Annotated in this window: 58 protein-coding genes, 5 tRNA genes and 4 pseudogenes (1 of these 67 running past the window's edge); 43 read left to right on the forward strand and 24 right to left on the reverse strand. The window is 60.4% G+C overall.

All coding sequences use genetic code 11. From position 1 onward, the window contains the following. Positions 1 to 248 precede the first annotated feature (248 nt). From C6382_RS13735 to C6382_RS13745, 3 genes are read left to right on the forward strand one after another with little or no spacing between them, the layout of a single operon-like run. Positions 249 to 908 carry a paraquat-inducible protein A gene (locus tag C6382_RS13735; RefSeq protein ID WP_107024980.1) on the forward strand — a complete coding sequence of 220 codons (660 nt, stop codon included), beginning with the start codon at positions 249 to 251 and terminating at the stop codon, positions 906 to 908. Then, on the forward strand, positions 895 to 1518 hold the full coding sequence (locus tag C6382_RS13740) for a paraquat-inducible protein A (protein ID WP_107024981.1): 624 nt from the start codon (positions 895 to 897) through the stop codon (positions 1516 to 1518). Before C6382_RS13735 ends, C6382_RS13740 begins: the two co-directional genes overlap by 14 nt. Continuing rightward, a complete protein-coding gene (locus tag C6382_RS13745; RefSeq protein ID WP_107024982.1) occupies positions 1511 to 3811 on the forward strand; it encodes a PqiB family protein in 2301 nt (766 codons plus the stop codon). The genes C6382_RS13740 and C6382_RS13745 overlap by 8 nt, the downstream gene beginning before the upstream one ends. 150 nt (positions 3812 to 3961) lie before the next feature. On the opposite strand, the gene rpsT is transcribed toward C6382_RS13745, so the two are convergent. After that, complete coding sequence (gene rpsT, locus C6382_RS13750; protein WP_010220592.1) at positions 3962 to 4240, reverse strand: 30S ribosomal protein S20; 279 nt, start codon at positions 4238 to 4240, stop codon at positions 3962 to 3964. 251 nt (positions 4241 to 4491) lie between these two features. Between rpsT and murJ the strand changes: the two genes are divergently transcribed. From murJ to ispH, 6 genes are all read left to right on the forward strand, one after another. Then, positions 4492 to 6030 (forward strand): murein biosynthesis integral membrane protein MurJ, encoded by a 1539-nt coding sequence (murJ, locus tag C6382_RS13760; RefSeq protein WP_107024983.1) that lies wholly within the window; start codon positions 4492 to 4494, stop codon positions 6028 to 6030. Between the two features lie 118 nt (positions 6031 to 6148). Further along, on the forward strand, positions 6149 to 7099 hold the full coding sequence (gene ribF, locus C6382_RS13765; protein ID WP_178082780.1) for a bifunctional riboflavin kinase/FAD synthetase: 951 nt from the start codon (positions 6149 to 6151) through the stop codon (positions 7097 to 7099). Beyond that, positions 7096 to 9927, forward strand: a complete 2832-nt coding sequence (ileS, locus tag C6382_RS13770) for an isoleucine--tRNA ligase (protein WP_107024985.1) — start codon at positions 7096 to 7098, stop codon at positions 9925 to 9927. The genes ribF and ileS overlap by 4 nt, the downstream gene beginning before the upstream one ends. After that, complete coding sequence (lspA, locus tag C6382_RS13775; protein ID WP_107024986.1) at positions 9920 to 10435, forward strand: signal peptidase II; 516 nt, start codon at positions 9920 to 9922, stop codon at positions 10433 to 10435. Before ileS ends, lspA begins: the two co-directional genes overlap by 8 nt. After that, entirely contained in the window at positions 10428 to 10865 is a 438-nt protein-coding gene (fkpB, locus tag C6382_RS13780) for an FKBP-type peptidyl-prolyl cis-trans isomerase (RefSeq protein WP_107024987.1), read from the forward strand. Before lspA ends, fkpB begins: the two co-directional genes overlap by 8 nt. Positions 10866 to 10879: 14 nt before the next feature. Further along, positions 10880 to 11827 (forward strand): 4-hydroxy-3-methylbut-2-enyl diphosphate reductase, encoded by a 948-nt coding sequence (gene ispH, locus C6382_RS13785; protein ID WP_107024988.1) that lies wholly within the window; start codon positions 10880 to 10882, stop codon positions 11825 to 11827. On the opposite strand, the gene C6382_RS13790 is transcribed toward ispH, so the two are convergent. Continuing rightward, complete coding sequence (locus C6382_RS13790; RefSeq protein ID WP_256589094.1) at positions 11816 to 12295, reverse strand: GspH/FimT family protein; 480 nt, start codon at positions 12293 to 12295, stop codon at positions 11816 to 11818. The two genes, ispH and C6382_RS13790, sit on opposite strands and share 12 nt — an antisense overlap. 140 nt (positions 12296 to 12435) lie before the next feature. Between C6382_RS13790 and pilV the strand changes: the two genes are divergently transcribed. Genes pilV through thiO form a run of 5 tightly spaced genes read left to right on the forward strand, consistent with a single transcriptional unit; the run spans position 12436 to position 15382 of the window. Continuing rightward, positions 12436 to 12654: a type IV pilus modification protein PilV gene (pilV, locus tag C6382_RS13795; RefSeq protein ID WP_256589095.1), complete on the forward strand. Its 219-nt coding sequence runs from the start codon at positions 12436 to 12438 to the stop codon at positions 12652 to 12654. Continuing rightward, on the forward strand, positions 12651 to 13322 hold the full coding sequence (locus C6382_RS13800; protein WP_107024989.1) for a PilW family protein: 672 nt from the start codon (positions 12651 to 12653) through the stop codon (positions 13320 to 13322). The genes pilV and C6382_RS13800 overlap by 4 nt, the downstream gene beginning before the upstream one ends. Then, the gene (locus C6382_RS13805; protein ID WP_107024990.1) at positions 13319 to 13822 is read left to right on the forward strand and encodes a pilus assembly protein; all 504 of its coding nucleotides are present in this window, start codon (positions 13319 to 13321) and stop codon (positions 13820 to 13822) included. Before C6382_RS13800 ends, C6382_RS13805 begins: the two co-directional genes overlap by 4 nt. Positions 13823 to 13839: 17 nt before the next feature. Further along, complete coding sequence (locus C6382_RS13810; protein WP_107025123.1) at positions 13840 to 14241, forward strand: type IV pilin protein; 402 nt, start codon at positions 13840 to 13842, stop codon at positions 14239 to 14241. A gap of 37 nt (positions 14242 to 14278) precedes the next feature. Then, positions 14279 to 15382, forward strand: a complete 1104-nt coding sequence (thiO, locus tag C6382_RS13815) for a glycine oxidase ThiO (RefSeq protein WP_107024991.1) — start codon at positions 14279 to 14281, stop codon at positions 15380 to 15382. A 70-nt stretch (positions 15383 to 15452) separates the two neighbouring features. Here the strand turns inward: thiO and C6382_RS13820 are convergent, their stop codons facing one another. Both C6382_RS13820 and C6382_RS13825 read right to left on the reverse strand, forming a co-directional pair. After that, complete coding sequence (locus C6382_RS13820) at positions 15453 to 15683, reverse strand: PP0621 family protein (RefSeq protein WP_107024992.1); 231 nt, start codon at positions 15681 to 15683, stop codon at positions 15453 to 15455. Positions 15684 to 15776: 93 nt separating this feature from the next. After that, positions 15777 to 16793, reverse strand: a complete 1017-nt coding sequence (locus tag C6382_RS13825) for an outer membrane protein assembly factor BamD (protein WP_107024993.1) — start codon at positions 16791 to 16793, stop codon at positions 15777 to 15779. A gap of 150 nt (positions 16794 to 16943) precedes the next feature. On the opposite strand from C6382_RS13825, the gene rluD reads away from it, so the two are divergent. The 8 genes from rluD to C6382_RS13865 all read left to right on the forward strand — a co-directional run bounded on the left by rluD (position 16944) and on the right by C6382_RS13865 (position 22673). After that, on the forward strand, positions 16944 to 17906 hold the full coding sequence (rluD, locus tag C6382_RS13830; protein ID WP_107024994.1) for a 23S rRNA pseudouridine(1911/1915/1917) synthase RluD: 963 nt from the start codon (positions 16944 to 16946) through the stop codon (positions 17904 to 17906). Next, positions 17903 to 18643, forward strand: a complete 741-nt coding sequence (gene pgeF, locus C6382_RS13835; RefSeq protein WP_107024995.1) for a peptidoglycan editing factor PgeF — start codon at positions 17903 to 17905, stop codon at positions 18641 to 18643. The genes rluD and pgeF overlap by 4 nt, the downstream gene beginning before the upstream one ends. Positions 18644 to 18768: 125 nt before the next feature. Next, the gene (clpB, locus tag C6382_RS13840; protein ID WP_107024996.1) at positions 18769 to 21333 is read left to right on the forward strand and encodes an ATP-dependent chaperone ClpB; all 2565 of its coding nucleotides are present in this window, start codon (positions 18769 to 18771) and stop codon (positions 21331 to 21333) included. A 295-nt stretch (positions 21334 to 21628) separates the two neighbouring features. Next, positions 21629 to 21704, forward strand: a tRNA-Asn gene (locus tag C6382_RS13845). 10 nt (positions 21705 to 21714) lie between these two features. Next, a tRNA-Pro gene (locus tag C6382_RS13850) sits at positions 21715 to 21791 on the forward strand. Positions 21792 to 21796: 5 nt separating this feature from the next. Then, positions 21797 to 21872 (forward strand) — tRNA-Lys (locus tag C6382_RS13855). A 98-nt stretch (positions 21873 to 21970) separates the two neighbouring features. Next, a tRNA-Pro gene (locus C6382_RS13860) sits at positions 21971 to 22047 on the forward strand. A gap of 104 nt (positions 22048 to 22151) precedes the next feature. Continuing rightward, positions 22152 to 22673 carry a dihydrofolate reductase family protein gene (locus C6382_RS13865; RefSeq protein WP_107024997.1) on the forward strand — a complete coding sequence of 174 codons (522 nt, stop codon included), beginning with the start codon at positions 22152 to 22154 and terminating at the stop codon, positions 22671 to 22673. Between the two features lie 98 nt (positions 22674 to 22771). Here the strand turns inward: C6382_RS13865 and C6382_RS13870 are convergent, their stop codons facing one another. The 3 genes from C6382_RS13870 to C6382_RS13880 all read right to left on the reverse strand — a co-directional run bounded on the left by C6382_RS13870 (position 22772) and on the right by C6382_RS13880 (position 25123). Beyond that, positions 22772 to 24067, reverse strand: a complete 1296-nt coding sequence (locus C6382_RS13870) for an NAD(P)/FAD-dependent oxidoreductase (RefSeq protein WP_107024998.1) — start codon at positions 24065 to 24067, stop codon at positions 22772 to 22774. 84 nt (positions 24068 to 24151) lie between these two features. Further along, entirely contained in the window at positions 24152 to 24325 is a 174-nt protein-coding gene (locus C6382_RS13875; RefSeq protein ID WP_107024999.1) for a DUF3094 family protein, read from the reverse strand. Between the two features lie 168 nt (positions 24326 to 24493). Continuing rightward, a complete protein-coding gene (locus C6382_RS13880; RefSeq protein ID WP_038606917.1) occupies positions 24494 to 25123 on the reverse strand; it encodes a DUF1780 domain-containing protein in 630 nt (209 codons plus the stop codon). Positions 25124 to 25236: 113 nt separating this feature from the next. Between C6382_RS13880 and C6382_RS13885 the strand changes: the two genes are divergently transcribed. Next, a complete protein-coding gene (locus C6382_RS13885) occupies positions 25237 to 25926 on the forward strand; it encodes an energy-coupling factor ABC transporter permease (RefSeq protein WP_107025000.1) in 690 nt (229 codons plus the stop codon). Positions 25927 to 25929: 3 nt separating this feature from the next. Here C6382_RS13885 and yacG read toward each other — a convergent pair whose 3' ends face one another. The 4 genes from yacG to C6382_RS13905 are packed head-to-tail and all read right to left on the reverse strand — an operon-like array spanning position 25930 to position 28836. Next, positions 25930 to 26136, reverse strand: coding sequence for a DNA gyrase inhibitor YacG (yacG, locus tag C6382_RS13890; protein WP_107025001.1), 207 nt, complete (start codon positions 26134 to 26136; stop codon positions 25930 to 25932). After that, entirely contained in the window at positions 26133 to 26756 is a 624-nt protein-coding gene (gene coaE, locus C6382_RS13895; protein WP_107025002.1) for a dephospho-CoA kinase, read from the reverse strand. Before coaE ends, yacG begins: the two co-directional genes overlap by 4 nt. After that, positions 26756 to 27625, reverse strand: coding sequence for an A24 family peptidase (locus C6382_RS13900; RefSeq protein WP_107025003.1), 870 nt, complete (start codon positions 27623 to 27625; stop codon positions 26756 to 26758). Before C6382_RS13900 ends, coaE begins: the two co-directional genes overlap by 1 nt. Before the next feature lie 2 nt (positions 27626 to 27627). Then, the gene (locus tag C6382_RS13905; RefSeq protein WP_107025004.1) at positions 27628 to 28836 is read right to left on the reverse strand and encodes a type II secretion system F family protein; all 1209 of its coding nucleotides are present in this window, start codon (positions 28834 to 28836) and stop codon (positions 27628 to 27630) included. 220 nt (positions 28837 to 29056) lie between these two features. Here C6382_RS13905 and C6382_RS13910 point away from each other — a divergent pair, with 220 nt between their 5' ends. The 6 genes from C6382_RS13910 (at position 29057) to C6382_RS13930 (ending at position 32040) form a co-directional block, all read left to right on the forward strand. Next, a complete protein-coding gene (locus C6382_RS13910; RefSeq protein ID WP_107025005.1) occupies positions 29057 to 29485 on the forward strand; it encodes a pilin in 429 nt (142 codons plus the stop codon). A 63-nt stretch (positions 29486 to 29548) separates the two neighbouring features. Next, positions 29549 to 29624 (forward strand) — tRNA-Thr (locus C6382_RS13915). Between the two features lie 122 nt (positions 29625 to 29746). After that, entirely contained in the window at positions 29747 to 30469 is a 723-nt protein-coding gene (locus C6382_RS13920; RefSeq protein ID WP_158262107.1) for a zeta toxin family protein, read from the forward strand. A 9-nt stretch (positions 30470 to 30478) separates the two neighbouring features. Next, entirely contained in the window at positions 30479 to 30643 is a 165-nt protein-coding gene (locus C6382_RS24155; RefSeq protein WP_178082781.1) for a hypothetical protein, read from the forward strand. Between the two features lie 151 nt (positions 30644 to 30794). Further along, positions 30795 to 30998 carry a transposase family protein gene (locus tag C6382_RS24690; RefSeq protein WP_371919624.1) on the forward strand — a complete coding sequence of 68 codons (204 nt, stop codon included), beginning with the start codon at positions 30795 to 30797 and terminating at the stop codon, positions 30996 to 30998. 181 nt (positions 30999 to 31179) lie between these two features. After that, positions 31180 to 32040 carry a CAP domain-containing protein gene (locus C6382_RS13930; protein ID WP_107025007.1) on the forward strand — a complete coding sequence of 287 codons (861 nt, stop codon included), beginning with the start codon at positions 31180 to 31182 and terminating at the stop codon, positions 32038 to 32040. A gap of 73 nt (positions 32041 to 32113) precedes the next feature. On the opposite strand, the gene C6382_RS13935 is transcribed toward C6382_RS13930, so the two are convergent. Beyond that, positions 32114 to 33151 carry a LysR substrate-binding domain-containing protein gene (locus C6382_RS13935; protein WP_256589097.1) on the reverse strand — a complete coding sequence of 346 codons (1038 nt, stop codon included), beginning with the start codon at positions 33149 to 33151 and terminating at the stop codon, positions 32114 to 32116. A 100-nt stretch (positions 33152 to 33251) separates the two neighbouring features. Here C6382_RS13935 and C6382_RS13940 point away from each other — a divergent pair. Continuing rightward, positions 33252 to 33467 (forward strand): annotated as a pseudogene (locus tag C6382_RS13940) (MFS transporter); the annotation flags it as partial. Positions 33468 to 33642: 175 nt separating this feature from the next. Then, the gene (locus C6382_RS13945) at positions 33643 to 34251 is read left to right on the forward strand and encodes a LysE family translocator (RefSeq protein WP_107025008.1); all 609 of its coding nucleotides are present in this window, start codon (positions 33643 to 33645) and stop codon (positions 34249 to 34251) included. A 193-nt stretch (positions 34252 to 34444) separates the two neighbouring features. Here C6382_RS13945 and C6382_RS13950 read toward each other — a convergent pair whose 3' ends face one another. After that, positions 34445 to 34762, reverse strand: coding sequence for a DUF3077 domain-containing protein (locus tag C6382_RS13950; RefSeq protein WP_158262108.1), 318 nt, complete (start codon positions 34760 to 34762; stop codon positions 34445 to 34447). 79 nt (positions 34763 to 34841) lie between these two features. On the opposite strand from C6382_RS13950, the gene C6382_RS24695 reads away from it, so the two are divergent. Together C6382_RS24695 and C6382_RS13960 are read left to right on the forward strand one after the other, a co-directional pair. Then, complete coding sequence (locus tag C6382_RS24695) at positions 34842 to 35120, forward strand: hypothetical protein (protein WP_158262109.1); 279 nt, start codon at positions 34842 to 34844, stop codon at positions 35118 to 35120. A gap of 410 nt (positions 35121 to 35530) precedes the next feature. Beyond that, positions 35531 to 35797: a hypothetical protein gene (locus C6382_RS13960; protein ID WP_107025011.1), complete on the forward strand. Its 267-nt coding sequence runs from the start codon at positions 35531 to 35533 to the stop codon at positions 35795 to 35797. 247 nt (positions 35798 to 36044) lie between these two features. Here the strand turns inward: C6382_RS13960 and C6382_RS13965 are convergent, their stop codons facing one another. Together C6382_RS13965 and C6382_RS13970 are read right to left on the reverse strand one after the other, a co-directional pair. Then, positions 36045 to 36362: a DUF3077 domain-containing protein gene (locus C6382_RS13965; RefSeq protein ID WP_158262110.1), complete on the reverse strand. Its 318-nt coding sequence runs from the start codon at positions 36360 to 36362 to the stop codon at positions 36045 to 36047. Positions 36363 to 36440: 78 nt separating this feature from the next. Continuing rightward, a complete protein-coding gene (locus tag C6382_RS13970) occupies positions 36441 to 36668 on the reverse strand; it encodes a hypothetical protein (RefSeq protein ID WP_107025013.1) in 228 nt (75 codons plus the stop codon). A gap of 481 nt (positions 36669 to 37149) precedes the next feature. Between C6382_RS13970 and C6382_RS24700 the strand changes: the two are divergent. Together C6382_RS24700 and C6382_RS24705 are read left to right on the forward strand one after the other, a co-directional pair. Continuing rightward, positions 37150 to 38109, forward strand: a pseudogene (locus tag C6382_RS24700) (cache domain-containing protein); the annotation flags it as partial. Between the two features lie 261 nt (positions 38110 to 38370). Further along, a pseudogene (locus tag C6382_RS24705) lies at positions 38371 to 38967 on the forward strand (methyl-accepting chemotaxis protein); the annotation flags it as partial. A 60-nt stretch (positions 38968 to 39027) separates the two neighbouring features. On the opposite strand, the gene C6382_RS13980 reads toward C6382_RS24705, so the two are convergent. From C6382_RS13980 to C6382_RS13990, 3 genes are all read right to left on the reverse strand, one after another. Beyond that, positions 39028 to 39225 (reverse strand): hypothetical protein, encoded by a 198-nt coding sequence (locus C6382_RS13980; protein ID WP_107025124.1) that lies wholly within the window; start codon positions 39223 to 39225, stop codon positions 39028 to 39030. A 101-nt stretch (positions 39226 to 39326) separates the two neighbouring features. Beyond that, positions 39327 to 39650, reverse strand: coding sequence for a DUF3077 domain-containing protein (locus C6382_RS13985; protein WP_107025015.1), 324 nt, complete (start codon positions 39648 to 39650; stop codon positions 39327 to 39329). Positions 39651 to 39727: 77 nt separating this feature from the next. Next, entirely contained in the window at positions 39728 to 39955 is a 228-nt protein-coding gene (locus C6382_RS13990; protein WP_038606975.1) for a hypothetical protein, read from the reverse strand. Between the two features lie 467 nt (positions 39956 to 40422). Here C6382_RS13990 and C6382_RS13995 point away from each other — a divergent pair, with 467 nt between their 5' ends. From C6382_RS13995 to C6382_RS14005, 3 genes are all read left to right on the forward strand, one after another. After that, positions 40423 to 41025, forward strand: coding sequence for a hypothetical protein (locus C6382_RS13995; protein ID WP_107025016.1), 603 nt, complete (start codon positions 40423 to 40425; stop codon positions 41023 to 41025). A gap of 283 nt (positions 41026 to 41308) precedes the next feature. Continuing rightward, positions 41309 to 42625, forward strand: a complete 1317-nt coding sequence (locus C6382_RS14000; protein WP_107025125.1) for a type II toxin-antitoxin system HipA family toxin — start codon at positions 41309 to 41311, stop codon at positions 42623 to 42625. Then, positions 42622 to 42978, forward strand: coding sequence for a helix-turn-helix domain-containing protein (locus tag C6382_RS14005; protein WP_107025017.1), 357 nt, complete (start codon positions 42622 to 42624; stop codon positions 42976 to 42978). The genes C6382_RS14000 and C6382_RS14005 overlap by 4 nt, the downstream gene beginning before the upstream one ends. Positions 42979 to 42995: 17 nt before the next feature. Here the strand turns inward: C6382_RS14005 and C6382_RS14010 are convergent, their stop codons facing one another. Continuing rightward, positions 42996 to 43784, reverse strand: coding sequence for a TatD family hydrolase (locus C6382_RS14010; protein ID WP_107025018.1), 789 nt, complete (start codon positions 43782 to 43784; stop codon positions 42996 to 42998). Positions 43785 to 43786: 2 nt separating this feature from the next. Next, positions 43787 to 44782, reverse strand: a complete 996-nt coding sequence (cra, locus tag C6382_RS14015; protein ID WP_107025019.1) for a catabolite repressor/activator — start codon at positions 44780 to 44782, stop codon at positions 43787 to 43789. Positions 44783 to 45065: 283 nt separating this feature from the next. Between cra and ptsP the strand changes: the two genes are divergently transcribed. The 3 genes from ptsP to C6382_RS14030 are packed head-to-tail and all read left to right on the forward strand — an operon-like array spanning position 45066 to position 50605. After that, positions 45066 to 47924: a phosphoenolpyruvate--protein phosphotransferase gene (gene ptsP / locus C6382_RS14020; RefSeq protein WP_107025020.1), complete on the forward strand. Its 2859-nt coding sequence runs from the start codon at positions 45066 to 45068 to the stop codon at positions 47922 to 47924. Beyond that, positions 47925 to 48872: a 1-phosphofructokinase gene (gene pfkB, locus C6382_RS14025; RefSeq protein WP_107025021.1), complete on the forward strand. Its 948-nt coding sequence runs from the start codon at positions 47925 to 47927 to the stop codon at positions 48870 to 48872. Continuing rightward, complete coding sequence (locus tag C6382_RS14030) at positions 48869 to 50605, forward strand: PTS fructose-like transporter subunit IIB (RefSeq protein ID WP_107025022.1); 1737 nt, start codon at positions 48869 to 48871, stop codon at positions 50603 to 50605. Before pfkB ends, C6382_RS14030 begins: the two co-directional genes overlap by 4 nt. On the opposite strand, the gene C6382_RS14035 is transcribed toward C6382_RS14030, so the two are convergent. The 4 genes from C6382_RS14035 to C6382_RS14050 all read right to left on the reverse strand — a co-directional run bounded on the left by C6382_RS14035 (position 50606) and on the right by C6382_RS14050 (position 54330). Continuing rightward, a complete protein-coding gene (locus C6382_RS14035; protein WP_107025126.1) occupies positions 50606 to 50836 on the reverse strand; it encodes a DUF3820 family protein in 231 nt (76 codons plus the stop codon). 82 nt (positions 50837 to 50918) lie between these two features. Beyond that, positions 50919 to 52412 (reverse strand): diguanylate cyclase, encoded by a 1494-nt coding sequence (locus tag C6382_RS14040; RefSeq protein WP_107025127.1) that lies wholly within the window; start codon positions 52410 to 52412, stop codon positions 50919 to 50921. 156 nt (positions 52413 to 52568) lie between these two features. Beyond that, positions 52569 to 53900: an OprD family porin gene (locus tag C6382_RS14045; protein ID WP_107025023.1), complete on the reverse strand. Its 1332-nt coding sequence runs from the start codon at positions 53898 to 53900 to the stop codon at positions 52569 to 52571. A gap of 205 nt (positions 53901 to 54105) precedes the next feature. After that, the gene (locus tag C6382_RS14050; protein WP_107025024.1) at positions 54106 to 54330 is read right to left on the reverse strand and encodes a hypothetical protein; all 225 of its coding nucleotides are present in this window, start codon (positions 54328 to 54330) and stop codon (positions 54106 to 54108) included. A gap of 295 nt (positions 54331 to 54625) precedes the next feature. Between C6382_RS14050 and C6382_RS24710 the strand changes: the two are divergent. Together C6382_RS24710 and C6382_RS14055 are read left to right on the forward strand one after the other, a co-directional pair. Beyond that, positions 54626 to 54874 (forward strand): annotated as a pseudogene (locus C6382_RS24710) (PAS domain-containing protein); the annotation flags it as partial. A gap of 240 nt (positions 54875 to 55114) precedes the next feature. After that, positions 55115 to 55151, forward strand: the start of a protein-coding gene (locus tag C6382_RS14055) for a methyl-accepting chemotaxis protein (protein WP_371919625.1). The gene runs 1025 nt beyond the window's last position; 37 of the gene's 1062 nt are visible here — the first part of the coding sequence; its start codon is at positions 55115 to 55117; its stop codon lies beyond the right edge, outside the window.

Below are 55151 nucleotides of genomic sequence, written 5' to 3' on the forward strand. Positions count from 1 at the left end.
AACTCAGCAGTGAAACGATGCATCGCCGATGGTAGTGTGGGGTTTCCCCATGTGAGAGTAGGTCATCGTCAAGATTAAATTCCGAAACCCCTATCTGCATATGCAGGTAGGGGTTTTGTCTTTTCCGTGCGGTGGAGGCAGGCTGCTTCGCGATGCGATGTGGCGGAGAGGCCTACAGCTGACTTGACCCGCGATCCAGGCGCTGTGTATCGGTTAGAATGGCGCCCTCGTTGACTCAGAAGTTCACTATGTCCGACCCTGTCGATTCCCATCCGCTTGCCGACTTACCCCTGGATCAACTGGTGGCATGTCACGAATGTGACCTGCTGATGCGCAAGCCTGTGCTCAAGCTGGATGAAAAAGCGCATTGCCCACGCTGCGGCTATGAGCTTTATGCGCACCGCCACAATGTCGTCCAGCGCAGCCTGGCGCTGGTGCTCGCAGCTTTGCTGCTCTACATACCGGCCAACTTTCTTCCCATCATGCAACTCCATCTGTTGGGCCAGAGCTCCAACGACACGGTCTGGAGTGGCGTGGTCGGGCTGTACAACACCGGGATGGCTGAAGTGGCAGTGGTGGTGTTCCTCTGCAGCATGGCCATCCCCTTGCTCAAGCTGCTGTGCCAGCTGGCAGTGTTGCTGAGTATTCGCCTGAACATCGGGCGCAGTTACGGTCTGTTGCTTTACCGGATTTACCACCATCTGCGCGACTGGGGCATGCTCGAGGTGTATTTCATGGGCGTGCTGGTGGCGATGGTCAAGTTGGTCGAGTTGGCGGAGTTGAGTCTCGGTCTCGGGCTGGCCTGTTTTATCGGTTTGCTACTGGTACAAGTGTGGTTGGAAGTGGTGATGTCACCGCACCAGATCTGGAGTGCTTTATCGGGGGAAGACCTGCATGCGTGCGATTGATGCTGGAATTCTGATTTGTGGCGAGTGCCACGAACTGAATCGCCAGGAGCCTGAGTGTGACTCGCAAACCTGCAGTCGTTGCGGCGCGATTGTGCATGCACGGCGGCCGAACAGTCTGATACGAACCTGGGCTTTGCTACTCACCTCGGCAATTCTATACATCCCGGCCAACGTGCTGCCGATCATGACGGTCAGTACGCTGGGGCAGGGTGCGCCAGACACGATCATGTCCGGTGTCATCACCCTGATCAAGTTCGGCATGTTGCCGATTGCTGCCGTGGTGTTCATTGCCAGTATTCTGGTGCCCACCTTCAAGTTGGTGGGTATCGGGCTGCTGCTCTACTCGGTGCAACGCAGGCAGCCATTGTCCGCGCGGCAACGGATTCTGATGTACCGCTTTATTGAATTTATCGGACGCTGGTCGATGCTCGACATCTTCGTGATCGCCATTTTGGTGGCGGTGGTGAACTTCGGCAGGATCGCCAGTATCGAAGCCAACCTGGGCGCCGTCGCCTTCGCCAGTGTGGTGATTCTGACGATGCTCGCTGCAGTAACTTTCGATCCCCGACTGATTTGGGATAACACGGAGTCGGATGACGACCATGAGTGATTTGCCTACGGCTAAAACCCGCCCAGCTTCGAACTGGTCGGCTATATGGATATTACCTCTGATCGCTCTGGTCATTGGCGGCTGGCTTGGCTGGCAGGCATACCGCGAATCAGGGGTGAACATTCAGGTTCGCTTCGAGAGTGGTGAAGGCATTGTTGCCAATAAAACCGAGGTGGTCTTCAAGGGCATGTCGGTGGGTAAGGTGAAAGAGCTGGTACTGGATGCCAAAGGCAGCAATACCGGCGTTATCGCCACCATCGAAATGAACAAGGAGGCTGAGCCGCACCTCAATAGCGGCACACGCTTCTGGCTGGTCAAGCCAAGTGTCACGCTGGCTGGCATCACCGGCCTGGAGACCTTGGTATCGGGTAATTACATTGCCGTGAGCCCGGGTACGGGGGAGCCAACCAAGCGTTTCAAGGCATTGGACGAAGCGCCGCCGTTGTCTGATAGCGAACCTGGCCTGCACCTGACCCTCAAAGCAGATCGACTGGGTTCGCTCAATCGCGACAGCCCGGTGTTCTACAAACAGATTCAGGTCGGCAAGGTGAAAAGCTACCGCCTGGCCGAAGACCAGGGCACGGTGGAGATCAAAGTCTTCATTGAGCCGGCCTACACCAACCTGGTGCGCAAGCACACGCGCTTCTGGAACGCCAGTGGCATCAGTATCGATGCCGGCCTGTCCGGGGTGAAAGTGCGCAGTGAGTCGCTGGCCAGTATCGTCGCCGGCGGTATTGCCTTTGCTACACCGGAACACCGCAAGGACAGCCCGGCAACCGACCCGAGCTTACCGTTCCGCTTGTTTGAAGACTTCGATGCCGCCCAGGCGGGTATCAAGGTCAAGGTCAAGTTGAGCGACTTCGAAGGGCTGCAGGCCGGGCGTACGCCAGTGATGTATAAAGGCATCCAGGTCGGTTCGCTGAAGACCCTGAAGGTCGATGCTGATCTCACCAGTGCCGTCGCCGAATTGACCCTGGACCCATTGGCTGAAGATTACCTGGTGGACGGCACCCAGTTCTGGGTGGTCAAACCGTCCATCTCGCTGGCCGGGATCACCGGCCTGGAGGCGCTGGTCAAGGGTAACTACATTGCCATCCGGCCGGGTGATAAAGGTGCCTCTCCACAGCGCGAGTTCGAGGCCCGGGACAAAGCGCCTCCGCTCGACCTGAAAGCACCAGGGCTGCACCTGGTACTGTTCAGTGACAACCTCGGTTCGCTGGAGGTTGGCAGCCCGGTGCTCTACCGTCAGGTCAAGGTCGGTACCGTGCAGAGCTACCAGTTCTCCAGGAAGAGCAAGCGCCTGCTGATTGGTGTGCACATCGAGAAGGAGTACGCCAACCTGGTCAACGGCTCGACGCGATTCTGGAATGCCAGCGGCATTACCCTTACCGGTGGCTTGTCGGGCGTCCAGATCAAGAGCGAATCGCTGCAGAGCCTTATGGCGGGCGGCATCGCTTTCGATACGCCGACCCCGAATGTGCCGCTCAAGCGCCGGATTCCGAGTTTCCGCCTGAATGTGGATCAGGAGGCGGCCAATCGCAGTGGCACTACCGTGACCATTCGGGTCGAGCGTGCTGATGGCCTCAAGGTCGGTACGCCGGTTCGCTTCAAGGGCCTGGATGTTGGCAAGGTCGAGCAGGTCGATCTGACTGATGATCTGCAAGCGGTGCTGCTCAAGGCGCGTATTACTGAAGTGCCTGAGCGTATTGCTCGTGAAGGTACGCAATTCTGGGTGGTCAAACCGGCTCTGGGTATCGTCAAGACGGCGAACCTGGAAACCTTGGTGACAGGGCAGTACCTGGAAGTGCAGCCTGCCTCGAAGAACCTGGGACCGCAGCGCAGGTTCAACGCGCTGCCCCAGGCGCCGGATTTCTCTGCGCGTGAAGCGGGTTTGGCGTTGGTGCTCAGTGCGCCGCGGCGTGGCTCGATCAAGCCGGGCGTGCCGGTCACTTATCGCGAGATTCCGGTGGGTAAAGTAACCGGTTTCGAGTTAGGGCAGACGGCGGACCGCGTGCTGATTCATATCCTTATCGAGCCGCGCTATGCCGCCCTGGTGCGTGGTGGTAGCCGATTCTGGAACAGCAGTGGCTTTGGCTTTGACTTCGGCTTGTTCAAAGGCGCTACGGTGCGCACCGAGTCGCTGGAAACCCTGATCGAGGGCGGAATTGCCTTTGCAACGCCGGATGGCGAGAAGATGGGTAACCCGGCTCGAGCGCAGCAGACCTTTGCCCTGTTCGACAAGGCTGAAGACGAATGGCTGCAGTGGGCACCGAAGATTCAGATCGGTAAGTAACAGGATCCATCGCGGGGCAAGCCCGCTCCCACAGGTACACTACAAGTTCCTGTGGGAGCGGGCTTGCCCCGCGATGCTTCTAATGACAAACGCCAAATCGCAGGCAATAAAAAACCGACCCTGGGGTCGGTTTTTTAACAAGCGTGTCGCTTAGGCAGCTGCAGCTTCTTTCAGCGCCTTGATGTGGCCATTCAGACGGCCTTTATGGCGAGCAGCCTTGTTCTTGTGGATGATGCCTTTATCGGCCATACGGTCGATAACAGGAACAGCCAGAGTGTAAGCAGCTTGCGCTTTTTCGGCGTCTTTTGCGTCGATGGCTTTAACTACATTCTTGATGTAGGTACGAACCATGGAACGCAGGCTGGCGTTGTGGCTGCGACGCTTCTCAGCCTGTTTTGCACGTTTTTTGGCGGAAGGTGAGTTGGCCACCGTCGAGCTCCTCGAAAGACTTGGTAAATAGCAAACAAAATAGGCCGCGAATCATGCCGATGAGTTAATCGGTTGTCAAGGGCACTTGCATGGATCCGCTGAGTGGTTGTTCCTTACAAGGGAGTGATTCCCTTCTGCGGTACGACCTGTAAACTCGGGAGCTTTTGCTCTGCTTGCGTTGCGGCGCGGAGTATCGCACAACTGGGCGCGTTCCGGCACAGCCCTTTATCTTTAGGCGTAAAAAACTTTCAATGAACCTTCTGAAATCCCTGGCCGCCGTCAGCTCCATCACCATGATTTCCCGGGTGTTGGGCTTTGTGCGTGACACCATTCTGGCGCGGGTGTTCGGTGCCGGCGTGGCTACCGACGCCTTCTTCATTGCCTTCAAATTGCCCAACCTGCTGCGGCGGATCTTTGCCGAGGGCGCATTTTCCCAGGCATTCGTGCCGATCCTGGCTGAGTACAAGACCCAGCAGGGCGAAGAGGCGACCCGTACCTTCATTGCCTACGTCAGCGGTTTGTTGACCCTGGTGCTGGCCCTGGTTACCGCGCTCGGCATCCTCGCGGCCCCCTGGGTGGTGTGGGTTACGGCGCCGGGCTTCGTCGCCGATGGCGAACGGTTTGAACTGACCACCGAGCTTTTGCGGGTGACATTCCCTTATATTCTTCTGATCTCTCTTTCGTCGCTGGCCGGTGCCATTCTCAATACCTGGAACCGCTTTTCGGTGCCGGCCTTCGTGCCGACCCTGCTGAATGTGGCGATGATCGGCTTTACCCTGTTTCTGACCCCGTACTTCGATCCGCCCATCATGGCGCTGGCCTGGGGTGTCCTGGCCGGTGGTCTGGCGCAACTGCTGTATCAGCTGCCGCACCTGAAAAAGATCGGCATGCTGGTGCTGCCACGGCTGAATCTGCGTGATTCGGGGGTGTGGCGGGTACTCAAGCAGATGCTGCCAGCGATCCTCGGCGTCTCGGTAAGCCAGATTTCGCTGATCATCAACACCATCTTTGCCTCGTTTCTGGTAGCCGGCTCGGTGTCCTGGATGTATTACGCCGACCGCCTGATGGAGCTGCCCTCCGGGGTGCTCGGCGTAGCGCTGGGTACCATCTTGTTGCCGACCCTGGCCAAGACCTACGCCAACCGTGACCGCCATGAGTATTCGCGGATCCTCGACTGGGGCCTGCGCCTGTGTTTCCTGCTGGTGCTGCCGTGTACCCTGGCCATGGCGATCCTCGCCGAGCCATTGACCGTGGCGCTGTTCCAGTACGGCAAATTCAGCGCACACGACGCCGCCATGACTGAGCGTGCCCTGATCGCCTATACGGTCGGCCTGTTGGCGATCATTCTGGTCAAAGTGCTGGCCCCTGGCTTCTATGCCCAGCAGAACATCCGTACACCGGTTAAAATCGCGATATTTACTCTGGTCTGTACCCAGCTGTTCAACCTGATGTTCATCACTCACTTGCAGCACGCAGGGTTGGCCCTGGCGATCAGCCTCGGCGCCTGCCTGAATGCCGGCCTGTTGTACTGGAAATTACGTCAGCAGCAGCTATTCCAGCCGCAGCCGGGCTGGGGCAAGTTCCTCGCCAGGCTGGTCGTGGCTGTGCTGCTGATGTCGGCGGTGCTACTCGTGGGCATGCATTACATGCCAGCTTGGGAAGAAGGGCAGATGCTCGAACGTTTCCTGCGTCTGGGCGTATTGATTCTGGCGGGTGTGGTGACTTATTTCGGCAGTCTGTTCGTGTTTGGTTTCCGCCCGCGTGACTTTGCCCGCAAGGCACTGCATTGAGCGGCGAACACGGCCAGACGTCGGTTTTCTCTTTTCCACGCCTCGGGGTGACGCTGCTGCCTGTCGTCCGCGCCCGGGTGTGGTTATAATCGACCACTTTATGAGCAAGAAGCGCGTTATGCAGCTGGTTCGAGGCCTTCACAACCTGCGCCCCCAGCACCGGGGCTGTGTCGCCACTATTGGCAACTTCGACGGTGTTCACCGTGGCCACCAGGCAATCCTGGCGCGTCTGCGTGAGCGAGCGGTAGAGCTGGGGGTACCCAGCTGCGTGGTGATTTTCGAGCCACAGCCGCGCGAGTATTTCGCTCCGGACACTGCGCCTGCCCGCTTGGCCCGCCTGCGTGACAAGGTCGCGCTGCTGGCTGCTGAAGGCGTGGACCGGGTGTTGTGCCTGGCGTTCAATCAGCGTCTGAGCAAACTCAGCGCCGCTGAGTTCGTCGATACCATCCTGGTCGACGGCCTGGATGTTAAGCACCTGGAAGTCGGCGATGATTTTCGCTTTGGTTGCGACCGGGTTGGCGACTTTGAATTTCTCCAGCAAGCCGGTCTGAGTCAGGGCTTCACCGTTGAAGCGGCGCAGACTGTTGAGCTGGATGGCTTGCGGGTCAGCAGCACGCAAGTACGCCACGCCCTGGCCAAGGCCGATTTTGCTCTCGCCGAACGGCTGCTCGGGTGCCCGTACCGCATCTGCGGTCGCGTCTTGCATGGGCAGAAGCTGGCACGCCAATTGGGCACACCGACTGCCAACATACAACTCAAGCGTCGTCGCGTACCGCTGAGCGGGGTTTACCTGGTCAGCGTCGAACTCGATGGCAAGGCTTGGCCCGGCGTCGCCAACATCGGCGTACGGCCAACCGTTTCAGGTGATGGCAGTGCCCACCTGGAAGTGCATCTCCTTGATTACGCCGGCGATCTCTATGGCCGGCGCCTGACGGTGGAATTCCACCACAAGCTGCGTGAAGAGCAGCGTTTCGCCTCCCTGGAGGCGCTGAAGTCGGCGATCGATGCGGATATCGCCGCCGCACGTGCCCATTGGCACGCTCAACCGCTAACGAAGAGCCTGAAATGACCGACTATAAAGCCACGCTAAACCTTCCGGACACCGCCTTCCCGATGAAGGCCGGCCTGCCACAGCGCGAACCGCAGATTCTTCAGCGTTGGGACAGCATTGGCCTGTACCAGAAGCTGCGCGAAATTGGCAAGGATCGTCCGAAGTTCGTGCTGCACGACGGCCCGCCCTACGCCAACGGCAAGATTCACATCGGTCATGCACTGAACAAGATTCTCAAGGACATGATTGTCCGCTCCAAGACCCTCTCCGGTTTCGACGCCCCGTACGTCCCGGGTTGGGACTGCCACGGCCTGCCGATCGAGCACAAGGTCGAAGTGACCCATGGCAAGCACCTGAGCGCCGACCAGACCCGCGAGCTGTGCCGTGCCTACGCCGCCGAGCAGATCGAAGGGCAGAAGACCGAGTTCATCCGCTTGGGTGTGCTGGGTGACTGGAGCAATCCTTACAAGACCATGAACTTTGCCAACGAGGCCGGTGAAATCCGCGCCCTGGCCGAGATGGTCAAGCATGGCTTCGTGTTCAAGGGTCTGAAACCTGTGAACTGGTGCTTCGATTGCGGTTCGGCACTGGCCGAAGCGGAAGTCGAGTACGCCGACAAGAAATCCCAGACTATCGACGTTGCCTTCCCGATCGTCGATGACGCCAAACTGGCCGCCGCGTTCGGCCTGGCCTCGCTGGCCAAACCGGCTTCGATCGTGATCTGGACCACCACCCCGTGGACCATTCCGGCCAACCAGGCGCTGAACGTCCACCCGGAGTTCAAGTACGCTCTGGTTGATGTCGGCGACAAGCTGCTGGTGCTGGCTGAAGAACTGGTCGAGTCGTGCCTCAAACGTTACGCGCTGGAAGGTTCGGTCATCGCCAGCGCGCCAGGGTCAGCGTTGGAACTGATCAACTTCCGTCACCCGTTCTACGACCGCCTGTCGCCGGTTTATCTGGCCGACTACGTCGAGCTCGGCGCCGGCACCGGTGTGGTTCACTCCTCGCCAGCCTACGGTGAAGACGACTTCGTCACCTGCAAGCGCTACGGCATGGTCAACGACGACATCCTCACCCCGGTGCAAAGCAACGGTGTCTACGTGCCGTCGCTGGAGTTCTTTGGCGGTCAGTTCATCTGGAAGGCCAACCCGGCCATCGTCGAAAAACTCGCGGAAGTCGGTGCGCTGCTGCACACCGAAACCATCAGCCACAGCTACATGCACTGCTGGCGCCACAAGACCCCTCTGATCTATCGCGCCACCGCGCAGTGGTTCGTCGGCATGGACAAACAGCCTGACAACGGCGACACCCTGCGCAAGCGTGCGGTCAAAGCCATCGAAGAAACCAAGTTCGTCCCGGCCTGGGGTCAGGCGCGCCTGCATTCGATGATCGCCAACCGCCCGGACTGGTGCATCTCGCGTCAGCGCAACTGGGGCGTGCCGATTCCGTTCTTCCTCAACAAGCAAACCGGTGAGCTGCACCCGCGTACCGTCGAGCTGATGGAAGAAGTAGCCAAGCGCGTCGAGAAAGAGGGCATCGAAGCCTGGTTCAAGCTGGACGCCGCCGAGCTGCTCGGCGCAGAGGCCGGCCAGTACGACAAGATCGCTGACACCCTCGACGTCTGGTTCGACTCCGGCACCACTCACTGGCATGTACTGCGTGGTTCGCACAGCATCGGCCACGAGACCGGCCCGCGTGCCGACCTGTACCTGGAAGGTTCCGACCAGCACCGCGGCTGGTTCCACTCCTCGCTGCTGACCGGCTGCGCCATCGACAACCACGCGCCGTACCGCGAGCTGCTGACACACGGTTTCACCGTTGATGAAAACGGCCGCAAGATGTCCAAGTCGCTGGGTAATACCATCGAGCCGCAGAAGGTCAACGACACCTTGGGTGCCGACATCCTGCGTCTGTGGGTCTCGGCCACTGACTATTCTGGCGAGATGGCGGTTTCCGAGCAGATTCTGCAGCGCAGCGCCGACGCCTACCGGCGTATTCGCAACACCGCGCGCTTCCTGCTCTCCAACCTGTCAGGCTTCGACCCCGCCCGCGACCTGCTGCCGGCCGAAGACATGCTGGCGCTGGACCGTTGGGCGGTCGACCGTACCCTGCTGCTGCAGCGCGAGCTGGAAGAACACTACGGCGAATACCGCTTCTGGAACGTCTATTCGAAGATCCACAACTTCTGCGTGCAGGAGCTGGGTGGCTTCTACCTGGACATCATCAAGGACCGTCAGTACACCACTGGCGCCAACAGTATTGCCCGTCGTTCCTGCCAGACCGCGCTGTACCACATCAGCGAGGCGCTGGTGCGCTGGATCGCGCCGATCCTGGCCTTCACCGCCGACGAGCTGTGGCAGTACCTGCCAGGCGAGCGCAACGAGTCGGTCATGCTCAACACCTGGTACCAGGGGCTGACCGAACTGCCGGAAGGTTTCGAGCTGGGTCGCGCTTACTGGGACCGCGTGATGGCGGCCAAGACTGCGGTCAACAAGGAACTGGAGAACCAGCGTTCGGCCAAGGCCATCGGTGGCAACCTGCAAGCCGAAGTCACCCTGTTCGCCGACGACGCCCTGAGCGCCGACCTGAACAAGCTGGGCGACGAGCTGCGTTTCGTGCTGATCACCTCGGCCGCCAGCGTTGCACCGTTCGTCCAGGCGCCAGCCGATGCGGTCGAGACTGAAGTGCCAGGCCTTAAACTGAAAGTGGTCAAATCCGGTCATGCCAAGTGCGGCCGTTGCTGGCATTTCCGCGCCGACGTCGGGGCGAACCCGGAGCATCCGGAAATCTGTGCCCGTTGCGCCGACAACATCAGCGGCAACGGTGAGGTGCGCCACTATGCCTAACCCCGCTGCAGGGCGCTTCGGGCGCCTTGGCTGGCTCTGGCTGAGCCTGCTGGTCCTGGTCCTCGACCAGGCCAGCAAGTTCTATTTCGAGGGGGCGTTAAACCTGTACCAGCAGATCGTGGTCATTCCTGACTACTTCAGCTGGACCCTGGCCTACAACACCGGGGCCGCCTTCAGTTTCCTGGCGGACAGCTCCGGCTGGCAGCGCTGGCTGTTCGCCCTGATCGCCCTGGTGGTCAGTGGCGTGCTGGTGGTCTGGCTCAAGCGCCTGGGGCGTAACGAGACCTGGCTGGCGGTGGCGCTGGCCCTGGTGCTCGGCGGCGCGCTGGGTAACCTGTACGACCGTATCGTGCTGGGCCATGTGGTCGACTTCATCCTCGTTCACTGGCAGAACCGCTGGTATTTCCCGGCCTTCAACCTGGCCGACAGTGCCATTACCGTGGGTGCGGTGATGCTGGCGCTGGATATGTTCAAGAGCAAGAAGTCCGGAGAACCCGTCCATGACTGAGACCCGCATCGGCCAGAACACCGAAGTGAAACTGCACTTCGCGCTGCACCTGGAAAACGGCGATACCGTCGACAGTACCTTTGACAAGGCGCCGGCAGTGTTCAAGGTCGGCGACGGCAACCTGCTGCCGGGCTTTGAAGCGGCCATTTTCGGCTTCAAGGCCGGTGACAAGCGCACCGTTACCGTCGAGCCGGAAAACGCCTTCGGTCAGCCCAATCCGCAGAACGTGCAGATCATTGCTCGCTCGCAGTTCAACGACATGGAGCTTTCCGAAGGTCTGCTGGTGATCTTCAACGATGCTGCCAATGCCGAGCTGCCGGGTGTGGTCAAGGCTTTCGATGACGCCCAGGTGACCATCGATTTCAACCATCCACTGGCCGGCAAAACCCTGAGCTTCGAGGTGCAAATCCTCGAAGTCACAGCGCTTTGAGCCCGGAGCCGAGCATGCAAATCAAACTCGCCAACCCCCGCGGCTTCTGTGCGGGCGTGGATCGGGCGATCGAGATCGTCAACCGCGCCCTGGAAGTCTTCGGCCCGCCGATCTATGTGCGCCACGAAGTGGTGCACAACAAGTTCGTGGTCGAAGACCTGCGCGCACGTGGCGCCATCTTTGTTGAAGAACTGGACCAGGTGCCTGATGACGTCATCGTCATCTTCAGCGCCCACGGTGTTTCCCAGGCTGTGCGCCAGGAGGCCGCCGGGCGCGGTCTGAAGGTGTTCGATGCAACCTGCCCGCTGGTCACCAAGGTGCATATCGAGGTGGCGCGCTACAGCCGTGACGGGCGTGAATGCATCCTGATCGGTCATGAAGGTCATCCGGAAGTCGAGGGCACCATGGGTCAGTACGACGCCAGCAACGGCGGCGCGATCTACCTGGTCGAAGATGAGGAAGATGTTGCCCGATTGCAGGTCAACGATCCTGACAAACTGGCTTTCGTAACCCAGACGACGCTGTCGATGGATGACACCAGCCGGGTGATCGATGCCCTGCGTGCGCGTTTCCCGAACATTGGTGGGCCGCGCAAGGACGACATCTGCTACGCCACCCAGAACCGCCAGGATGCGGTCAAGCAACTGGCCAATGAGTGCGATGTGGTCCTGGTAGTGGGCAGCCCGAACAGCTCCAACTCCAACCGCCTGCGTGAACTGGCCGAGCGCATGGCAACGCCGGCTTACCTGATCGACGGTGCCGAAGACCTGCAGAAAAGCTGGTTCGACGGTGTCGAGCGCATCGGTATCACTGCCGGTGCTTCGGCGCCGGAGGTACTGGTTCGCGGTGTGATCGAGCAACTCCGGGCGTGGGGCGCCACCGGCGCCGAAGAGCTGGACGGTCGCGAAGAGAACATCACCTTCTCGATGCCCAAGGAATTGCGCGTTCGTTCATTGATCTGACCCGGCAGCCGCGCACAGCGGCTGCTTGATCAACGCATCACGCAGGCTGACTCTTCCGCTATGCGAAAGCACAACCTGATAGTGGCTCAGCGCTTCGGGACGTTGGCAAATATGCAACGTCCCGGCCTGAAAAGCGCCGCCCTCGCGCAGGGGCACACCCAGGCCATTGAAGCGCACCTGCCGGGCCACCGGTTGGTTCCCAACAATGATCGTTTGCCCATTGCTGCGCCATTCATGCAGCAGTTGCGGACTGTCATGCTCGACAATCATCCGCCAGCCATTACTCCAGTCCGACTCCAGTGCTTGCAGGAGCACGTTGCTATTGCGTAGCAGCGCCTCGCTGCGCGCTGTACGTAACGCCTGGGCCAGGTCCTTGGCGGCAACCTGCCGCTGTAGCCCGCTGCTCATGGTGTTGTAGGCCGGGACGCTCATCTGTGTAAGCAGCCCCAGTAGGGCTGATGCGAACAAGATTTGTATCAGTGTTACGCCCTGTTGCTTCACCGTGCATTCCTCCCTGGAAGTGCTTCGCTATAGGTTCGAAGCTCGTATCGCTGGTGTCCAGTCAGTCGGGTTGGCAAAGCGCTGTGGAAAAGTCTCGGAGGTTGGCCATGGATGGCTTGAAGCAACAAGGCATGACGTTGATTGAAGTGCTGGTGGCGATGGCCGTGTTGGGGCTGGGCTTGTTTGCCGCCGCCGGTTTGCAGGTGCAGGCATTGCAGGCCACTGAAAGCGCATTGCGTACCACCCAGGCGGCTTATCTGGCCCAGGGCGTGTTTGAGCAAGTTCGTGCTGGTGAGGTTTTGCGCAATCAGGACCCAGGGCGATGAGCAGACAAACGGGTTTCAGCCTGCTGGAAGCGATGCTGGCCCTGAGCCTGGGCTTGCTGTTGTTGCTCGGTGCAAATCGCCTGTTTATTGCCGCGAGCCAGTCCTGGCAGGCACAAGAGGTGGCGGCGCGGATGCAGGAGGATGCGCGTCAGGCCCTGCAGCGCCTGACCCAGAGCATTCGCATGGCTGGAATGTTCGGCTGCCTGCGTCACGATGCAATTGTTTTCCACGACCCCTTGGCTGCCGATGCATTCGCGCAGCCTATACAAATCACTCATGGCGCGGATGGGCGCCTGCAGCGCCTGAGCCTGATCAGTGCAGAAGTCGTGCAAGCCAGTGGTCGGCCTGACTGGACCCTGGTCACCGACTGTCTTGCGCAGGCAAGTGTGTATGCGGGTATTCGCGCCCCTGAGGTGGGGCAGTTTGCCGTCCCCATCCGTCGTCAGGATTACCGGCTGGTAGCCAATGAACTGCGCCTGCGCAGCGGGGCGAGTGATGGCGTACTGGTGGACGGGGTTGGTGAGCTGCAGCTTGAACTGATCAGGGACAGTTCCTCAGGTATTTCCACTGTGCGCCTGGACCTGTCGCTGATCGACCCGCAGCAACGCGTCAGAGCGCAGACTTATCGAACGAGCATTGCCTTGGGCAATCCACTGGGTGGGTCATGAGGCAACGTGGCCTGGTTTTGCTGCTTAGCCTGACGCTGATGTTGTTGCTGGGCTTGCTTGGTTTATCGGCGCTGGGCAGTGCGATCCAGCAGGAGCGCATGGCGCGTAACCTGCGGAGCACGTTGCAAGCGTTCGAACAGGCACAACAACTGCTGCAGCAAGCAGAGCTCAGGGCGCTGGAGCAGGCAGGACCACGCTGTGAGTTCTGCCTGCCGCCCCCGGAAGCCGGCTTGATCACCTCTGGCGGCGTGTATGCGGGGGCCGGGGCAAGCTCCGGTCTGGTTTGGCAAGCAGGTGACGGCGGTTTCTACCTTATCCAGCCTCTGGGGGAGAGCACCCAGGCCAGACAGATGCCGCCAGGGCTTGCGGTAGCGCTGTATCGAATCACGGCCGTGGCGCGCAATGGCACGGCCCGCAGTGTGCTGGAAAGTGTGATCGCGCAGCCTGTCGGGCCCGCGTCACAACCCTGGCGGCGGATCCTCTGGCGACAGGTCTACTAAGGAGCAGGAGAATGAAACTGCAGAAAGGATTGAGCCTGATCGAACTGTTGATTGTCATCGCTGTGCTCGGCATTCTGGTGAGCATTGCCTACCCCGGTTACAGCGACCAGGTCAGAAAAGCGGCTCGCACGGAAATTGTCGGCTTACTGTTCACCAGCGCACAGCAGCTGGAGCGCCATTACTCGCGTGCGGGTCAGTACAGCGATGACGAAACGCTGGTGACGCCACTGGCGAGCGGGACTGCTCACTATCGCTTGCAAGCGGTCCGCGACAAGGAGTCCTTCAGCCTGTTGGCACGACGCCTTCCCGAGGGGTTGATGATGGCTGATCCGTGCGGTGACTATGCGCTTGACCAGGCTGGTGTGCGCAGCAACCCCGAAAGCGTCGGGAATGCTGGCAGTGGCTGCTGGGGTGGCTGAAGCCTTTCGCGATTTACTTCAGAAGTTGGATCGATAGATGACCAAGCAAGTAGTGATAGTCGGCGGTGGAGTGATCGGCCTGCTGACGGCATTCAATCTGGCGGCCGAGGTCGAGCAGGTGGTGCTGTGTGATCGCGGTGAGCTGGGGCGGGAATCGTCCTGGGCCGGTGGCGGCATTGTTTCGCCGCTTTACCCCTGGCGCTACAGCCCTGCAGTGACAGCGTTGGCGCACTGGTCACAGGATTTCTATCCACAGCTGGGTGAGCGTCTGTTTGCCAGCACCGGGGTGGATCCCGAGGTGCATACCACCGGTCTGTACTGGCTGGACCTGGAAGACGAAGCCGAGGCCCTGGCCTGGGCCGAGCGGGAAGGGCGGCCACTGAGTGCGGTGGATATCTGCGCCGCCTATGACGCAGTGCCGGTGCTCGGTGCCGGTTTCCAGCGCGCTATCTACATGGCGGGTGTGGCCAATGTGCGCAATCCGCGACTGGTCAAATCGCTCAAGGCGGCGCTGCAGGCGATGCCTAACGTGAGCATTCGCGAGCACTGTGAGATCACCGGCTTCAGCCACCAGGGCGGGCGTATCACCGGGGTCGAGACGGCTGACGGGATGATTGCTGGCGACCGTGTGGTGCTGACTGCTGGCGCCTGGAGTGGCGACTTGTTGCGTCCACTGGGCCTGGAGCTGCCGGTCGAGCCGGTCAAGGGGCAGATGATTCTGTTCAAGTGCGCCGAAGATTTCCTGCCCAGTATGGTGTTGGCCAAAGGGCGCTATGCGATCCCGCGGCGGGACGGCCACATTCTGGTGGGCAGTACCCTGGAGCACGCCGGATACGACAAGACCCCGACCGCCGAGGCCCTGGAAAGCCTCAAGGCTTCGGCCATCGAGTTGCTTCCGGCATTGGCCGACGCCGCGCTGGTTGGTCACTGGGCGGGTTTGCGCCCGGGCTCACCGGAGGGTATTCCCTACATCGGTGAAGTGCCGGGCTGGCAAGGCTTGTGGTTGAACTGTGGGCACTACCGCAACGGACTGGTGCTGGCGCCAGCGTCCTGCCAGTTGTTTGCCGACCTGCTACTGGGCCGCGAACCGATCATCGATCCACGGCCTTATGCGCCAGCAGGGCGATTGACCGGAGAGTAAGGACTCATCGCGGGGCAAGCCCGCTCCCACAGAGGCTCGGTGGGGCTTGCCCCGCGATAAAACGGCTGATTCAGCGCTGATCGCCGGGCCCTTGCTCCAGATGCGCCTGGCTGCAATACCACTGGCTGCCCAGGCGCAGGGCCCGGTCATTGGGCAGGTGCACGCCGCAATGGGCGCAACGCACCATTTTCAACGGGTCTTCGAGGCTGTTGTCAGGCTTAGCAGCATTGCTGGCCTGGAATTTACGCCACAGCCAGAAAACAGCGGCGATCAGAGCGATCCAGAAAAGTAGGCGAACCATGGTGTCCAGCTTTATCAGTGAAGAGCCTTTAGTCTAGAGCTCGGGCATGAAAAAAGGGAGGCCTTGGCCTCCCTTTATCTGTTGCATGATCGATCAGTCGAACACGCCCAAGGTCATGTAGCTGAACCAGGAGCGGTCGTCGTTGTTGCCTTGCGCTTCGTGTTCCTCTTCCTCAACGGCGTCGCCATCTTTTGGTTGCAGTTCGTCTGGAATCGCTTCCTTGGCGTCTTCGTACTGGCGGATCACGTCCTGGTTGGCGCGGGTTTCGCCCGGCGGCAGCGGCGCTTCGGTCTCGATCAGGCCCAGGGTGGCCTTGGACAGCCAGGAGCGGTTGTCGGCTTCATCCTGCTTGGGCTGGAACTGGCCGTCGACCAGGCTCGGGTGATCCGGGTAGTTGAGCTTGAGGGTTTCCAGGCTGGTGGCGGCCAGTTCGTCCAGGTGCAGACGCATGTAGGCCTCGGTCATCACCGCCAGGCCGTCGCCGACCGATGGGGTTTCCTGGAAGTTCTCGACCACGTAGCGGCCACGGTTGGCGGCAGCGACATAGGCCTGACGGGTCAGGTAGTAGTCGGCGACGTGGATTTCGTAGGACGCCAGCAGGTTGCGCAGGTAGATCATGCGCTGCTTGGCATCGGGCGAGTAACGGCTGTTGGGGAAGCGGCTGGTCAGCTGGGCGAACTCGTTGTACGAGTCGCGGGCAGCACCCGGGTCACGCTTGGTCATGTCCAGCGGCAGGAAGCGCGCCAGCAGGCCACGGTCCTGATCGAAGGAGGTCAGGCCCTTGAGGTAGTAGGCGTAGTCGACGTTCGGGTGCTGAGGGTGCAAGCGAATGAAACGCTCGGCGGCCGATTTGGCGGCTTCTGGCTCGGCGTTCTTGTAGTTCGCGTAGATCAGCTCGAGCTGGGCCTGATCGGCATAGCGGCCGAATGGATAGCGCGATTCCAGCGCCTTGAGCTTACTGGTGGCGCTGGTGTAGCTGTGGTTGTCCAGATCGGCCTGCGCCTGCTGGTACAGCTCGGCTTCGCTCAGGTTTTCGTCGACGACTTCCTTCGAAGAACAAGCAGCGGTCAGTCCGAGGATGGCGATCAGCAGCAGGTGTTTCACTTGCATGGCGGCTTGCGTCCCTATGACGGCCGCTGTCTTGGGCGTGGCCGTCCTGTTATGATGAGCACCCCGATGCAACTTGCGGGGCAAAAGACGTCGTATTTAACCACAAGCGTGCAGTCGAAACCAAAGGCTGTGCCGCCCGCTGATTCGAGCATGTCCGAGATCATTCAACTTAGCGCAGAGGTGCCGTCCGAATTGGGCGGGCAACGCCTCGACCAAGTCGCCGCCCAATTGTTCGCTGAGCACTCGCGCTCGCGCCTTTCCACCTGGATCAAGGAGGGGCGCCTGACGGTCGATGGCGCTGTCCTGCGTCCGCGCGATATCGTCCACGGCGGCTCGCTGCTGGCCCTTGAGGCCGAGCAGGAAGCCCAGGGCGAGTGGGTAGCCCAGGACATCGAGCTGGATATCGTCTATGAAGACGACCACATCCTGGTGATCAACAAGCCGGCAGGGCTGGTGGTCCACCCGGCTGCGGGCCACGCTGATGGCACCCTGCTCAACGCGCTGCTGCACCATGTGCCGGATATCATCAACGTCCCGCGCGCGGGCATCGTCCACCGCCTGGATAAGGACACCACCGGTCTGATGGTGGTGGCCAAGACTATCCAGGCGCAGACCCAACTGGTTGCCCAGTTGCAAAGCCGCAGTGTCAGTCGCATCTATGAATGCATCGTGATCGGTGTGGTCACTGCCGGTGGCAAGATCAACGCCCCGATCGGCCGCCATGGCGGGCAACGCCAGCGCATGGCCGTGACCGAAGGCGGCAAGCCGGCTGTCAGCCACTACCGTGTACTGGAGCGCTTCCGTTCCCATACCCATGTACGGGTCAAACTGGAAACCGGGCGTACCCACCAGATTCGCGTACACATGGCTCACGTGAACTTCCCGTTGGTCGGCGATCCGGTCTACGGCGGTCGTTTCCGCATTCCGCCAGCCGCCAGCCAGACCATGGTCGAAGCCCTCAAGACCTTCCCGCGCCAGGCCCTGCATGCGCGTTTCCTGGAGCTGGATCACCCGGTGACCGGCGAGCGTATGGGCTGGGAATCGGCGCTACCGGATGATTTCGTCTGGCTGCTGTCGCTGCTCAAGCAGGACCGCGAGGCGTTCGTCGGATGAGTGAGCTGGCGCACGCCCTGCTGATCCCGGACTGGCCTGCGCCAGCCGTGGTTCGCGCGTGCGTCACCACCCGGGCGGGCGGGGTCAGCCTGCCGCCTTATGAAAGTTTCAATCTTGGTGACCATGTTGGCGATGTGCCAGAGGCGGTAGCCGAGAACCGTCGGCGTCTGACCGCCGAGTTCGGCGTCCAGCCAGCCTGGCTCAAGCAGGTGCATGGCGTGGTGGTGGCGGATGCCGACCCGAGCGTAATCGCCGAGGCCGACGCCAGCTGGACCGCCACCCCAGGTATCGCCTGCACGGTGATGACCGCCGATTGTCTGCCGTTGCTGTTCTGTGACCGCGCCGGAACCCGTGTTGCCGCTGCGCATGCTGGTTGGCGTGGTCTGGCCAACGGGGTAATCGAGGCCACCCTGGACCGTCTGGCCCTGCCGCCTGAAGAGGTGCTGGTGTGGCTGGGCCCGGCGATTGGCCCGCAAGCTTTCGAAGTCGGTCTGGAAGTGCGCGATGCCTTCACGACCGTTCATCCGGAAACTGCCCAGGCCTTCGGGCCCGGTACGCGCCCGGATAAACTGATGGCCGACATCTATACCCTGGCCCGCCTGCGCCTGGCTGCCCGTGGTGTACAGGCGGTGTATGGCGGCGGTTTGTGCACCGTCAGCGATCCACGCTTCTATTCTTATCGGCGTACTCCGCAAGGTGGACGCTTCGCCTCATTGATCTGGTTAGCCCCACGCTGACCTGAATCAACCCCGCTAAGCTTGAATCCGCCAGAATCACCCTCATCTAGTAGGGTATCTCAGGCAGGTTTATCTTCATCAGGTGTGTCCATCGCTCCGGCCTGCCCATAAAAGGAAGGTAACTTATGCGAATAGACCGTTTGACCAGCAAGCTACAGCTGGCATTATCCGATTCCCAATCCCTGGCCGTTGGTATGGACCATCCCGCCATCGAGCCTGCGCACCTGTTGCAAGCGTTGATCGATCAGCAAGGTGGTTCGATCAAGCCGCTGCTGATGCAGGTCGGCTTTGACGTCAACAGCCTGCGCAAGGCATTGAGCAAAGAGCTCGACCAACTGCCGAAAATCCAGAACCCGACCGGTGACGTGAACATGTCGCAGGATCTGGCGCGTCTGCTCAACCAGGCCGACCGTCTGGCCCAGCAGAAAGGCGACCAGTTCATTTCCAGCGAACTGGTGCTGCTCGCCGCCATGGATGAAAACAGCAAGCTTGGCAAATTGCTGCTCAGCCAGGGCGTGACCAAGAAAGCCCTGGAAAACGCCATCAGCAACCTGCGTGGCGGTGAGGCGGTCAACGACCCGAACGCCGAGGAGTCGCGTCAGGCCCTGGACAAGTACACCGTCGACCTGACCAAGCGTGCCGAAGACGGCAAGCTTGATCCGGTGATCGGCCGTGACGACGAAATCCGCCGCACCATTCAGGTGCTGCAACGCCGGACCAAAAACAACCCAGTGCTGATCGGTGAGCCTGGCGTCGGTAAAACCGCCATCGCCGAAGGCCTGGCCCAGCGCATCATCAACGGCGAAGTGCCAGACGGCCTTAAAGGCAAGCGTCTGCTGTCGCTGGACATGGGCGCGCTGATCGCCGGTGCCAAGTTCCGTGGTGAGTTCGAAGAGCGCCTCAAAGCGCTGCTCAATGAACTGTCCAAGCAGGAAGGGCAGATCATCCTGTTCATCGACGAACTGCACACCATGGTCGGCGCCGGTAAAGGTGAAGGCTCGATGGACGCCGGCAACATGCTCAAACCGGCCCTGGCCCGTGGTGAGCTGCACTGCGTGGGTGCCACGACCCTGAACGAGTACCGTCAGTACATCGAGAAAGACGCGGCCCTCGAGCGGCGCTTCCAGAAAGTACTGGTGGAGGAGCCGAGCGAGGAAGACACCATCGCCATCCTTCGTGGCCTCAAAGAGCGTTACGAGGTGCACCACAAGGTGGCCATCACCGACGGCGCGATCATTGCCGCGGCCAAGCTCAGCCATCGCTACATCACTGACCGGCAACTGCCGGACAAGGCCATCGACCTGGTCGACGAAGCGGCCAGCCGCATTCGTATGGAGATCGACTCCAAGCCCGAAGTGCTCGATCGCCTGGAGCGCCGTCTGATTCAACTGAAGGTTGAATCCCAGGCGCTGAAGAAAGAAGAAGACGAAGCCGCAATCAAACGTCTGGAAAAACTGACCGAAGAGATTGCCCGGCTTGAGCGTGAGTACGCTGACCTGGAAGAAGTCTGGACCTCGGAAAAAGCCGAAGTGCAGGGTTCTGCGCAGATCCAGCAGAAAATCGAGCAGTCGCGCCAGGAGCTGGAAGCCGCGCGGCGCAAAGGCGACCTCAGCCGCATGGCCGAGCTGCAGTACGGGGTGATCCCGGACCTGGAGCGCAGCCTGCAGATGGTCGACCAGCACGGCAAGGCCGAGAACCAGCTGTTGCGTAACAAGGTGACCGAAGAGGAAATCGCCGAAGTCGTCTCCAAGTGGACCGGTATTCCGGTGGCCAAGATGCTTGAAGGCGAGCGGGAAAAACTGTTGAAGATGGAAAGCCTGCTGCACCAGCGTGTGATCGGCCAGGAAGAGGCCGTGGTTGCGGTCTCCAACGCCGTCCGTCGTTCGCGGGCCGGGTTGTCCGACCCGAACCGGCCAAGTGGCTCGTTCCTGTTCCTCGGCCCGACCGGGGTGGGTAAGACCGAGCTGTGTAAAGCCCTGGCCGAGTTCCTGTTCGACACCGAAGAGGCGATGGTGCGTATCGACATGTCCGAGTTCATGGAGAAGCATTCCGTGGCCCGTCTGATCGGTGCTCCGCCTGGCTATGTCGGTTACGAGGAGGGCGGTTACCTGACCGAAGCGGTACGGCGCAAGCCTTATGCCGTGGTGCTGCTCGACGAGGTCGAGAAGGCGCACCCGGATGTGTTCAACGTGTTGCTGCAGGTACTTGAAGATGGTCGCCTGACCGACAGCCACGGACGCACGGTGGATTTTCGCAATACCGTGATCGTGATGACCTCCAACCTCGGCTCGGCACAGATCCAGGACCTGGTAGGTGATCGCGAAGCTCAACGGGCTGCGGTGATGGACGCGGTGGGTTCGCATTTCCGCCCAGAGTTCATCAACCGTATCGATGAAGTGGTGGTGTTCGAACCGCTGGGCCGCGATCAGATCGCTGGCATCACCCAGATCCAGTTGGGCCGTCTGCGCAGCCGTCTGGCTGAGCGCGACCTGAGCTTGGAGCTGAGCGCTGAAGCGCTGGATAAACTGATCGCTGTCGGTTACGACCCGGTCTATGGCGCACGGCCGTTGAAACGGGCGATTCAGCGCTGGATCGAGAACCCATTGGCGCAGCTGATCCTGGCTGGCAAGTTCCTGCCAGGCACCGGGATTACCGCCAAAGTGGAGGGCGAGGAAATCGTCTTCGCCTGATTTTTCGGGTGGTTACGCTAAGGCCTCGAATTTCGAGGCCTTTTTTCTTTGCATTTTTTCTCCAGTGCTTGTAAAGTGCGCCCCGCTGTATGTCACCCCGCAGGTTTCCAGCAAAATCGGGAATCTGAAAAAAAGTTGCAAATCAGTAAGTTGAATGCAAATTAGGGGTTGACAAGGGTTTTGAAGGTTGTAGAATAGCGCGCCTCAGAGACATGAACGCAGCGATGCACAAGGTCGAAGGGTTCGAAGCGGTAGTGATACAGTTTTCGAAATTGCAGTACTTGAAATTGATAGTTCCGCGATAGCTCAGTCGGTAGAGCAAATGACTGTTAATCATTGGGTCCCAGGTTCGAGTCCTGGTCGCGGAGCCAAATTTCAAACCGGGGTATAGCGCAGTCCGGTAGCGCGCCTGCTTTGGGAGCAGGATGTCAGGAGTTCGAATCCCCTTACCCCGACCATTTTTGGGTCGTTAGCTCAGTTGGTAGAGCAGTTGGCTTTTAACCAATTGGTCGTAGGTTCGAATCCTACACGACCCACCATTTTTGAATCCGGTACGCTGGGTTCAAATCTTAAAAGGTTGGAATGCCATTAGCATCCAGCCGTAAAAAAGGCGCCTTAACCGGTGCCTTTTTTTTACCGGGGTATAGCGCAGTCCGGTAGCGCGCCTGCTTTGGGAGCAGGATGTCAGGAGTTCGAATCCCCTTACCCCGACCATCTTCAGAGAAAAGGGCACCTTGCAAAGGGTGCCCTTTTTTCGTTTCTGCAGCCCTGAATATTGCCTGCTACTATCCGGCAATATCCTGCAAGGGAGCTGCCCCATGACCCTCAAAACCTCCGTGTACATCGCCACCAGCCTCGATGGCTTCATCGCCCGTGAATGCGGGGAGCTGGACTGGTTGATGGTTGCCACCCGCTCCAGCGACGACCACGGCTATGCCGCATACATGGCGACGGTCGATACCCTGGTCATGGGGCGCAACACCTACGAAAAAGTACTGACCTTTGGCGACTGGCCGTATCGGCACAAGCGGGTGGTGGTGTTGAGTACTACCCTGGGTCAGGCGGAGGGTGTCGAGGTGCATCCCGGGCCGATTGCCGGGCTGCTGGAGCATTTGCACGACACAGGTGCCAAGAGCCTGTACCTCGACGGCGGCAAAGTGGTTCAGAGCTTCTTGCGTGAAGGACGGGTGGATGAATTGACCATCACCCGGATACCCGTGTTGCTGGGCAATGGGATTCCCCTGTTCGGGGCCTTGGCGGGGGATGTGAAGCTGCAGCATGTGCGCAGCACCACTTTCGAGAATGGTTTTGTGCAGAGCACCTACCGAGTGCTCAGGTAGCAGTGGGGGCGGGCCCGCGATAAGTCCGGTACGGGCAATACATCTGCATCGTCTGTACCGGCTTTATCGCGGGGCAAGCCCGCTCCCACAGGCAAGGATCAGTGCAGCTTCAGGCGCGGCTCGGTGCCTCGGCCAATCCGGCTACCCAACATCAGCATCAGCGTACGGAACGTGCCATACAGCGCCATCTGGTGCATGCGGTACAACGACACGTAGAACATCCGCGCCAACCAGCCTTCGAGCATCACACTACCGGTCAGGTTACCCATCAGGTTACCCACCGCCGAGAAGCTCGACAGCGATACCAGCGAGCCGTAATCGCGGTAGGCGTAAGTCGGCAACGGTTTGCCTTCCAGGCGCGCCTTCAACGACTTGGCCAGCATCGAGGCTTGCTGGTGGGCGGCCTGGGCCCGGGGCGGTACGTTGCGCTCGCTGCCCGGCTGAGGGCAGGCGGCGCAGTCGCCGAAGGCAAAGATATCGTCGTCCAGGGTGGTCTGCAGGGTAGGGCGAACCACTAGCTGGTTGATCCGGTTGGTCTCCAGACCGTCAATGTCCTTGAGGAAACCCGGTGCACGAATACCCGCAGCCCAGACCTTGAGACTGGCCGGGATCACATCGCCATTGCTGGTTTTCAGCTCGGTTGCCGTTACTTCACTGACCGAGGCATTGGTCATCACCGTGACCCCGAGCTTTTCCAGGGTCTGGTGCACTGGCACGCTGATACGCTCCGGCAAAGCAGGCAGTACCCGCGGACCCGCTTCGATCAGGGTGATGTGCATGTCCTTGGGCTGGATGCGGTCCAGGCCGTAGGCAGCCAGTTCGTGCGCCGCGTGATGCAGTTCGGCGGCCAGTTCCACGCCGGTTGCGCCAGCACCGACAATCGCCACGCTGATGGTTTCGTTGGCCTGATCGCCGGCATGGGCGCGCAGGTAATGGTTGAGCAGCTGCTGATGGAAGCGTTCGGCCTGCTTGCGGGTATCCAGGAACAGGCAGTTCTGGGCCGCGCCGAGGGTGCCGAAGTCGTTGGTGTTGCTGCCTACGGCGACCACCAGGGTGTCGTAGCCCAGGGTGCGCGCAGGCAGCAGCTCGCGGCCCTCTTCGTCGAGGGTTGCGGCCAGCTGGATCTGTTTGCTCTCGCGGTCCAGGCCACTCATGCGGCCGAGCTGGAACTGGAAGTGATTCCACTTGGCCTGGGCCACGTAGTTCAGTTCGTCTTCCGAGGAATTCAGCGAGCCTGCAGCCACTTCGTGCAGTAATGGTTTCCAGATGTGCGTCAGGTTGGTGTCGACCAGGGTGATGCTGGCGCTGCCCTTCTTGCCCAGGGTTTTACCCAGGCGGGTCGCCAGTTCCAGGCCGCCGGCGCCGCCGCCGACAATCACAATACGGTGAGTCATGGGGATATCTCATAAGGTTTACGGAATTCGGGTCGTGAGTCATCGGCCGCTCAGGGCGGGCGGTTCGGGCGAGCGCAAGGCAGCTCATAGCACCAGGTTACTCAAGAGGCGGCTCAACAGGCCCAGGCCAACAGTCACCAGCACCACCATGCAAAGGAGCAGCCACGGCCGGAAAGGCTTGCGCTCGACTTGATGCTGGGGTGCTTGCAGGTATTGATCGACACGACGTTGGTCTTCGGGATTCAGGCGGCTGGTCATGAGGGCCTCGTCAGGTAGACGCTTGTGACTGAAAGGAAGCTACAGGGTTCACTGTAGTTGTTTGAGCAAGGCCCATGGCGCAGTCACGCGGCGGTCACTATGACGAATGATTGCGCTTTGTATCACCGCCGTGCAATTTATGCCATTGCGCGTTGGCAGGGGGCCAGCTCAGAGGCTGATGCCGACATCGAAAACAATGCTGCGGCCCAGGTTGCCACGCAGAAAGTCTGGCGCGTCCGGGTGGGCGAACAGCACCCGGGCGAAGGTCGGCCCGACCAGCGACAGCGAGCGCCAGCCCTGGCGCAGGTACTCGGTGGGCGGCGGGAAGTGGCTGTTGAGGTCGAGCACTTCGCGCTTGAGGCTGGCGAAGGCGATGATGTCCAGCTCACTCAGGTCGAGCCCGCGCTCCTGGTAGTTGTGCGATTTTTTGCGCAAGGTCGGGGCCAGGCGCTGCAGCAGCTCCTGGGCACTGATCCGCCGCGGCCGCGCTTCACGCCGCACCAGTTGGCTGAGGGAAAAGGCGCTGCGCCGCCGTTGCAGTTCTTCGCGCCATTCGTCGTTAAGCCGGCGACCTTCGTCGAGGACGAAAAACACTTCAAAGGCAGCATCGCGAAACAATACGTCAGGCGGCTCCTGGCCGGCGGGGGTGAAGTCCTCGCTACGGTAAGGAATGTTCAAGCCTTGCAGCAGGCGCTGGCAGACCCAACGCTCACGTTCCCATTTACGGGCATTGGAAAGAAACGCATTGGCTTGTTCGGCCTGAATGGTGAGCAGGCGCAAGTAGTCTGAGTCGTCCATGGGGACAAGCTTAGCGTTCAATTGTGGCTTAATGAATAAAGTCGTTCGCGGCGCTGCTCACAGCGCGCGGGTGTAGACTGCCAGCACTTCCATCGCAGAAGGGCCCTGCTGCCGTGATTGATGCTCAAGTGCTGTCTGACCACAGCCTGACCCTGGGCTGGGTCGGCTACGTCGTGCTGTTGGTGTGGGCGGTGGCGCGTACGCGTTGGGTAGAGTTGTTCACTGACAGTCGCCGTCAGCACCTGCTGTTCGGTACGGTGTTCGCGTTGTTTGCGCTGTGGTTGGTGCGCCGCGACTTCGACAATGGGGTGTCGTACCACTTCATAGGCATGACCGCAGTCACCTTGCTGCTGGATTGGCCGCTGGCGATTGTCGGCGGCTTGCTGGCCCAGATCGGGCTCATTTGGATGGGGCGTCAGGACCTGGCCGCCATGGGCGTCAACGGCCTGTTGTTCATCGGCCTGCCGGTGCTGGTCACCGAAGCCTGCGCCATTCTGGTCGAGCGTGTACAGCCGAAAAACCTGTTCGTTTATATCTTCTGTTCGGGATTTTTTGCCGCAGCCTTGGCGGCACTGCTGTGCCTGCTGATCGGTCTGGGCCTGTTATGGTATGACGGGCTTTTCGTGATGCCGGAGTGGATCGAAGACTTTATCGGCTACCTGTGGCTGATCATCTTCCCTGAAGCCTTTATCAACGGCATGCTGGTCAGCGCCCTGGTGGTGTTCTGCCCGGAGTGGCTGGAGACCTTCAACCGCACCCGCTACCTGCAGGCGCCGTGGAAGGACGACGACTCCGGGCGCTGAGGTTCAATGGTGGGCGCGCGGATCGAGCTCGCCGGAAAACAGTTCGTCTTCAGCATCCGGTGCGACCGGGATCTTGTGCTCTTCAGCGGCCCAGGCGCCGAGGTCGATCAGCTTGCAGCGATCGGAACAGAACGGCCGGAACGGGCTGGCGTCGTTCCACTCAACAGGGGCGCCACAGGTCGGGCATTCTACGGTCAGGGGTTGGCTCATGCTTGGCCTCCTCGCAAAGTCAGATAAAAGTGATGCAGGCGGTCGACCTCCGAATGTAACCAGGACAGGTCACGGTCATTGACCAGCACATCGTGGGCGTGGCGCAGGCGCTCTTCGCGGCTGGCCTGGGCCTTGAGAATGGCCTGCACCTGTTCGGCGCTGGTCTGGTCGCGCTGCAGGGTGCGTTGGATTTGCAGCGCCTGCGGGGTGTCGATCACCAGCAGGCGTTGAGTACGCTGATACTGGCCCGACTCGACCATCAGCGGCGAGACAAATACTGCATAAGGCGACTCGGCCTTGGCCAGGTAGCTGAATATCTCCTGACCGATCAGCGGATGCAGCAGCGCTTCCAGCCAGCGCCGTTGCTCAGGGTCGCGGAAGATCAGCTCGCGCAACGCCGCACGGTTCAGTTGGCCATCTTCCTGCAGCACACCCGCACCGAAGCGCTCGACGATACGGGCCAGCGCCGGACGCCCGGGCTCGACCACCCAGCGCGCGGCCTGATCGGCATCCACCAGGTGCACACCCAGTTCGACAAAGCGCTGGGCCGCGGCGCTTTTGCCGCTGCCGATGCCGCCGGTGAGGCCGAGAATCCAGGGAGTGAAAGCAGCGGTGGTCATCACATTCCAGAGAAATTCAGATAAGAAGTGGTTATTTGACCACCCCAGAGCAGTGCGATCCAGCCCGCGATGGCCAGATAAGGACCAAAGGGGATCGGGGTGCTGGCCTTCTGGCCTTTGAGGCGCAGCATGATCAGCCCGATCACCCCACCCAGCACCGACGACAGCAGCAGGGTCAGCGGCAGGATCTGCCAGCCCCCCCAGGCACCGAGCAGTGCCAGCAGCTTGAAGTCGCCGTACCCCATGCCCTCTTTACCGGTGATCAGTTTGAACAGCCAGAACACCGACCACAGGCTCAAATAGCCTGCGACTGCGCCCCACAGCGCATCTGACAAGGGCACGAAAAGTTCGCAAGCGTTGACGATCAGCCCTGACCACAACAGCGGTAGCACCAGAGAGTCGGGCAGCAGCCGGTGCTCGATGTCGATCAGGCTCATGGCCAACAACCCCCAACTCAATAGCATCAGAGCCAAAGCAGGGGTGTTGGCGCCCAGGTACCAGGCGACAAATACCGTCAATGCCGCGCAGCCCAGCTCTACCAGCGGATAACGGGCACTGATGGCGCTGCCGCAACTGTTGCAGCGCCCGCGCAACAGCAGGTAGCTCAGCACCGGAATGTTTTCCCAGGCGCGAATGCGGTGCCCGCAGTGCGGGCACTGTGAAGCCGGCAAGAACAGATCGTAACGTTCAGGCTCAGACTTGCTGGGCAGCTCCAGCACCTCCCGCGCTTCAGCCTGCCACTGGCGTTGCAGCATGATCGGCAAGCGGTGCACCAGCACGTTGAGAAAACTGCCGACAATCAGCCCCAGAAGCAGGGCAACGCTCAAGTAAAGCAGCGGCTGGCTGGCCAGCTTATCCATCAGGTCCATGTTCAGATCACACTACCCAGCTGAAAGATTGGCAGGTACATGGCGATCACCAGGCTGCCCACCAGCAGCCCGAGAATCAGCACGATCAGAGGTTCGAGCAAGCTGGCCAGGTTATCGAGCAAGCGCTCGATGGCGCTTTCGTAATGGCTGGCGACTCTGGCGAGCATATCGTCCAGCGTACCGCCTGTCTCGCCGATGGCGCACATCTGTTGCATCAACCGCGGGAACAAACCGCTGCTGGCCATCGCCAGGCTCAATGACTGGCCGCTGGCGAGGTCTTTGCGCAAGCGCAGTACTGCTTGCTCGTACAGCGGATTGCCGCAAGCACCTGCCACCGGTCCCAACGCCTCCACCAGCGGCACACCTGCGGCGAAGGAGGTGGACAGCGTGCGGGCGAAACGGGCGAGGGCGGCGTTGCTCAACAAATTACCCACTATCGGCAGCTTCAGCGCCAGGCCCAGGCACCACAAACGAAACACCGGCTGGCGCTGATAGGCCCGGCACAAACCCCAGACACTGCCGACCAGGCACAGCAGCAACCAGCCAACGTACTGCCCCAACCACTCGGACAAACCGATCACCCGGCGGGTGAATGCTGGCAGCTCCGCACCGAAACCGCTGAACATCGTCTGAAACTGCGGCACCACCTCAAGCAACAACAGGCTGGAAACACCGAGCCCGGTCAGCAGCACGATCAGTGGATAGGTCATGGCCTTTTTCAACCGCGAGCGCAGCGCCTGGCGATGCTCCTGCAGACTGGCGACCTGTTCAAGCACGCTTTCCAGGCTGCCGGACTGTTCCCCGGCCGCAATCAGATTGCAGTACAGCGCATCGAAATAGCCGGGATGCCGACGCAACGCATCCGCCAGATTGCAGCCCGCGCCGATATCGGTTTTCAGCGCACCCAGCAGGCTGATCAGCGCCGGGTTGCTGCTGCTCTGGGCAATCACCTCAAGCGCTTGCAACAGCGCGACACCGGAGCAGATCAAACTGGCCAGCTGGCGGCTGAACTGGCTCAACTCGCGGCTACCCAGCGAGCCTTGCCTGAGCCACAAGCTGGCCTGTACCCGTTCGATACTTAGTGGGCGAATACCGCGTTTACGCAACTCGGCGCGCAGCAGGGCGGGGCTGCGCCCACTGCTCTGGCCGCTGACCAGCGCCCCTTGTGCCGTAGTGCCTTGCCAGCTGTAGCTATAGGTTTTTCCGGTCATCGCAACATCCTTGCGGCGTGGCCCGCACAAACCCGGAAACAGCTTCGGGGCAAGTGCCGCGAGCAGGAGTGCCCGCTGCTCACTAGAGTAGTCGAGTCGGCATGACCGAATGACCGGCACAGGGTGACAAAAGGTGTCTATTCGGGCCTACTGGCGCGCCTGTTGGCGGCCCGGCCCTGAGCGCTGCTGACCAGAACCGATTTTGCGAGGGAGAACGTCCATGAAAGGACAACGCGGCATTACCTTGATCGAACTGATGATCGTCGTAGCGATCATCGGCATCCTGGCGACCATCGCCTTGCCCATGTACACCAACCACCAGGTACGGACCAAAGCGACTGCCGCCCTGGTCGAGATTTCCGCCCTGAAAACCCCGTTCGATCTGCGCATGAACGAAGGTAAAGATGTCACTGACGTCACTGCCCTGGGCGGCCAGGCGACGACCACCAATTGCAGCATTACCGCCAACGGCACGGCTGCCACTGGCGTAGGCAGCATCGTCTGCACCCTGGTCGATGCTCCGGCTACTGCCTTGGGCAAAACCCTCAGCCTGACCCGCTCGGCCACAGGCTGGGCGTGCACCAGCACCCTAGAAGAAGACCTCGCCCCAGCCGGCTGCAAGCCTGCTGAAGTAGCCCCGGCGAAGTGACTATTAGCTGTTATTAAACAGTGATTTGCGTAAGCGATCCGGCAGTGGTAGCGTTGGTGCCACGCCGGTGTAGCTCAGTCGGTAGAGCAGCGCACTCGTAACGCGAAGGTCGCAGGTTCGATTCCTGTCTCCGGCACCAGAATTGTCGATAGTGTTCAGTTACTCTATCGGGCTGATGAACCGCCTTCGGGCGGTTTTTTGCTTCTCGGGGCGGCTGAATGGCTAACCCGAGTGAGAAGCTTGTCTCAGAGGATGCGACGGATGCCCTTTACGGCCGATGAGCAGCGGATTTGGGATGATGCGATAGCCTTCGCGAGGAGCAACAAGAAGGCTATCGGACGACGTCTGACGTCAATCGATATCTATCCGGCTGAAGAGGAGCCCGTCTCGGTTTTCATGTCAGGGTCTCCGGGTGCAGGCAAGACCGAGGCGTCGATTGCCTTGGTGACCCTCTTCTCCAATTCTGCGATCCTGCGCATAGATCCAGACGAACTGAGAAGTGAGTTCCCTGAGTACAGGGGAGGGAACGCCTATCTTTTCCAAGGCGCCGTCTCGATTCTTGTTTCCAAGATTCTCGACTTCGCGCTGGATAGAAGGCAGTCGTTTTTGCTCGACGGCACCCTGGCGAATCTCGACGTTGCGAGACAAAATGTCGACAGGTCCCTGGCCAAAGGACGATACGTCCAGATCCTCTACGTCTACCAGAATCCCTTGCTGGCCTGGGAGTTCGTGAAAGCGCGAGAGCAGGCTGAAGGCCGGCGGATCCTCGTGGAGCATTTCGTCGAGCAGTATTTTGCGGCGCGTGACGTCGTGAACAGGCTTAAGCTAGAGTATGGTAAAGACATCCACGTCGACCTCCTGCTGAAGCACATCGACAATTCGGACCGCCTCTACAAGGCTGGGGTCGAAAAGATTGACTACCATATCCCCGAGCGCTTCACCCGCGAGCAGCTGGTTGCCGCGATTGGGAACGCAATGCCCTAGGAGCTACCCATGAACCCGTTCAAGTCACGTTCTGAGAAGGTCAAAAGCCCCTTCGCTGAATTCATTCGCAATGCGAAATCTGACGAGAAGAAGCGTATCTACAGCACTGTCCTGATTGAGGCGACCAAGCGTCAAAATGAAATCATGGTTGCAGCGCAAGTGAAGAACGCTTGATCCGAAGTGCGTTACAGGAAGCCCGGCTAAAAGCCGGGCTTTTCTTTGGTTCTTCACGGAATACTGGGAAACACAGAAACAAGAACGCCGATTTGATTGATGATGTTCGTGCGAGCAAGCACATCTAAAAAACCGGCGTTAGATCGATCTCATCCCCCAGACTACCCGATTTCCTACTTGCAGCGGTTGCAACGAGCCCAGCACAACCACACATGAATACTGTCGGCGGCTCATCCGAGACCTGCCCATCCTTGGGCGACTGGTGCGGCTAAACGTCGAGCTCAGACGAGTTGGATGTAGTGCTTGCGGCAAACGAATGGAGGCTGTCAGCTGGCTTGCCCTGAACAGTCACTAGCGATCTTCCGCTATTGGCCGTTTTTTGCCAGTCTGACATGCAGGAGTCAGCCTGGAACGGAGGCATTGCTCCGACAATAAATTTATCCCTTTTGCTCGTGAACCTTGTGTTGAAGACCGCAGTCTTAGCCGAGCCCTTTTATCGGCATTACCGCCGTCATCCCATCAGAGCTGTTCGCCCCATGCGCCAAGCCATTCGCTGCTCCCGCATTGTCTCACTCTGCCTCATTCCTTTGCTCCCCCTGTTCGCCAGCCCCGCCCATGCCGGCGGGGTAAGGCAACTGGTGGAGGCGATCAACGATTACCGTGCCCAGCCACAGCGCTGTGAGAGGCGCATGGTTCAGGGCTCGACACCGCTGGTGTTGCAGTCGAACCTGGCGTTGCCGATCGGCTATGGCGGCGGTTTGCGGGAGGGGTTGAAGGCTGCCGGCTATCAGGCAGTGACGGTGCGGACCATCCGTCTGGTCGGCGCGCAAGATGCCGAGGAGGCCTTTGACATGCTCCAGAGCGACTACTGTGCAGCCCTGCTCGATACCCAATTTGCCGATATCGGCGTCAGTCGCGCCCGGAACGAGTGGCGGGTGGTGCTGGCGCGGCCCTTGCTCGATGCGCAGCTCGGCGATGGGCGATCCACGAGCAAAGCGTTGCTGACACAGGTCAACGCAGCACGGGCGAAGCCGCGCCTGTGTGGTCGCCAGCGCTTCGCGGCTGCACGTCCGTTGACCTGGAATACCGCCCTGGGGGCGGCGGCGCAGAGGCACAGTCGAGCGATGGCCAACGGCAATTACTTCGCGCACCGTGACCCCGACGGTGATTTGCCGGCAGACCGGGCGCGGGATGCCGGCTACCGTGGCCGTCAGATCGGCGAGAATATCGCCGCCGGCCAGGACTCACCGAGCAAGGCGATGGCAGGCTGGCTGGCCAGCCCCGGGCATTGCGCCAATCTGATGAACCCGATGTTTACCCAGGTGGGCGCGGCCTATGCCGCGAACTCGCGTAGCGATGAGGGCGTGTATTGGACGATGCTGTTCGGCGCTCCTTGAGGGCGCGCGAGCCCCGGCGGGTCAGTCGTCCGCGTCCTGATGCTCTGCCAAAAGCGGGCGATGAGAAGACAAATCAGGAAAAGGTTTTACGCTCGTTTGGCAGCGACTCAGCGCCGATCTCTTCGCGTGTCCGGTTCGCCATATGGCTCAGTTGCGGTCGGTCAGAAGCAGTCGCTGGACTGGCGCACTGCGGGCCAGCGGGCGTTAATGAAGGCGGTGCACTGGTGGTGTCCTGCTGGAACTGGGAGAACATCCAGTCGATGAACACCTGGGTCTCGGCGACCGCATCCTGGGACACTCCATAGTAATAACGGGTCAGTGGCAGGCGCAGATGGGGCAGGGGGTTGTACAGGCGGCCGGTGGCAAGATCTTTGCCCAGCAGCGAGGCTGGACACAGCGCCACGCCGAGGCCGTCGACGGCGGCTTGCAGCACCAGGTGCATGTGGTCGAACTGCAGGCTCGGCTGCCGCCGTGGCTGGGTGACGCCGGCCAGCTTGCACCATGCTTGCCAGTCCCCACTGCGGGTTCTGCCCGAGAGCAGGGTGTGGCGCAGCACATCCGTTGGCCCCTCCACCGGTATTGCCTGCAGGAGGGTGGGGGCGGCGACCAGCAGCATGTCGTCTTCGACCAGCACGTTCGGTTCTACGTTGCTCGACCAGCCCGAGCTGCCACGGCGCACCAGCACATCGAAGGCTTCCCGCGACTGCTCCGGGGCCAGGGTGCTGGTTACGACTTCAGGCTGGATATCCGGAAATTGCGCCATGAAGTCGGGTAACCGCGGAATCAGCCAGCGCACGGCAAAGGACGGGCGCACATTAATGATCACCTTGTGCGGCGCGCTGTCTCGGGTCAGGGCATTGGTGGCGTTGGCGATCTGCGCCAGGCCCAGGCTGATCTGCGCGTAGTAGGTCTGGCCGATCGGGGTGAGCACCGACTGCCGGTTGCGGCGCTCGAACAGCACCACGCCCAGGTGTTCTTCGAGCAGACGGATATGGCGGCTGACAGCGCTGTGGGTGACGTACAGCTCCTCGGCGGCGCGGCTGAAACTCTGGTGCCGCGCGGCCGAGGCGAAGGCCCGGACGGCGTTCAAGGGAGGGAGGTCGGTAATCATGTGTCTAATTTAGTCACATCAGAGGCGCAATTAAAGCGTTTGTCAGCGTCTGTACTTCACGCCACTCTTAAGGCCGCTCCTTCTGTCCCGGTCGTCGCCCATGCCAGTCACAACCACACACTCCGCAGATCGGGCTTCGCTGCGCGCCGCGCTGATCTTGAGCCTGTGCCTGCCCGGCGATGTCCTGCTCTACCTGTTGATGCCGATGCAGCCGCAGGCATTTGGCATCACCCTGGCTGAGTCTGGGATTTTGCTGGCGGCCAACCGGCTGGTGCGGATCTTCGGCTACCGCTATGTGATGAAGGGCTATGCTCGCTGGATGGCGCCACCTGCCCAGGCTCTGTGTGGCGAGCGGTAGTGGTCGCGCTATGAAGGCCTGCAGCCGTACCTCCATGTGGTTGGTGTCGGCCTGTTGTTCACCGGGCTGCTGGGGCCGTACGTGCTGTGGGCGGCCCGGACGCTGTTGAATTTCCTGCCAGGAGGCATATTGCATGGCTAGTTACGGACTGTTTCTTATCCTCGCGGCTCTCACCGTATTAAGCCCCGGCCCCGGGGTGGTACTGACCCTCTCCAATGCCCTGCGCCACGGCTGGAGCGGTGCGCTGCCGGGGATTCTCGGCATCGCCTTGGGCGCCTTCATCGTCGCTGGGCTCTCGGCCAGCAGCGTGGGGCTGATCCTGGCGACCTCGGCAACAGTGTTCACCGTGCTCAAGTACGTCGGCGCCTTGTACCTGCTGTACCTGGGGGTGAAGATGTGGCGGACCCAGCGTTTCATCCCTGCGCTCACTGTGACCGCCACGCAACCCTGGCGGCGCTTCGTCGAAGCGTTGTCGATCCAGCTGCTCAACCCCAAGGCCGGTTTCTTCTTCCTGGCGGTGTTCCCACAGTTCATCAGTCCGCAGGACAACTACTACCGCCAGTTCTTCCTGCTGGTATCGTCCTACGCGTTGCTGGTCGTGCTGGTGCACACCGGCTACGCGCTGATGGCCAACGGCGCCAGGGGCTGGTTGTTGACCAACCGCGGCGCGCGGATCGTCGGCAAGCTCTCGGGCATCACCTTCTTCTGTTTTGGTGTTCTGATGGCCTCGACCAGTAAATGAACCGCTTCGAACCACGTGAACCAGGAGGCTGCATGGCCAGGAAGGCACTCGAATTTCTGTTGCCGGAGGAAGACCGAGCGCAACTGCAGAAGATCGCCCGGTCAGGGCTGATGCCCTATCTGAGCGTCATCCGGGCGTCGATGGCCAGGAGGATCTGCTGCGCGGCGGGCTGCCCAAGGTTCTGGCTGTGGGCTCAACCTGCCTCGCAAGTGTTGTCCGCACGCCCAACCGCCATTCCATGTGCCATATCCTCAACCAGGTCCTTGGCCATTCCGCTCAGGTAGTGTGCTGCACAGACCATCGCCTCATCCTGCTCAAACAATACGTGATGGGTCAGTTTGTTTACGCAACCCATAAGTAGCGCCGCTTGTTCCAGAACAAAATCCGCATTGTGTCCAGGCTCAACCCGGAACAGGCGTTCAGCGGCCGTCCCGCTCGCGCCTTCTCCGAACACCCCGACATCTGTTGTTTTTAAACCTGTACTGCTGGCTTCAATCGAGTCCTCGCTCATCCATTTTCTCCCGGTATGCATACGCCCTAAGCAGCCAGCCTTGCCTCAGCAACGCTGGCGCTCGCCTGCAGGTACCTCAGTGCTGCGACTGAACCTTGCTCAAGGCCACTTCAACCAAACTTCGGGCGTTGTCGATTTCGTGCATGGTGGACAAGGTCAGGATCTGGCCTGGGGAGCTGGAATGGAGCAGGACTGTTTGCTGCGCCACGGTCATAGCGCAGACCAGGTATTCGGAGATTTGAACGAGGATATCTTCGAGAGATTGGTGGGGATGAAGCGGTGGATCAGGGGCGATTTTAACATGACGAACTCCGACATCGGCCTGTCAAAACCGGTCGTTGAAATTGGTAACGACTGATCGAGACTAGTGCCCTGGCGGGACCACTGCAGTGACTTGAAAGCCGCAAAAGTATGATTCGAAAACGGACTACATGGAATCGGGAAATTCTGATGATTCGTTGCTCCGATGCAGCCTCTTTGCTTACAAATCGAGCAACTAAAGCATGGCCAGCACCGAGTTCACGAAAGAAGATAAGCCCCTTCAGCGCGTAATCCTGCTCGTGATGCCGGGATGCCTATGCGAGACCTCGCGCGACGCTCACCGACCTTACATCTGCTGCCCTTGTGGGGTGGCTTATGTCGTCCTATCGTTAACTGTCTAACTCCAACGAATTTTTTCCTTATGCGCAGAACTCTAACCTCGGTCAGCACGTGCAGTGAATGACAGTGGCACGAAGTGATCGAGTACTCTGGAACAGGAGAAAGATCATGATTCGCAAGTACTATTTAGCCGCCCTGACCACACTGGCCATTGCAGCTGGCAGCTTCTGGGTGCCGACGCTGACCTACGCGACCGATCAGGCGGACCAACGGCAGGAGTCGCGAGATACCAAGCAGGAAGGGCGCGACGCCGCCCGGGAAACCAAAGAGGAATGCAAGGAAGGTGATGAAAAGAGCCGGGCCGAATGCCGCCAGGACAAGCGCGACACCAAGCAGGATACCCGCGACACCGCTCGTGACATCAAATACCCATAACTTCAATATCGCCACCGAGCATCAGCCGGGGACGGAGAAGGGTTGATGCCCTCGGTTCCCACGCCACTAGCTGGCGCTGCCTATGTACTGGACGGGGCCGCTATGGAAGCCAGCGCAAACCGGCGAGAACCTGTGGTGTCGGCTGGCAGGTTAGACGCTGTGCCTTGAGTCGCAGTTGGGCTCGAAAATGCCTTTGGTGACGGGAGGCGCGCGCAAACCTGCTACAAAGCCGGAAATGAGAAAGACATCATCTCGCATCGTTAATATTGTCCGAACATCCCAGCATCATCCCATGCGCCACGTCTTCTACCATTGCCTTGGCCATCCCGCTCAGGTAATGGGCTGCACAAATCATCGCTTCATCCTGCTCAAACAAAACATGCTGGGTGAGCTTGCTCACACAACCCATCAGCAGCGCCGCTTGTTCCAGAACAAAGTCGGCGTTGTGCCCAGGCTCAACCCGGAACAGGCGGTCAGCAGCCGTCCCGCTCGCGCCTTCTCCGAACACCCCGACACCTGTTGTTTTTAATCTTGTGCAGCAGCCTCCAATTGAATCCTTGTTCATGCATTCCTCCCCTGACATGCACTGCGCCCTAAGCTGCCAGCCTTGCCTCAGCAACGCTGGCGCTCGCCTGTAGATCCCTCAGTGTTGTGACTGAACCTTGCTCAACGCCACTTCAACCAGACTTCGGGCGTTGTCGATTTCGTGCATGGTGGACAAGGTCAGGATCTGGCCTGGGGAGCTGGAATGGAGCAGGACTGTTTGCTGCGCCACGGTCATAGCGCAGACCAGGTATTCGGAGATTTGAACGAGGATATCTTCGAGAGATTGGTGGGGATGAAGCGGTGGGTCGGGAACGATCTTCAGCATGTGAACCCCTAGAGCCAGCTGGGCTGCTACAGACTTGCTGTCAAACAAGTAGGTGGCAGCTGTACGCGGGTTGACAGACCGAGGACTCTAGAACTCGGCGCACACGAGGTGCCCCACGTACAACCGCCATAAAGCGTGCACATGCTCTAGATGTCCTGAGCGGCCTGTCAAAGCCGGTCGTTGAGTGCCAACGACATGGCGAGACTAGAACGCTACCCAGAGCATCGCAATGGCTTACGCGCGGCAAAAGTATGATTCGGAAACGGACTACAGGGAATCGGGAAATTCTGAAGATTCGTTGCTCTGATGCAGCCTCTTCAATACCCCACCTAATGCGATCAACCACCCCCTCCACCCCTCAAGGTTTCCCCCCTACAACCGATACCAATCAAATGTCCCGGTAAAAAGACCTACTGAACACACCATGAACAAAAATCTGCGTTTCAGTCACAAAATTCTTTTGGTCGCGTCATTGATCGTGATGCTCGCCTTTACCCTGTTCACCCTGTACAGCGACTATCTGCAGCGTAATGCGACGCGCATCAATCTGGAAAACTACCTGGCTGAAATGGGTGCATCGACGTCCACCAATATCCGCAACCTGCTGGAGGGGCGGATCAGTCTGGTGGAAAACCTGGCACAGAACATTGCGCAGGCGCCAGCCAACGCCGAGACGCTGATGGGCCAGAACGCCCTGATCTCGAGTTTCCTCACCGTCTACCTGGGCAAGGTCGATGGCGGTTTCAGTGTTCGTCCAGACGCCAAGATGCCCGACGGCTATGATCCGCGCACCCGCCCCTGGTACAAGGACGGTATGAGCGCCAGCGGCGCGATTCTCACGGAGCCCTATATCGATCTGACTACCAACAAGATGGTCATCGGCATCCTCAGCAAGGTCTCCGGCAGCATCGGTGTGGTTGGGGGCGATCTGGCGCTGGATGGCTTGGTGGAAATCATCAATTCGCTGAACTTCGGCGGTATGGGTTATGCCTTCCTGGTCAATGACCAAGGCAAGATCCTGGTCCACCCGGACAACGCGCTGGTGATGAAGTCGCTGTCGGATCTGTACCCTACGCACACACCGAAGCTGTCTGGTGAGCTGACCGAGGTTGAGGCCAATGGCCAGGCCCGTCTGCTGACCTTCGCGCCTATCAAGGGCCTGCCCTCGGCCAATTGGTACATCGGTCTGTCGGTGGACAAGGACAAGGCCTATGCGATGCTCAGTGATTTCCGCACCTCGGCAATCATTGCCACGTTTATCGCGGTGGTCATCATTATCACGCTGCTCGGCCTGCTGATCCGTGTCTTGCTGCAACCGTTGAACACGATGATCCGGGCTATGGAAGACATCGCCGAAGGTGAAGGTGATCTGACCAAGCGCCTGACCATCCACAGTCAGGACGAGTTCGGTGCTCTGGGTACTGCGTTCAACCGTTTCGTTGAGCGTATCCACACCTCTATCCGTGAAGTGTCGTCGGCCACCGAGCAGGTCAACGAAGTGGCCATGCGGGTGGTTAGCGCTTCCAACTCGTCGATGGTCAATTCCGACGAGCAATCCAATCGGACCAACAGCGTCGCGGCCGCGATCAACGAGCTCGGTGCAGCCGCCCAGGAAATCGCCCATAACGCCGCTCAGGCTTCGCAACAGGCAAGCTCGGCGCGTCACCTGGCCGAAGAAGGTCAGCAGGTGGTCGATCGCAGCATTGCCGCAATGAATCGTCTGTCGGATCTGATCTGCACGTCCAGCTCGCATATCGAGACGCTCAATAGCAAGACCGTGAACATTGGCCAGATCCTCGAAGTGATCACCAGCATCTCCCAGCAGACCAACCTGCTGGCGCTCAACGCCGCGATCGAAGCGGCCCGGGCCGGTGAAGCCGGGCGCGGTTTCGCGGTGGTCGCCGATGAAGTGCGTAACCTCGCGCACCGTACCCAGGAGTCGGCACAGCAGGTGCAGAACATGATTGAGGAGTTGCAGGTCGGCGCCCGCGAGTCGGTCGACACCATGGGCCAAAGCCAGCGTCACAGCCAGGACAGCGTCGAGATCGCCAATCAGGCCGGTGAGCGTCTGGGCAGCGTGACCCTGCGCATTGGCGAGATCGACGGCATGAACCAGTCGGTGGCCACCGCTACCGAGGAGCAGACCGCTGTGGTTGATTCGATCAACATGGACATCAATGAGATCAACATGCTTAACCAGGAAGGGGTGGAAAACCTGCAGTCCACCCTGCGCGCCTGCACTGACCTGGAGCAGCAAGCCGCTCGCCTGAAACACCTGGTGGGCAGCTTCCGTATCTGACCCGTTCCTGTCGAAATTCCGTGCCTACAGAAAAAAGCCCTGTAGGCGCGGGATTTGAACTCACTCGCTCTCATCATCGGGGAGTTCATCGGTAACCATTACTCGCGCATGCGCGCTGTGCTCGTCTTCGATGCGTAAGCCGAAGTAGCGGGCATCATTGGCGTCCCAAAACGCCTCGACCTGTGTCATGAGTGCGTTGTTAAGCAGCACCTCAGCACTACGCTCCAGGATGATTGAGTAACGTCTTTCGGTGTTCATTACAAAGGAGGCTCGCAACAGCTGAGGGAAGAGGCTGGGGTGAACCAGCATCGTTGCCATTATGCCGCCTCACTCATTTTCGACCGCAACCGCTCATCGTTTCATTGAGTTTTTGCCTGTCGCGGGACGTTCGAACACCCCGGCATCATCCCATGCGCCAAATCCTCAACCATCGCCTTGGCCATCCCGCTCAGGTAGTGCGCCGCACAAATCATCGCTTCATCCTGCTCAAACAGCACATGCTGGGTAAGTTTGCTCACACAGTTCATCAGCAGCGCCGCTTGCTCCAGAACAAAATCCGCATTGTGCCCAGGCACAACCCGGAACAGGCGGTCAGCGGCCGTGCCACTCGCGCCTTCTCCGAATACCCCGACACCTATTGTTTTTAAGCCTGTACTGTTGCCTCCAATCGAATCTTTGTTCATCCATTTTCTCCCGGCATGCACTACGCCCTAAGCAACCAGCCTTGCCTCAGCAACGCTGGCGCTCACTTTTGGATAACTCAGTGTTGTGACTGAACTCTGCTCAACGCCACTTCAACCAAACTTCGGGCGTTGTCGATTTCGTGCATGGTGGACAAGGTCAGGATCTGACCTGGGGAGCTGGAATGGAGGAGGACAGTCTGTTGCGCCACGGTCATGGCACAGACCAGGTATTCAGAGATCTGGACGAGGATGTCTTCGAGGGATTGGTTAATGTGAAGCGGTGGATCAGGAACGATTTTTAGCATGGTAGCCTCCCAGTGATCGGAGCCGCCACGCATCTGCTGTCAAACAAATGGGTGGCAACTGTACGCGGGTTGACAGACCGAACACCGGGGAACTCGGCGCACACGAAGGTGCCCCACGTACAATTGCCATAAAGGTTTGCACATGTTCCGCGATGATATCGGCCTGTCAAAGCCGGTCGTTGAAATTGGCAACGACCGGTCGAGACTAGGCCCCTCGCGGGACCACTGCAATGGCTTGAAAGCGGCAGAAGTATGATTCGGAAATGGACTACAGGGAATCGGGAAATTCTGAAGATTCGTTGCGCTGATGCAGTCTCTTTGCTTGAAAATCGAGCAAACTGCAGCCGGGCTCGCGTTACAAATCAACCGGGCGGGGCAGGTGACCCTGCCAAAGCCCAAGCCATCATAGAGTTCTGCGTTACATACGAAGGGCAACTAATGCCCTCATTTTTTTGCTGGGGCGATGGATGAAACAAGGGCTGGTTTGGGCACTGATGCTGATGTTTGTGATCTTGACTGGCTGTGCCTCCGCGCCACCCAGGGATCAGAACAATCTCTGCAATATCTTCCGCCAATACCCTGACTGGTACGAAGACTCGCTGGAGATGCAGCAAAAGTTCGGCACGCCGCAACACGTGGCGATGGCGATCATGAAGCAGGAAAGCAGTTTCGTTCACGACGCACTGCCACCGCGTGATTACCTGTTGTGGGTGATTCCCTGGGGGCGTGTCAGTTCGGCCTATGGTTACGCGCAAGCCCAGGACCCGGTCTGGGGTGAGTACAAAAACGGCACCGGTAATGGCGGCTCGCGGGACAACTTTGATGACGCGATGATGTTCATTGGCTGGTACACCGATGGCACGCAAAAGCAGCTGGGGATCTCCAAGTGGGATACCTACAACCAGTACCTGGCTTACCACGAGGGGCGCGGTGGTTTCAGCCGCGGGACCTATCGCAGCAAGCCCTGGCTGATGCAGGTGGCGCGCAAGGTTGAGCAGCAGTCGAAGGTCTATGGCGCGCAGCTCAAGCAGTGCCGGGCAGAGCTGGAGGAAGATACTGGCTGGTTTTAATCCAATAGGGGTTTGGAGGGGCGCTCTGCCAAGGCACGCTTCGCATAGCCGTTTGATGGTTAAAGCCAGCTTGTAGGCCTCGCGGGTGTAGAAGCGGTGTGTTCCGGCACGTTGTAGCGGTCGCACAACGCCTTGACACCGGCAGGCCTACGGACGCTGGAAATCTAATCAGCACTATAGTGCTTGTTTTCTGCGTGGATTGTTATTAACAAGAACTTTATTGCCGATTACCCTCCGTGGAGCTATATTTTGCAGCATTAAAGTTCCGATTTCCGAGGGCGTGATGGCTGAGCAACTCACTCTGCAGGCCTTCTTGGAAGGCCAGTGGCACGACGCTTTGGTACTTACCGTTCAAAATGGGCAGCGGGTGGCTGACAGTGCCTGCTCTACTGCCTATAGCCAAGGCTACCTGCTGGAATTCATCGAAAGCATGGGGTCTGCTTTCGAGCCCGCTGTCAGTGTGAATTTGCCGTTGAGCTGGACCGCGACGGATACCGTCGGGTATCCCGCCTTTGTCTACGACATCGTTCCCGCCGGTGCGGCGCGTAAATCCCTTGAAGCCCGTTTCGGGCACGAGAAGCCCGAAGGGATGGATATGGAGTTGTTCCTGTTCAAACGCTGCACGCCAGCCCCTGTTGGGCACTTGCGCGTCAAGGAGTCGAGCGAGCATATCGATCCCGCCAGGGACATCGCTTTCCCACGGCAAGACGTTATTGAGCGGTCGAACGATTTCCTTGAATACGCCTATGAACTCGGCGCCGCCATGGGGGGCGCAACCGGTGCGCAGGGAGAGGCGCCGAAGTTGCTGATGACCGAGGACGCCAACGGCGGTTTACATGCCGATGCAGTGCTCGCTGATGACCAGGCACACCGCCATTGGCTGGTGAAGTTCGCTCGTAACAAGGTGACTGAGCGCGATAAAGATATCCTGCGTGCCGAGTTTCATTATTACCGGGCGATCGCGGCACTGGGGCTCGATACCGTGGCGATAGATGGGTTAGCGCTGGAGGAAGCTGAAAAGCCGAGCCTCTGGATGCCACGTTTCGATAGGCGCGCAGACGGCGGCAGGGTAGAGCGTATTGCGACGGAGTCTATCTATTCAGTCTGCGCCAACACGGTACCCGGCTCGGCGATGAAGCATGAAGAGGTCGTGCAGCGGCTGGTCCATCTGTGGAAAGCAAACCAGCAGGATGAGGAGATCGATGACCTGGTGTTCGAGTACGTACGCCGTGATCTGCTCAACCGCATCCTGGGTAACTCGGATAACCATGGCCGCAACACTTCGATCTTCCGTCACAATGGACGGCTGCAGTTGGCACCTATCTATGACCTCGCGCCGATGGTGCTCGACCCAGAGGGGGTAACGCGAGTGACCAAGTGGCAGAGTGAGCGAGCAGGCTCACCAGACTGGGCTGCAGTGTGCGCCTGTTTCGATGGAGTGCTTGATACGAACCATTTGATGCACAGGTTGAAGCAGGCGGCGCAAGAGTTCCGGGCGCTTCCCGAGCTGTTGAGCGAGTTGCCTGAAGGCGTACGCAGGGCACAATCGATTCCCTTGAATAATCTGGATGTCCGTTTGGCGGAGTGGGGCCTGCAATGAAGTTGATCTCGATTGAAGAACGCCAAAAGCTCATTGAAGACATCAAGCTGCAAAATGTGGCTGGCCAGGAGACCCTCGGTACCACAATTCGCCGCTTGCGTGTCGAGGTGACCGGCCTCGATCAGGCAACCTTTGCGACCATGTGCAAAATGTCGACGAAAGCGCTTTACCAGCTGGAAACTGACAAGGGCAATCCGACCATCAATACGCTTAACGGCATTCTGCGCATCTTCGGTATGAGGATGACCCTTGGCTCAATCGGCAATATGCCGATCTTTCCCACAGAGGAGCGTACGGTGATCAAGAAGCGTGGTGCGCGACCAGCGGCTCGCAAGGCTAAGACTGGAGTGTAAGTATCAGCAGCCTTCCGTTAGCCTATAGTCGGCCAGCCAAACAACTCACACGCATTGCGCGTACTCACCTCAGCCAACCGCTCCACTTCAATCCCGATCACCTCTGCCAGCGCGATAGCAATCTGCGGCAAATGCTCCGGACTGTTGCGCTGCCCGGCATACATCACCGGCGCCATATCCGGTGCATCGGTCTCCAGCACCAGACTCTCCAGCGGCAACTGCGGCAGCACCTTGTGCAAGCGCAGTGCTTGCGGCCAGGTCGCGGCACCGCCCAAACCCAGCTTGAACCCGAGTTTGTGATATTCGCGGGCCTCTTCAAAACTGCCGGCAAAGGCATGAATGATGCCGCCACGCTTGAGCTTGTAACGCTTGAGTGTGGCGATCACCGCGGCATGGCTGCGGCGTACGTGGAGCAGGGCAGGCAGGTTGAAGTCGACGGCCAGTTGCAGCTGGGCTTCAAACCAGTGCTGCTGGCGCTCGCGGTCGAGCTCCGGCAGGTAGTAGTCGAGGCCGAATTCGCCTACGCCGCATAGCTGGCGCTCGCCGCGCAGGCGGTTCAGCCAGTCGCCCAGTTCCCGCAGATGTTCCGGGCGGTGCTGGTCGAGGTAGACCGGGTGCAGGCCGAAGGCGGCGTACAGGTGCGGGTCGCTGCTCACCAGGTCCCACACCCGTTGCCAGTTGTCCTGGTACACCCCGAGCACCACCATGCGCTCGACACCCGCAGCCCTGGCGTTGGCCAGCAGGGCCGTGCGGTCAGGGTCGAAATCCGGAAAATCCAGATGGGTGTGGGTGTCGATCAGGCGCATGTTCAGGCCTTGATGATTCGCTGTTTGAAGGTTCGCCCTACGGCGTGTACGCCTGGTTCGTAGTGTTGCTCCTCAACCGCGGCAAGCGCCAGTTTCAGGGCGATTTCCGCCATGACGCCATGTTGCTGGGCCATGGCGTTGACCGGCAGCGGCAAAAAGTCGAGCAACTGGTTATCACCGAAGGTGCCCAGCTGCAGGCTGCGCGAGTCGGCTGGGCGCGCTTGCAGTACATCGAACACGCCTTGCAGCAGCACGTAGGAGGTGGTGACCAGGGCATCCGGCAAGCCGCCGAGTTCGGCGAGCAATTCGCTCATCAGGCGCTGGCCGCACTCGCGGCTGAAGGCTTCGCCCTGATAGCGGCTGACGTTGCCGGTAAAGTCTTGCAGGGCTTCATCGAAACCACCGGCACGCGCCTGGCTGACGCTGAGCTCTGGCCGCGCACTGATCAGGGCGATGTGCGCAGGCTTGGTGGCGAGCAGGCTGCGGGTCAGTTGCAGGCTGGCGTTGCGGTCGTCGCTGACCACCGAGCAGAAATACGCCGGGTCCAGGCTACGGTCGATGGCGATAATCGGCAGGCCCTTGGCTTGCAACTGGCGGTAGCTGTCGTCACCGGTCGGCAGGCAGCTGGCGACAAACAGCGCATCGCAGCGGCGGGCACGAAACAGCTGCTGCAACTGGCGCTCGCTCTCGGGCTGGTCGTCGCTGCTGGCAATCAGCAGTTGGTAACCTTTGGCCCGGGCGCCTTGTTCCAGTTGTTTGGCAATGCGTGCGTAGCTGGGGTTTTCCAGGTCCGGGAGAATGAACCCCAGGGTTTTGGTGTGGCGGCTACGCAAGCCGGCAGCCTGCGGGTTGGGGGTGAAGCCATGGGCTTCGACCACCGCACGCACACGCTCCACCGTGCTATTGCTGATGCGTTGCTGTTCGGCTTTGCCATTGATGACATAGCTGGCAGTGGTCACGGACACACCGGCCAGACGGGCGATATCGCTGAGTTTCACCGCAAATTCCTTGTTATACCGGGGCTGCTTGCACAGCCTGACCGGGAATTGTCGCCGATCCTTTGATCAGGGCGCAGACGACCATTGTCGCAATTGTCCGACAAGATGGGGCTTCATTGATCGAAGATTATCGAGTAACGTGATCACAATTATAGATTAAACGTTTCAGCAGGCGATTTTTCTGCCGAACCAACGCCTGCCGAGGGCTGAGCATAACTGGCCCTATGCTGAAAAATTCACAACAATACCTCAGCACCCGCCTGGTGCTGCAAAGGAGAAGGTCATGCTCGAGCTCACTGTAGAGCAGATATCCATGGGCCAGTCGGCTGTGGATAAGTCGGCGGCGCTGCAGCTTATGGCCGGGCACCTGGTCAGCGATGGCCTGGTTGCCGAGGGCTATCTGGCTGGCCTGCAAGCCCGTGAGGCGCAGGGTTCGACCTTTCTTGGCCAGGGTATTGCGATCCCCCATGGCACCCCGGAAACCCGCGATCAGGTGTTTACCACTGGCGTGCGCCTGCTGCAGTTTCCCGACGGCGTGGACTGGGGCGATGGTCAGCGGGTGTACCTGGCCATCGGTATTGCGGCACGTTCCGATGAACACCTGCGCTTGCTGCAACTGCTGACCCGCGCCCTGGGCGAAACCGATCTGGCTGAGGCGCTACGGCGGGCAAGCTCTGCCGAGGCGCTGCTCAAGTTGCTGCAAGGTGCCCCGCAAGAGCTGGCGCTGGATGCGCAGATGATTGGCCTGGGCGTGGCGGCCGAAGATTTCGACGAGTTGGTCTGGCGCGCCGCACGCCTGTTGCACCGCGCCGACTGTGTCGGCGCTGGTTTTGCCGGGGTGCTGCAACAGGTCGAACCGCTGCCGCTGGGCGAAGGTCTGTGGTGGCTGCACAGCCAGCAGGCCGTGCGTCAGCCTGGACTGGCCTTTGTTACCCCGCAACAACCGCTGCGTTATCGCGACCAGCCGCTGCACGGCGTGTTCTGCCTGGCCAGCCTGGGCGCGGCGCATCAGGCCCTGCTTGAACGGTTGTGTGCACTGCTGATTGAAGGCCGTGGCCAGGAGCTGTGCCGCGCCACCAGCAGCCGTATGGTGCTGGAAGTGCTGGGCGGTGAAGTGCCGGCCGATTGGCCCAGCGCGCGTATCGGTCTGGCCAATGCCCATGGCCTGCATGCGCGGCCGGCCAAGGAGCTGGCGCAGCTGGCCAAGGCGTTTGACGGTGAAATTCGTTTGCGTGTGGTCGACAGTGGCCAGGCGGCAGTTTCGGCCAAAAGCCTGAGCAAGCTGCTTAGCCTTGGTGCCCGGCGTGGGCAGGTGCTGGAAATCATTGCTGAACCCAACATCGCCGCCGATGCGCTGCCGGCCCTGCTGGCGGCGATCGAGGAGGGGCTGGGCGAGGAAGTCGAGGCACTGGCTACGGTGCCCGAGGCCGCGCCTGAAATGCTCCCGGAGCCTGAGCTTCAGACGCCGTTGCCGGGGGCGGTGATTCAGGGTGTGGCTGCCGCGCCGGGGATCGCCAGCGGCCCGGCGCATATCCAGGTGCTGCGTGAGTTCGACTATCCACTGCGCGGAGAATCGCTGCCGATCGAGCGCCAGCGTCTGCAGCAGGCGCTGGCGGCAGTCAATGCCGAGATCGGCGCGCTGATCCAGCGCAGTCAGGCCAAGGCCATTGGCGAAATTTTTATCACCCATCAGGAAATGCTCGCCGACCCCGACCTGAGTGACGAAGTCGATCAGCGTCTGCGCCAGGGCGAAAGTGCCCCGGCGGCGTGGATGGCGGTGATCGACAACGCGGCGCGCCAGCAGGAGGCCTTGCACGATGCCTTGCTCGCCGAGCGCGCTGCCGACTTGCGCGACATTGGCCGACGAGTGCTGGCCAAGCTCTGTGGGGAGGCCGACATCCCGGCTCCCGAGCAACCCTATGTGCTGGTGATGGAGGAGGTCGGCCCGTCGGATGTGGCGCGCCTGGACCCGACACGCGTCGCCGGGATTCTCACCGCCCGTGGCGGCGCAACGGCGCACAGTGCCATCGTTGCCCGCGCCCTGGGGATTCCTGCGGTAGTCGGTGCCGGCGATGCGGTGCTGCTGATCGCTTCGGGTACTGCACTGCTGCTCGATGGGCAGCGCGGGCGCCTGCAAGTAGCACCGCCTGCCGATGAGCTGCAGCGCGCCCTGGCCGAACGCGAGCGCCGCGAGCAGCGCCTGCAACTGGCCCGCGCTCATCGTCTGGAGCCTGCGCTAACCCGTGATGGGCATGCCATCGAAGTATTCGCCAACATTGGCGATAGCAAGGGTATCGAGGCGGTGGTCGATCACGGTGCCGAAGGCGTCGGCCTGTTGCGCACCGAACTGATTTTCATGGCCCACCAGCAAGCCCCCGACGAAGCGCTGCAAGAAGCCGAGTACCGCCGTGTCCTCGACGGTCTCGACGGTCGGCCACTGGTGGTGCGCACGCTGGATGTGGGCGGTGACAAGCCGCTGCCTTACTGGCCGATTGCCAAGGAAGAAAACCCCTTCCTCGGTGTGCGCGGCATTCGCCTGACCCTGCAACGTCCGCAGGTGATGGAAAGCCAGTTGCGCGCCTTGCTGCGTGCGGCGGGTGACCGACCGTTACGGATCATGTTTCCCATGGTCGGCCAGCTTGAGGAGTGGCAACAGGCACGGGCGATGGTCGAACGTCTGCGCGAAGAAATCAGCGTCAGCGATCTGCAGGTGGGGATCATGATCGAGGTGCCTTCGGCAGCCTTGCTTGCTCCGGTGCTGGCCCGCGAAGTGGACTTCTTCAGCATCGGCACCAACGACCTGACCCAATACACCCTGGCCATCGACCGTGGCCATCCGAGCCTGTCGGCCCAGGCCGATGGCCTGCACCCGGCGGTGCTGCAACTGATCGACATGACTGTGCGCGCCGCCCATGCCCATGGCAAGTGGGTCGGGGTGTGCGGCGAGCTGGCGGCCGATCCGCAGGCGGTTGCTGTGCTCTTGGGGCTGGGCGTCGATGAGCTGAGCGTCGCGGCGCGCAGTATTGCCGAGGTCAAGGCCCTGGTCCGTGAACTGAATTATGAACACGCCCGGCAGCTTGCTCAGCAAGCACTGCTGCAGGGCAGTGCCAGCGCCGTACGGGCGCTGGTGGAGAACGATTGAATGGCCAAGATACTCACACTGACCCTCAACCCGGCGCTGGACCTGACGGTCAGCCTCGATGCGCTGCGCAGCGGCCAGGTCAACCGCAGCCAGGCCCAGCACAGCCACGCGGCGGGCAAGGGCCTGAATGTCGCGCAGGTGCTGGCGGACCTTGGCCATAGCATTACCGTCGGTGGTTTTCTCGGTGCCGACAATCTGCAGCCTTTCGAAGACCTGATCGCCCGCCGTGGCTTTGCCGACTGCTTTGTCCGCGTGCCGGGCGAGACCCGCTGCAACATCAAGCTGGTGGAAGCCGATGGCCGCGTGACCGACATCAACGGGCCGGGCCCAGAGGTGAGCGAACAGGCCTGTGAACAACTGCTGGCCAAGCTGACGTATATCGCGCCCGGCCATGATGCGGTGGTGGTGGCGGGCAGTCTGCCGCGTGGCCTAAGCCCGCACTGGCTGCGGCAATTGCTTGAACAGCTCAAGGCCATGGGCCTGAAGGTTGCTTTGGACAGCAGCGGCGAAGCCCTGCGGGCCGGGCTGCAAAGTGCGCCCTGGCTGGTCAAACCCAACACTGACGAGCTGGGCGAAGTGCTGGGTTGTAGCGTGCACAGTTTTGCCGAGCAGCACTCAGCCGCCAGCCAACTGATCGCGCAAGGTATCGAGCATGTGGTGGTGTCCCAGGGCGAGCACGGGGTCAATTGGTTCCAGCAAGGTCGCGTGCTCACGGCCGTGCCACCAACGGTCAAGGTGGCCAGTACGGTGGGTGCCGGTGACTCGTTGCTGGCAGGCATGGTCCATGGCCTGCTCAGCGCTGATACAGCAGAGCAGACTTTACGCCTGGCCACCGCGATTGCCGCCCAGGCGGTGACCCAGATCGGTTTTGGCATCAACGATCGGGCCCAGCTGGCGCAGCTGGCGCATGAGGTGCGCCTGCGCGAACAACAAGAGGGTTGCAGATGAACATTGCCATCGTCACCGCCTGCCCCAACGGCCAGGTCTCCAGTGTGCTCAGTGCGCGTCTGCTGGACGCTGCTGCGCAACGTCTGGGCTGGAGCACCAGCGTTGAAGTGCATGATCCCGAGCAAGCCCAGGGGCAATTGTCCGCGGCGGTGATCGCCGCCGCCGACTGGGTGCTGGTGGTCAACAGCGGCCCGCTGGACTTGCAGCGTTTTGCCGGCAAGCGCCTGTTCCAGAGCACGCCGGCCCAGGCACTGAGCGATACCCAGCACTTTCTCTGTCAGGCGGCGGAACAGGCCGAGGTTTATCAGCCCGTCACTGAAGCGCTATCGACACCTGTCGAGCGCAGCGCAAAGATTGTCGCCATCACTGCCTGCCCGACCGGCGTCGCACACACCTTCATGGCTGCCGAGGCGTTGCAGCAGGCGGCGCAGCAACTGGGTTATCAACTTACTGTCGAGACTCAGGGCTCGGTCGGTGCGCGCAATCCACTGGCGCCTGGCGCGATTGCCGAGGCCGATGTGGTGCTGTTGGCCGCCGATATCGAAGTGCCTACCGAGCGCTTTGTCGGCAAGCGCATCTATCGTTGCGGCACTGGTGTGGCCCTGAAACAGGCTCAGGCTACGTTGAACAAAGCCCTGGCCGAAGGTCGCGAGGAATCAACTGCACAAAGCGCCAATACCAGTACGACCCGCAGCGAGAAAACCGGGGTATACAAGCACCTGCTCACCGGTGTCTCGTTCATGCTGCCGATGGTGGTGGCGGGCGGTTTGCTGATCGCCTTGTCATTCGTGTTCGGGATTGAAGCCTACAAGGAGCCGGGCACCTTGCCGGCCGCGCTGATGCAGATCGGTGGCGAAGCGGCGTTCAAGCTGATGGTGCCGTTGCTCGCCGGCTACATTGCCTACTCGATTGCCGACCGTCCGGGCTTGGCGCCGGGAATGATTGGTGGCCTGTTGGCCAGCACCCTGGGGGCCGGGTTCATCGGTGGCATCGTCGCGGGTTTTCTTGCCGGTTACAGCGCCAAGGCGATTAGCCGCTGGGTGCGTTTGCCCAGCAGCCTGGACGCGCTCAAACCGATCCTGATCATTCCGTTGCTGGCCAGCTTGTTCACCGGCTTGGTGATGATCTATGTGGTCGGCAAGCCGGTAGCCGGGATGCTCGAAGGGCTGACGCATTTTCTCGACAGCATGGGCACCACCAACGCGATCCTCCTCGGGGTGCTGCTCGGCGGGATGATGTGCGTGGACCTCGGTGGGCCGATCAACAAGGCTGCGTATGCCTTCTCGGTGGGCCTGCTGGCGTCGCAGAGCTATGCACCGATGGCCGCGACCATGGCCGCCGGGATGGTGCCGCCAATTGGCCTGGGCATCGCCAGTTTCATTGCCCGGCGCAAGTTTGCCCAAAGCGAGCGCGAAGCCGGCAAGGCGGCCTTTGTGCTGGGCCTGTGCTTCATCTCGGAGGGAGCGATTCCGTTTGCTGCCAAGGATCCGCTGCGGGTGATTCCGGCGAGTATTGCGGGCGGTGCGCTGACCGGCGCACTGTCGATGTACTTCGGCTGCAAGCTGATGGCGCCGCATGGCGGACTGTTCGTCATGCTGATTCCCAACGCCATCAACCACGCGTTGCTGTACCTGCTGGCGATTCTGGCTGGCAGCCTGCTGACGGCGGTGGTCTATGCCGTGCTAAAGCGCAGTGAAGCGGTGGAACTGGCGGTGCAGCCGGTCAAGGCCTGATCAAGGACGGCGGTGCGGGTGCTGCTTGCGCAGGGGCACCAGCAGCTCGCCCAGGCCGTTGTGGTCGATCTCGTGCATCAATGCCAGCAAGCCACCCAACTCACCCTTGGGAAAGCCCTGGCGGGCAAACCAGGCCAGGTAATGGCCGGGCAGGTCGGCAATCAGCCGCCCCTGGTACTTGCCGAAGGGCATTTCGCGGGTGACCAGCAATTTGAGTGACTCGGGATTCATGCCATGCGATTCTGAACGGGAAGCGTTGACCATACAGGCAATCGATATGCAGGCCAATCGAGCATGGGTCGTTGTGCACACCCTAACTCGCGCTTTCCACCCGATTGCGGCCGTTGTGTTTGGCGCGGTAGAGCGCGTCGTCGGCACTGCCCAGCAACGTCGGCAGATCGTACTCGGCATCTGGTGTGTAACAGCCGATGCCGATACTCACCGTGACCGGCTGGGTGTCATCGCCGAACGGCGGCAGCGCTTCGATACTGCGGCGAATGCATTCAGCCAGAACTTCTGCGCCATGACGCTCCGTCTCGGGCAAGACCACCAGAAATTCCTCGCCACCGTAGCGCGCCGCCAGATCGGCCGGGCGGCGAATGCTACGGGCAATGGCCGCCGCTACCTTGCGCAAGGCTTCGTCCCCGCCCTGGTGGCCATGACGTTCGTTGAAGGCTTTGAAGTGATCGACATCGACCATCAATACCGCCAGCGGGCGATGGTTACGCTGGGTCCGTGACCATTCGCGGCGCAGCACCTGATCGAGCTGGCGCCGGTTGGCCAGGCCCGTAAGGCTGTCGGTGGCGGCCAGCTCTTCCAGATCCTGTTCGGCGCGTTGTCGACGGCGCAGCTCCCGGCCCAGCAGCAGCGTCAGCCAGAGGATACCGATGCACAGCACGCCAGTGGCGCAGCTGACCAGCAAGGCCGTGCGCCACCAGGACTCGAACACTTCATCGCTTGAGCGCGCCACTATTACGATCAGCGGCAGGTCGGCCACTCGCGCGAAGGTGTACAGCCTGGGTTTGCCGGTGCGTCCGGAGTAGCCGGCGAAGCTACCGCTGCCATCGGCCATCAGGCGTTTGAAGTTGGGGCGGTCGGCGAAGTTGGCGCCGATCAGCGCGTCTTCGGCGATGTTCGATTGCCGGGCGAGCAAAACGCCGTCGGTGTTCATCAGGTTGATACTGCTGTCACTGCCGATATCCAGGCGCTTGAACAGATCAGTGAAGTACGACAGGCGCAGGGCGCCGACGGCAACCCCGGCAAACTCGCCGTTGGCATCGGCAATGCGCCGGCTGAAACTGATGCACCAGTCCCGATCGCCCAGGCGCGCTTTGAACGGCGGGCTGATGACCATGCCCAGGTCGGCTTGCCGACGATGGGCCTGGAACACTTTGCTGTCGGCGAAATTGGCCTGACGCGGGGTGACACTGGTGGAGTCGGCGACTACATTGCCCTGCGCATCAAGCCAGAGCATGTCGCCGCGTACCGGCATGGCGAAGGCCTGATTGAACAGGATCTTTTGCCGCAAAGCCGGTGACAGGGATTTCAGATCGGCTTGTTGTGCGGCCCAGATCAATCCGCGCAGGGACAAGTCGTAGAGTTCGACATTGCGCTGGATGTCACTTTCGATCAGCTGGACGATATTGCTCGCCGCGCGGCTGGCGCTCTGCTCGACGTTAATGCGTTCGCGCAACACCAGGTAGCTGACGATGGCCACGATGGCGAGCACCGCAAGGCAACTGCCCAGGTTCAGGATCAGCTCCGGATGAGACTTGTACAGGGCGGATCGCTGGGATCTGGGGGGCAAAGTCATGGTCGCTGCAGTCGAAGACCGTCAGAAGAGTCGCGGCGTGGTTACGCGACGGCGCAGTATTCTAGGGGCCAGAGGATTGTCGAACAAGAACTTTGGCTGCGAGCCGACGGAAAGAGCTGGCTCGGGCGCCAGCTCCCACTCGCGCAGGTGTCAGAAGATGTTCAGCGGGTAGTCGACAATCACCCGGTATTCGTCGACGTCATCGATCTGCGAGTAACCCTGGCTGCCACGGTGGCTGGCCCAGCGCAGCAGGACCGAGAGGTCCTTGAGGGTGCCTTGCTGGAAGACGTACTGCAGGTCGATGTCGCGCTCCCAGTGACGGGCGTTCTCGCCTTCGGGGTTGTACCAGTGCTTGCCGTAGCCGACGCTGTTGGGGTCGACCTTGGTCAGGTCCAGTTCACCGCGTGAGTAGGAGACGATCGAGGTCAGGCCGGGAATGCCCAGGCCGGTGAAGTCGTAGGCATATTTGAGCTTCCACGAGCGCTCGTTGGGGCCGTTGAAGTCCGAATAGATCTGCGAGTTGTCCAGGTAGATGCTGTCGCCCTGGTTGATGTAGTCGAACGGGGTGTTGCCATTGACCCGCTGGTACACCGCGGTGAGGCTGTTGTAGTCGACATTCACGCTGAAGTGCAGGCTGTAGGTGTTGTTGTCGATGTTGCCGAGCAGCGCCTGGCCGGTGTCCTGGGTGTGGTAGTAGTGCAGGCCCGGGTTGAGGCTGACCAGCTCGTTCACCTTGTAGGTGTAGTCGAGGTCGAAGTAGTACTGGTTCCAGATGTCCTTGAGCTCGGAGGCGTACAGGCTCAAGGCCAGGTTCGGTACGCCGCTCCAGGCCATGCCGGCCCAGTTCAGGTGACGGCTCTGGCGATCATCCGGCAAGGCGCCGTAGGAGGTGTCGATGCGGCGCTGGCCACTCTGGTTGTAGGGCTTGGTGAAGCTGGCCTGGCCGGCTTCGAGCATCAGGCCTTCGACGCTGTTGTTGCTCAGGCTGACGCCGCGAAAGGTCTGCGGCAGCATGCGCGACTCACCGCCAGCGATCACCGGGTTGCTCAGAAACAGGTCGCCAGCCTTGAGCTCGGTGTCGAAGGCCTTGAGCTTGACCGCAGCATCGGCGGTCGAGAACGAGTCGTGAGCCTTGCCCGGTTCGCCATCGCCCTGAGTGTTGATCGGCAGGATGCTGGTGGCGGAGGTGCCGGCGCCGCCATCGAGTTTCAGGCCGAGCATGCCATGCACATCCAGGCCGAAGCCGACGGTGCCGGGGGTGTAGCCCGATTCGAACTTCCCGAGGAAACCCTGTCCCCATTCCCGATTGTCATGCACGCCGCGATCCAGTTGATTGCGGTTGAGGTAGTAGTTGCGGGCATGCACGTTGAGGCTGGACCCTCCGATAAAGCCTTCGGCTTGTCCCTCGTTGGCCTGGGCGTTGAAGGGGATCGTTGCAGAAAGTGCAACGAACAGGGGGGTGAAGCGTAAAGCAGTGTTCACCGGGGTGGACTCCTTGAGGTGAAAGTAAGGCAGTTTCTTTGGTGCGAAACTTGATCTTTTTATGAACAAACGAGCCAGCCTGCTGGCACTTTTCGACACACGAAAAAAAGCCGCTGATCATCAGCGGCGTTGAAAGACAACCGCACAGGCGCTCAAGTCACCTGTGCGATTACCCAAGGAGTCGAAGGGAGAAACGGCGTGTTGATCAGCTCTCGGCTGCGTCGCGCGAAGAAACCTTGGAAGCGGCCTGTTCTGCTGGTTTTGCCGCTTGATCGGACTGCGCGGCGAAGGCTTCACGAGCCTGCTCGTGGACGACAGCCCGCTCGGCATTGCGAGCGATGAACGCCTGGGATTCCTCGGCCATGGCCAGGGGAGACAATAACAGGGAAGACAGGACGAATACGCTGGCAACACCCATACTGTTGGACATTTGTAACAGCCTTCTTGCGGTGCAAGTGTTAAGTAGGTCCGACTAAATTAGTCGGAAACACCGGCAAGAAACAGTGACTTTTTCGAGAAGTACTATTGCGTTAAAGGTAATAGTCGAGGTTCGTCTAACTGACAGCGCTGACAGCTTGTGGGTGTGAATGCTGGCAAATTGCCAATATGCTGAGCTGGATCAATAAATCGGACCAATTTGTCACTAGAGTCGTACGCCCTGCCGATTCTCCAAACAACAACGAGTGCCTCCGATGAAGAGCAATATGCCTGTGACCGGTCGCAATATGGATTATCCCGGTGACGCCAATATCCTTTCCACCACTGATCTCTCCAGTGCAATCACCTACGCCAATGACGATTTCGTCAAGATCAGCGGCTTCAGCCGTGAAGAACTGATAGGCAGCGCACACCATATCGTGCGCCATCCGGATATGCCGTCACAGGCATTCGAGCAGATGTGGCAGACACTCAAAAGTGGCCGGTCGTGGATGGGACTGGTGAAAAATCGTTGCAAGAATGGCGATCACTATTGGGTCAGCGCGTTCGTTTCGCCAATCGCCAATCAAGGCCATACGGTGGAGTACCAATCGGTGCGAACCAAACCCAGCGCCGAGCAGATCGAGGCCGCCGAGCGTTGTTATGCACAGCTGCGCAGTGGGCGCCAGGCCTGGTGGCAGCGTTTGCCGGTACTGGGCCTTGGTTGGCAACTGTGGGCGGGGGTGACGCTTGGGCTGGTGCTGGTATCGGCGCTCAGCCGCTTATTGCTACCGGTATTGCCCTGGCAAGGCGTACTGGAGGTGCTGCTGGCCA

The organism is Pseudomonas sp. BBP2017, assembly GCF_003024385.1.
Classification (GTDB): Bacteria; Pseudomonadota; Gammaproteobacteria; order Pseudomonadales; family Pseudomonadaceae; genus Aquipseudomonas.

Coding starts and splice junctions, on each gene's coding strand:
- C6382_RS13910 (WP_107025005.1), top strand. CDS start 29,057: ATGAAAGGACAACGCGGCATTACCTTGATCGAACTGATGATCGTCGTA.
- C6382_RS13865 (WP_107024997.1), top strand. CDS start 22,152: ATGACCCTCAAAACCTCCGTGTACATCGCCACCAGCCTCGATGGCTTC.
- pilV (WP_256589095.1), top strand. CDS start 12,436: ATGGATGGCTTGAAGCAACAAGGCATGACGTTGATTGAAGTGCTGGTG.
- C6382_RS14035 (WP_107025126.1), bottom strand. CDS start 50,836: ATGAATCCCGAGTCACTCAAATTGCTGGTCACCCGCGAAATGCCCTTC.
- C6382_RS13880 (WP_038606917.1), bottom strand. CDS start 25,123: ATGGACGACTCAGACTACTTGCGCCTGCTCACCATTCAGGCCGAACAA.
- thiO (WP_107024991.1), top strand. CDS start 14,279: ATGACCAAGCAAGTAGTGATAGTCGGCGGTGGAGTGATCGGCCTGCTG.
- C6382_RS13745 (WP_107024982.1), top strand. CDS start 1,511: ATGAGTGATTTGCCTACGGCTAAAACCCGCCCAGCTTCGAACTGGTCG.
- murJ (WP_107024983.1), top strand. CDS start 4,492: ATGAACCTTCTGAAATCCCTGGCCGCCGTCAGCTCCATCACCATGATT.
- fkpB (WP_107024987.1), top strand. CDS start 10,428: ATGACTGAGACCCGCATCGGCCAGAACACCGAAGTGAAACTGCACTTC.
- C6382_RS14050 (WP_107025024.1), bottom strand. CDS start 54,330: ATGTCCAACAGTATGGGTGTTGCCAGCGTATTCGTCCTGTCTTCCCTG.
- C6382_RS13995 (WP_107025016.1), top strand. CDS start 40,423: ATGAAACAAGGGCTGGTTTGGGCACTGATGCTGATGTTTGTGATCTTG.
- C6382_RS13875 (WP_107024999.1), bottom strand. CDS start 24,325: ATGACCAGCCGCCTGAATCCCGAAGACCAACGTCGTGTCGATCAATAC.
- pfkB (WP_107025021.1), top strand. CDS start 47,925: ATGGCCAAGATACTCACACTGACCCTCAACCCGGCGCTGGACCTGACG.
- clpB (WP_107024996.1), top strand. CDS start 18,769: ATGCGAATAGACCGTTTGACCAGCAAGCTACAGCTGGCATTATCCGAT.
- coaE (WP_107025002.1), bottom strand. CDS start 26,756: ATGACCACCGCTGCTTTCACTCCCTGGATTCTCGGCCTCACCGGCGGC.
- C6382_RS14000 (WP_107025125.1), top strand. CDS start 41,309: ATGGCTGAGCAACTCACTCTGCAGGCCTTCTTGGAAGGCCAGTGGCAC.
- C6382_RS13935 (WP_256589097.1), bottom strand. CDS start 33,151: ATGATTACCGACCTCCCTCCCTTGAACGCCGTCCGGGCCTTCGCCTCG.
- C6382_RS14005 (WP_107025017.1), top strand. CDS start 42,622: ATGAAGTTGATCTCGATTGAAGAACGCCAAAAGCTCATTGAAGACATC.
- C6382_RS13960 (WP_107025011.1), top strand. CDS start 35,531: ATGATTCGCAAGTACTATTTAGCCGCCCTGACCACACTGGCCATTGCA.
- C6382_RS13905 (WP_107025004.1), bottom strand. CDS start 28,836: ATGACCGGAAAAACCTATAGCTACAGCTGGCAAGGCACTACGGCACAA.
- ileS (WP_107024985.1), top strand. CDS start 7,096: ATGACCGACTATAAAGCCACGCTAAACCTTCCGGACACCGCCTTCCCG.
- C6382_RS13920 (WP_158262107.1), top strand. CDS start 29,747: ATGCCCTTTACGGCCGATGAGCAGCGGATTTGGGATGATGCGATAGCC.
- C6382_RS13930 (WP_107025007.1), top strand. CDS start 31,180: ATGCGCCAAGCCATTCGCTGCTCCCGCATTGTCTCACTCTGCCTCATT.
- rluD (WP_107024994.1), top strand. CDS start 16,944: ATGTCCGAGATCATTCAACTTAGCGCAGAGGTGCCGTCCGAATTGGGC.
- C6382_RS13990 (WP_038606975.1), bottom strand. CDS start 39,955: ATGCTAAAAATCGTTCCTGATCCACCGCTTCACATTAACCAATCCCTC.
- C6382_RS13900 (WP_107025003.1), bottom strand. CDS start 27,625: ATGGACCTGATGGATAAGCTGGCCAGCCAGCCGCTGCTTTACTTGAGC.
- C6382_RS13805 (WP_107024990.1), top strand. CDS start 13,319: ATGAGGCAACGTGGCCTGGTTTTGCTGCTTAGCCTGACGCTGATGTTG.
- yacG (WP_107025001.1), bottom strand. CDS start 26,136: ATGAGCCAACCCCTGACCGTAGAATGCCCGACCTGTGGCGCCCCTGTT.
- C6382_RS13985 (WP_107025015.1), bottom strand. CDS start 39,650: ATGAACAAAGATTCGATTGGAGGCAACAGTACAGGCTTAAAAACAATA.
- C6382_RS14010 (WP_107025018.1), bottom strand. CDS start 43,784: ATGCGCCTGATCGACACCCACACCCATCTGGATTTTCCGGATTTCGAC.
- C6382_RS13870 (WP_107024998.1), bottom strand. CDS start 24,067: ATGACTCACCGTATTGTGATTGTCGGCGGCGGCGCCGGCGGCCTGGAA.
- ribF (WP_178082780.1), top strand. CDS start 6,149: ATGCAGCTGGTTCGAGGCCTTCACAACCTGCGCCCCCAGCACCGGGGC.
- C6382_RS13735 (WP_107024980.1), top strand. CDS start 249: ATGTCCGACCCTGTCGATTCCCATCCGCTTGCCGACTTACCCCTGGAT.
- C6382_RS13965 (WP_158262110.1), bottom strand. CDS start 36,362: ATGAACAAGGATTCAATTGGAGGCTGCTGCACAAGATTAAAAACAACA.
- C6382_RS24155 (WP_178082781.1), top strand. CDS start 30,479: ATGAACCCGTTCAAGTCACGTTCTGAGAAGGTCAAAAGCCCCTTCGCT.
- C6382_RS13980 (WP_107025124.1), bottom strand. CDS start 39,225: ATGAACACCGAAAGACGTTACTCAATCATCCTGGAGCGTAGTGCTGAG.
- C6382_RS14030 (WP_107025022.1), top strand. CDS start 48,869: ATGAACATTGCCATCGTCACCGCCTGCCCCAACGGCCAGGTCTCCAGT.
- C6382_RS13970 (WP_107025013.1), bottom strand. CDS start 36,668: ATGCTGAAGATCGTTCCCGACCCACCGCTTCATCCCCACCAATCTCTC.
- lspA (WP_107024986.1), top strand. CDS start 9,920: ATGCCTAACCCCGCTGCAGGGCGCTTCGGGCGCCTTGGCTGGCTCTGG.
- C6382_RS13950 (WP_158262108.1), bottom strand. CDS start 34,762: ATGAGCGAGGACTCGATTGAAGCCAGCAGTACAGGTTTAAAAACAACA.
- C6382_RS13820 (WP_107024992.1), bottom strand. CDS start 15,683: ATGGTTCGCCTACTTTTCTGGATCGCTCTGATCGCCGCTGTTTTCTGG.
- ptsP (WP_107025020.1), top strand. CDS start 45,066: ATGCTCGAGCTCACTGTAGAGCAGATATCCATGGGCCAGTCGGCTGTG.
- C6382_RS13945 (WP_107025008.1), top strand. CDS start 33,643: ATGGCTAGTTACGGACTGTTTCTTATCCTCGCGGCTCTCACCGTATTA.
- pgeF (WP_107024995.1), top strand. CDS start 17,903: ATGAGTGAGCTGGCGCACGCCCTGCTGATCCCGGACTGGCCTGCGCCA.
- C6382_RS13800 (WP_107024989.1), top strand. CDS start 12,651: ATGAGCAGACAAACGGGTTTCAGCCTGCTGGAAGCGATGCTGGCCCTG.
- C6382_RS13740 (WP_107024981.1), top strand. CDS start 895: ATGCGTGCGATTGATGCTGGAATTCTGATTTGTGGCGAGTGCCACGAA.
- ispH (WP_107024988.1), top strand. CDS start 10,880: ATGCAAATCAAACTCGCCAACCCCCGCGGCTTCTGTGCGGGCGTGGAT.
- C6382_RS13825 (WP_107024993.1), bottom strand. CDS start 16,793: ATGCAAGTGAAACACCTGCTGCTGATCGCCATCCTCGGACTGACCGCT.